The 55697-nt window shown below is 69.7% G+C and carries 54 protein-coding genes and 1 tRNA gene (2 of these 55 running past the window's edge); 22 read left to right on the top strand and 33 right to left on the bottom strand.

The window, feature by feature from the left end; translation table 11 throughout:
* A protein-coding gene (locus tag QSV35_RS18660; RefSeq protein WP_286290444.1) for an ABC transporter substrate-binding protein crosses the window boundary here: on the bottom strand, positions 1-64 show its 5' end (the start). Its footprint begins 1241 nt before the window's first position; only the first 64 of its 1305 coding nucleotides appear in the window; the start codon lies at positions 62-64; its stop codon lies beyond the left edge, outside the window.
* Positions 65-274: 210 nt separating this feature from the next.
* Here QSV35_RS18660 and QSV35_RS18655 point away from each other — a divergent pair, with 210 nt between their 5' ends.
* A complete protein-coding gene (locus tag QSV35_RS18655) occupies positions 275-1270 on the top strand; it encodes a LacI family DNA-binding transcriptional regulator (RefSeq protein ID WP_286290443.1) in 996 nt (331 codons plus the stop codon).
* Between the two features lie 47 nt (positions 1271-1317).
* On the opposite strand, the gene rplL is transcribed toward QSV35_RS18655, so the two are convergent.
* The 3 genes from rplL to QSV35_RS18640 form a co-directional block, all read right to left on the bottom strand.
* Complete coding sequence (gene rplL, locus QSV35_RS18650; RefSeq protein WP_286290440.1) at positions 1318-1701, bottom strand: 50S ribosomal protein L7/L12; 384 nt, start codon at positions 1699-1701, stop codon at positions 1318-1320.
* A 43-nt stretch (positions 1702-1744) separates the two neighbouring features.
* Positions 1745-2227, bottom strand: a complete 483-nt coding sequence (gene rplJ / locus QSV35_RS18645) for a 50S ribosomal protein L10 (protein ID WP_286290439.1) — start codon at positions 2225-2227, stop codon at positions 1745-1747.
* A 394-nt stretch (positions 2228-2621) separates the two neighbouring features.
* Positions 2622-4238, bottom strand: coding sequence for an HNH endonuclease signature motif containing protein (locus QSV35_RS18640; protein WP_286290437.1), 1617 nt, complete (start codon positions 4236-4238; stop codon positions 2622-2624).
* 198 nt (positions 4239-4436) lie between these two features.
* Between QSV35_RS18640 and QSV35_RS18635 the strand changes: the two genes are divergently transcribed.
* Positions 4437-4745 carry a hypothetical protein gene (locus QSV35_RS18635; protein WP_286290435.1) on the top strand — a complete coding sequence of 103 codons (309 nt, stop codon included), beginning with the start codon at positions 4437-4439 and terminating at the stop codon, positions 4743-4745.
* Between the two features lie 237 nt (positions 4746-4982).
* On the opposite strand, the gene QSV35_RS18630 is transcribed toward QSV35_RS18635, so the two are convergent.
* Entirely contained in the window at positions 4983-5288 is a 306-nt protein-coding gene (locus QSV35_RS18630; RefSeq protein ID WP_286290434.1) for a 4a-hydroxytetrahydrobiopterin dehydratase, read from the bottom strand.
* A 146-nt stretch (positions 5289-5434) separates the two neighbouring features.
* Between QSV35_RS18630 and QSV35_RS18625 the strand changes: the two genes are divergently transcribed.
* The 3 genes from QSV35_RS18625 (at position 5435) to QSV35_RS18615 (ending at position 8835) form a co-directional block, all read left to right on the top strand.
* Positions 5435-6109 carry a YqaJ viral recombinase family protein gene (locus QSV35_RS18625; protein ID WP_286290433.1) on the top strand — a complete coding sequence of 225 codons (675 nt, stop codon included), beginning with the start codon at positions 5435-5437 and terminating at the stop codon, positions 6107-6109.
* A 472-nt stretch (positions 6110-6581) separates the two neighbouring features.
* Positions 6582-8324 (top strand): MDR family MFS transporter, encoded by a 1743-nt coding sequence (locus QSV35_RS18620; RefSeq protein ID WP_286290431.1) that lies wholly within the window; start codon positions 6582-6584, stop codon positions 8322-8324.
* Positions 8325-8334: 10 nt separating this feature from the next.
* On the top strand, positions 8335-8835 hold the full coding sequence (locus QSV35_RS18615) for a MarR family winged helix-turn-helix transcriptional regulator (RefSeq protein ID WP_286290430.1): 501 nt from the start codon (positions 8335-8337) through the stop codon (positions 8833-8835).
* Between the two features lie 14 nt (positions 8836-8849).
* Here the strand turns inward: QSV35_RS18615 and QSV35_RS18610 are convergent, their stop codons facing one another.
* Complete coding sequence (locus tag QSV35_RS18610) at positions 8850-9743, bottom strand: LysR family transcriptional regulator ArgP (protein ID WP_286290429.1); 894 nt, start codon at positions 9741-9743, stop codon at positions 8850-8852.
* Between the two features lie 71 nt (positions 9744-9814).
* Here QSV35_RS18610 and QSV35_RS18605 point away from each other — a divergent pair, with 71 nt between their 5' ends.
* A complete protein-coding gene (locus QSV35_RS18605; RefSeq protein WP_286290428.1) occupies positions 9815-10462 on the top strand; it encodes a LysE/ArgO family amino acid transporter in 648 nt (215 codons plus the stop codon).
* On the opposite strand, the gene QSV35_RS18600 is transcribed toward QSV35_RS18605, so the two are convergent.
* Complete coding sequence (locus QSV35_RS18600; protein ID WP_286290427.1) at positions 10440-10808, bottom strand: iron chaperone; 369 nt, start codon at positions 10806-10808, stop codon at positions 10440-10442. The two genes, QSV35_RS18605 and QSV35_RS18600, sit on opposite strands and share 23 nt — an antisense overlap.
* Before the next feature lie 59 nt (positions 10809-10867).
* Between QSV35_RS18600 and QSV35_RS18595 the strand changes: the two genes are divergently transcribed.
* Complete coding sequence (locus QSV35_RS18595) at positions 10868-11143, top strand: acylphosphatase (protein ID WP_286290426.1); 276 nt, start codon at positions 10868-10870, stop codon at positions 11141-11143.
* A gap of 10 nt (positions 11144-11153) precedes the next feature.
* Here QSV35_RS18595 and QSV35_RS18590 read toward each other — a convergent pair whose 3' ends face one another.
* The gene (locus QSV35_RS18590) at positions 11154-11711 is read right to left on the bottom strand and encodes a TetR/AcrR family transcriptional regulator (protein ID WP_286290425.1); all 558 of its coding nucleotides are present in this window, start codon (positions 11709-11711) and stop codon (positions 11154-11156) included.
* A gap of 56 nt (positions 11712-11767) precedes the next feature.
* Between QSV35_RS18590 and QSV35_RS18585 the strand changes: the two genes are divergently transcribed.
* Positions 11768-12241 (top strand): DUF1772 domain-containing protein, encoded by a 474-nt coding sequence (locus QSV35_RS18585; protein ID WP_286290424.1) that lies wholly within the window; start codon positions 11768-11770, stop codon positions 12239-12241.
* A 58-nt stretch (positions 12242-12299) separates the two neighbouring features.
* Here QSV35_RS18585 and rplA read toward each other — a convergent pair whose 3' ends face one another.
* The 6 genes from rplA to QSV35_RS18555 form a co-directional block, all read right to left on the bottom strand.
* On the bottom strand, positions 12300-12989 hold the full coding sequence (gene rplA / locus QSV35_RS18580) for a 50S ribosomal protein L1 (protein WP_286290423.1): 690 nt from the start codon (positions 12987-12989) through the stop codon (positions 12300-12302).
* A gap of 14 nt (positions 12990-13003) precedes the next feature.
* The gene (gene rplK, locus QSV35_RS18575) at positions 13004-13435 is read right to left on the bottom strand and encodes a 50S ribosomal protein L11 (RefSeq protein WP_018172800.1); all 432 of its coding nucleotides are present in this window, start codon (positions 13433-13435) and stop codon (positions 13004-13006) included.
* Between the two features lie 194 nt (positions 13436-13629).
* The gene (gene nusG, locus QSV35_RS18570; RefSeq protein ID WP_286290420.1) at positions 13630-14652 is read right to left on the bottom strand and encodes a transcription termination/antitermination protein NusG; all 1023 of its coding nucleotides are present in this window, start codon (positions 14650-14652) and stop codon (positions 13630-13632) included.
* Between the two features lie 54 nt (positions 14653-14706).
* Positions 14707-14979, bottom strand: a complete 273-nt coding sequence (gene secE / locus QSV35_RS18565; RefSeq protein WP_286290419.1) for a preprotein translocase subunit SecE — start codon at positions 14977-14979, stop codon at positions 14707-14709.
* A 46-nt stretch (positions 14980-15025) separates the two neighbouring features.
* Positions 15026-15098, bottom strand: a tRNA-Trp gene (locus tag QSV35_RS18560).
* A gap of 155 nt (positions 15099-15253) precedes the next feature.
* Positions 15254-16339, bottom strand: a complete 1086-nt coding sequence (locus QSV35_RS18555; RefSeq protein WP_286290418.1) for an FAD-dependent monooxygenase — start codon at positions 16337-16339, stop codon at positions 15254-15256.
* A 50-nt stretch (positions 16340-16389) separates the two neighbouring features.
* Here QSV35_RS18555 and QSV35_RS18550 point away from each other — a divergent pair, with 50 nt between their 5' ends.
* Both QSV35_RS18550 and QSV35_RS18545 read left to right on the top strand, forming a co-directional pair.
* Positions 16390-17001, top strand: a complete 612-nt coding sequence (locus tag QSV35_RS18550) for a TetR/AcrR family transcriptional regulator (protein WP_286290416.1) — start codon at positions 16390-16392, stop codon at positions 16999-17001.
* Positions 16998-17621 carry a tetratricopeptide repeat protein gene (locus tag QSV35_RS18545; protein ID WP_286290414.1) on the top strand — a complete coding sequence of 208 codons (624 nt, stop codon included), beginning with the start codon at positions 16998-17000 and terminating at the stop codon, positions 17619-17621. The genes QSV35_RS18550 and QSV35_RS18545 overlap by 4 nt, the downstream gene beginning before the upstream one ends.
* 52 nt (positions 17622-17673) lie before the next feature.
* On the opposite strand, the gene QSV35_RS18540 is transcribed toward QSV35_RS18545, so the two are convergent.
* The 4 genes from QSV35_RS18540 to gabT all read right to left on the bottom strand — a co-directional run bounded on the left by QSV35_RS18540 (position 17674) and on the right by gabT (position 23496).
* Positions 17674-19038: an NAD-dependent succinate-semialdehyde dehydrogenase gene (locus QSV35_RS18540; protein ID WP_286290413.1), complete on the bottom strand. Its 1365-nt coding sequence runs from the start codon at positions 19036-19038 to the stop codon at positions 17674-17676.
* Between the two features lie 25 nt (positions 19039-19063).
* Positions 19064-20530, bottom strand: coding sequence for an NAD-dependent succinate-semialdehyde dehydrogenase (locus QSV35_RS18535; protein WP_286290412.1), 1467 nt, complete (start codon positions 20528-20530; stop codon positions 19064-19066).
* 146 nt (positions 20531-20676) lie between these two features.
* The gene (locus tag QSV35_RS18530; RefSeq protein ID WP_286290411.1) at positions 20677-22053 is read right to left on the bottom strand and encodes a flavin monoamine oxidase family protein; all 1377 of its coding nucleotides are present in this window, start codon (positions 22051-22053) and stop codon (positions 20677-20679) included.
* Between the two features lie 90 nt (positions 22054-22143).
* Positions 22144-23496, bottom strand: coding sequence for a 4-aminobutyrate--2-oxoglutarate transaminase (gene gabT / locus QSV35_RS18525; RefSeq protein ID WP_286290409.1), 1353 nt, complete (start codon positions 23494-23496; stop codon positions 22144-22146).
* 90 nt (positions 23497-23586) lie between these two features.
* On the opposite strand from gabT, the gene QSV35_RS18520 reads away from it, so the two are divergent.
* Both QSV35_RS18520 and QSV35_RS18515 read left to right on the top strand, forming a co-directional pair.
* A complete protein-coding gene (locus QSV35_RS18520) occupies positions 23587-25101 on the top strand; it encodes a PucR family transcriptional regulator (protein WP_286290407.1) in 1515 nt (504 codons plus the stop codon).
* Positions 25102-25185: 84 nt separating this feature from the next.
* Complete coding sequence (locus QSV35_RS18515) at positions 25186-26571, top strand: NAD(P)/FAD-dependent oxidoreductase (protein ID WP_286290406.1); 1386 nt, start codon at positions 25186-25188, stop codon at positions 26569-26571.
* Between the two features lie 11 nt (positions 26572-26582).
* Here QSV35_RS18515 and QSV35_RS18510 read toward each other — a convergent pair whose 3' ends face one another.
* Positions 26583-28034, bottom strand: a complete 1452-nt coding sequence (locus QSV35_RS18510; protein ID WP_286290405.1) for a helix-turn-helix domain-containing protein — start codon at positions 28032-28034, stop codon at positions 26583-26585.
* A 276-nt stretch (positions 28035-28310) separates the two neighbouring features.
* On the opposite strand from QSV35_RS18510, the gene aceB reads away from it, so the two are divergent.
* Entirely contained in the window at positions 28311-29975 is a 1665-nt protein-coding gene (gene aceB / locus QSV35_RS18505) for a malate synthase A (protein ID WP_419956869.1), read from the top strand.
* A 29-nt stretch (positions 29976-30004) separates the two neighbouring features.
* The gene (locus QSV35_RS18500) at positions 30005-31600 is read left to right on the top strand and encodes an isocitrate lyase (protein ID WP_286290403.1); all 1596 of its coding nucleotides are present in this window, start codon (positions 30005-30007) and stop codon (positions 31598-31600) included.
* A gap of 129 nt (positions 31601-31729) precedes the next feature.
* On the opposite strand, the gene QSV35_RS18495 is transcribed toward QSV35_RS18500, so the two are convergent.
* The 8 genes from QSV35_RS18495 to QSV35_RS18460 form a co-directional block, all read right to left on the bottom strand.
* The gene (locus tag QSV35_RS18495; RefSeq protein ID WP_286290402.1) at positions 31730-32557 is read right to left on the bottom strand and encodes a fumarylacetoacetate hydrolase family protein; all 828 of its coding nucleotides are present in this window, start codon (positions 32555-32557) and stop codon (positions 31730-31732) included.
* Positions 32557-32970, bottom strand: coding sequence for a RidA family protein (locus tag QSV35_RS18490; RefSeq protein ID WP_286290401.1), 414 nt, complete (start codon positions 32968-32970; stop codon positions 32557-32559). The genes QSV35_RS18495 and QSV35_RS18490 overlap by 1 nt, the downstream gene beginning before the upstream one ends.
* Positions 32971-33001: 31 nt before the next feature.
* Positions 33002-35422, bottom strand: a complete 2421-nt coding sequence (locus QSV35_RS18485; RefSeq protein ID WP_286290400.1) for a bifunctional salicylyl-CoA 5-hydroxylase/oxidoreductase — start codon at positions 35420-35422, stop codon at positions 33002-33004.
* Position 35423: 1 nt separating this feature from the next.
* On the bottom strand, positions 35424-37085 hold the full coding sequence (locus QSV35_RS18480; RefSeq protein ID WP_286290399.1) for an AMP-binding protein: 1662 nt from the start codon (positions 37083-37085) through the stop codon (positions 35424-35426).
* A 41-nt stretch (positions 37086-37126) separates the two neighbouring features.
* Positions 37127-37993 (bottom strand): acyl-CoA thioesterase, encoded by an 867-nt coding sequence (locus QSV35_RS18475; protein WP_286290398.1) that lies wholly within the window; start codon positions 37991-37993, stop codon positions 37127-37129.
* On the bottom strand, positions 37990-38430 hold the full coding sequence (locus tag QSV35_RS18470; RefSeq protein ID WP_286290397.1) for a cupin domain-containing protein: 441 nt from the start codon (positions 38428-38430) through the stop codon (positions 37990-37992). Before QSV35_RS18470 ends, QSV35_RS18475 begins: the two co-directional genes overlap by 4 nt.
* Positions 38431-38610: 180 nt before the next feature.
* Positions 38611-39429, bottom strand: coding sequence for a PaaX family transcriptional regulator (locus QSV35_RS18465; RefSeq protein ID WP_286290396.1), 819 nt, complete (start codon positions 39427-39429; stop codon positions 38611-38613).
* Between the two features lie 30 nt (positions 39430-39459).
* The gene (locus QSV35_RS18460) at positions 39460-39930 is read right to left on the bottom strand and encodes an Lrp/AsnC family transcriptional regulator (RefSeq protein ID WP_286290395.1); all 471 of its coding nucleotides are present in this window, start codon (positions 39928-39930) and stop codon (positions 39460-39462) included.
* A 148-nt stretch (positions 39931-40078) separates the two neighbouring features.
* Here QSV35_RS18460 and kynU point away from each other — a divergent pair, with 148 nt between their 5' ends.
* The 3 genes from kynU to QSV35_RS18445 all read left to right on the top strand — a co-directional run bounded on the left by kynU (position 40079) and on the right by QSV35_RS18445 (position 43117).
* Positions 40079-41347 carry a kynureninase gene (kynU, locus tag QSV35_RS18455; RefSeq protein WP_286290393.1) on the top strand — a complete coding sequence of 423 codons (1269 nt, stop codon included), beginning with the start codon at positions 40079-40081 and terminating at the stop codon, positions 41345-41347.
* A 105-nt stretch (positions 41348-41452) separates the two neighbouring features.
* Complete coding sequence (locus QSV35_RS18450; protein ID WP_286290392.1) at positions 41453-41803, top strand: YciI family protein; 351 nt, start codon at positions 41453-41455, stop codon at positions 41801-41803.
* A gap of 90 nt (positions 41804-41893) precedes the next feature.
* Positions 41894-43117: a pyridoxal phosphate-dependent aminotransferase gene (locus QSV35_RS18445; RefSeq protein WP_286290391.1), complete on the top strand. Its 1224-nt coding sequence runs from the start codon at positions 41894-41896 to the stop codon at positions 43115-43117.
* A gap of 105 nt (positions 43118-43222) precedes the next feature.
* Here the strand turns inward: QSV35_RS18445 and QSV35_RS18440 are convergent, their stop codons facing one another.
* Genes QSV35_RS18440 through QSV35_RS18425 form a run of 4 tightly spaced genes read right to left on the bottom strand, consistent with a single transcriptional unit; the run spans position 43223 to position 46084 of the window.
* Complete coding sequence (locus QSV35_RS18440) at positions 43223-44359, bottom strand: UDP-N-acetylmuramate dehydrogenase (RefSeq protein ID WP_286290390.1); 1137 nt, start codon at positions 44357-44359, stop codon at positions 43223-43225.
* Positions 44352-44774 (bottom strand): MaoC/PaaZ C-terminal domain-containing protein, encoded by a 423-nt coding sequence (locus tag QSV35_RS18435; RefSeq protein WP_286290389.1) that lies wholly within the window; start codon positions 44772-44774, stop codon positions 44352-44354. The genes QSV35_RS18440 and QSV35_RS18435 overlap by 8 nt, the downstream gene beginning before the upstream one ends.
* Positions 44771-45217 carry an FAS1-like dehydratase domain-containing protein gene (locus QSV35_RS18430; protein ID WP_286290388.1) on the bottom strand — a complete coding sequence of 149 codons (447 nt, stop codon included), beginning with the start codon at positions 45215-45217 and terminating at the stop codon, positions 44771-44773. The genes QSV35_RS18435 and QSV35_RS18430 overlap by 4 nt, the downstream gene beginning before the upstream one ends.
* Positions 45218-45226: 9 nt before the next feature.
* Positions 45227-46084, bottom strand: coding sequence for a sulfite exporter TauE/SafE family protein (locus QSV35_RS18425; RefSeq protein WP_286290386.1), 858 nt, complete (start codon positions 46082-46084; stop codon positions 45227-45229).
* A 152-nt stretch (positions 46085-46236) separates the two neighbouring features.
* On the opposite strand from QSV35_RS18425, the gene QSV35_RS18420 reads away from it, so the two are divergent.
* The 5 genes from QSV35_RS18420 (at position 46237) to QSV35_RS18400 (ending at position 53017) form a co-directional block, all read left to right on the top strand.
* Positions 46237-47916, top strand: a complete 1680-nt coding sequence (locus tag QSV35_RS18420) for a SulP family inorganic anion transporter (RefSeq protein WP_286290385.1) — start codon at positions 46237-46239, stop codon at positions 47914-47916.
* 1 nt (position 47917) lies between these two features.
* Positions 47918-48586 carry a GAP family protein gene (locus tag QSV35_RS18415; RefSeq protein WP_286290384.1) on the top strand — a complete coding sequence of 223 codons (669 nt, stop codon included), beginning with the start codon at positions 47918-47920 and terminating at the stop codon, positions 48584-48586.
* Between the two features lie 97 nt (positions 48587-48683).
* The gene (locus QSV35_RS18410; protein ID WP_286290382.1) at positions 48684-49616 is read left to right on the top strand and encodes a cytochrome c oxidase assembly protein; all 933 of its coding nucleotides are present in this window, start codon (positions 48684-48686) and stop codon (positions 49614-49616) included.
* 89 nt (positions 49617-49705) lie between these two features.
* Complete coding sequence (locus QSV35_RS18405; RefSeq protein WP_286290381.1) at positions 49706-52093, top strand: arylsulfatase; 2388 nt, start codon at positions 49706-49708, stop codon at positions 52091-52093.
* A gap of 48 nt (positions 52094-52141) precedes the next feature.
* Positions 52142-53017, top strand: a complete 876-nt coding sequence (locus tag QSV35_RS18400; protein WP_286290380.1) for a helix-turn-helix transcriptional regulator — start codon at positions 52142-52144, stop codon at positions 53015-53017.
* A gap of 4 nt (positions 53018-53021) precedes the next feature.
* Here the strand turns inward: QSV35_RS18400 and QSV35_RS18395 are convergent, their stop codons facing one another.
* Entirely contained in the window at positions 53022-54236 is a 1215-nt protein-coding gene (locus QSV35_RS18395; protein WP_286290379.1) for an MFS transporter, read from the bottom strand.
* Between the two features lie 83 nt (positions 54237-54319).
* On the bottom strand, positions 54320-55697 hold the 3' portion of the coding sequence (locus tag QSV35_RS18390; RefSeq protein ID WP_286290377.1) for an AMP-binding protein. The gene runs 344 nt beyond the window's last position; the window shows 1378 of its 1722 coding nt (coding positions 345-1722); its start codon lies beyond the right edge, outside the window; its stop codon occupies positions 54320-54322.

The raw sequence follows: 55697 nt of genomic DNA, 5'->3' as shown, positions 1-55697 counted from the left end.
CCATCCCCGCCGCGGCGGCAAGGGCCAGCGGAGCCAGAATCCGGCGGCGCTGCGAATTGCCCATGTGATTCCTCCTCTTCGAGTGTCCCGGTCGCTGTCTTCACGATATGAACTCAGGAACCGATTCCACGCCACGGTATTGGAGAAACGCCGGAGATACAACGATCCTTCGTCACAACTCCATAACCGGTGCGGTAGACGGCGCGCCGCATCGGCGACTATGGTGTGGAACCGGTTCCTGATCCGGTACACCACCTCGTCGAAAGGGGGCGGGATGAAGGGCATCGCGGATGTCGCTCGCCTCGCCGGTGTGTCGAAGTCGACGGCCAGTCGCGCCCTCACCGGCACGGGTTACGTCTCCGACGAGACGCGGCTGCGGGTCGCCACGGCCGCCCGATCGGTGGGCTACGTGCCGTCCGCGTCGGCGGTGAGCCTCGCGAGCGGCCGTACCAGCACCGTCGGCGTGATCATGCCGGGGGTGACGGGCTGGTTCTTCGCAGAGGTGCTCGAGGGCATCCAGGAGTCGCTGCTGGAGGCGGGCCTCGACCTCGCGCTCTACGACGCCCGTGTGGGCACCCGCGGGCGCGACCGCATCTTCGACGACTTCCTCGCGCGGCAGCGGTTCGACGGGCTCATCGCAGTGGGGATCGATCCGGAAGACCGCGAGCTCGAGCGGATCTACGCCCTGAACCGGCCCGTCGTGAGCATCGCGAGCGGCGGATTCCCCGACGACATCGCGATCGACGACGTCGACGTCGCCCGGCGGGCGACGGAGCATCTGATCGGGCTCGGCCATCACCACATCCTGTTCCTCGGCGGCGGGGACGGCGGGCGGTGGTCGCATGTGGAGCGCCACCGGTTCGAGGGATACCAGGCGACGATGGATGCGGCGGGCGCCCGTGCCGAGCATGCGCAGTGCGGCGAGTCGCTGCCGGCGGGCTATGCGGCCGCGGCGGATCTGCTGAGCGACCTGCGAACCCGGCCGACCGGGATCGTCGCGGTGTCCGACGAGGTGGCGATCGGCGCGATCATCGCCGCCCGCCGTCTCGGGATCGGCGTGCCGCACGACCTCAGCGTCATCGGGGTGGACGACCACGAGTACGCGGAGATGTTCTCCTTGACCACGCTGGCGCAGGATCCGCGGGCCCAGGGGGCACTCGCCGTCGAGGTCCTGCTGGAGCGGTTGGCGGATCCCGATGCGCCGGTGCCGGTGGTGGCGCCGCAGGCGCGGCTCATCGTGCGGAACTCGACGGCGGCGCCCGCCGGATAGGTACGCGAAAGCCCCGGATGCTGTCGCATCCGGGGCTTTCGACGTGGTTACTTGAGGGTAACGGTGGCGCCGGCCTCTTCCAGAGCGGCCTTGGCCTTCTCGGCGGCGTCCTTGTTGACACCCTCGAGGACGGCCTTCGGGGCGCCGTCGACGACGGCCTTGGCCTCGCCGAGGCCGAGCGAGGTGAGCTCGCGGACCGTCTTGATGACCTGGATCTTCTTGTCGCCGGCAGCCTCGAGGATGACGTCGAACGAGTCCTTCTCCTCCTCGGCCTCGGCCGCGGCACCCGCGCCACCGGCGCCGGCAACGGCGACGGGAGCAGCAGCGGTGACGTCGAACTTCTCCTCGAACGCCTTCACGAACTCGCTGAGCTCGACAAGGGTCAGACCAGCGAACTGCTCGAGCAGCTCCTCGGTGGTGAGCTTCGCCATGATGTATCTCCTAGATAAATGGGGTTTGTGGGAAGAGATCGCCTTACGCGGCGTTCTCCAGCTTTTCGCGAAGCGCGTCGATGGTGGCCGCAGCCTTGCCCATCGTCGCCTTCATCATGCCCGCAGCCTTCGCCAGCAGAACCTCGCGGCTCTCGAGCGAGGCGTACTTGTTGACCTCGTCGGCGCTGAGGGTGTTGCCCTCGAACACGCCGCCCTTGATCACGAGAAGCGGGTTGGCCTTGGCGAAGTCACGCAGAGCCTTCGCGGTGGCGACGAAGTCGCCGTGCACGAATGCGATGGCCGACGGACCCTTGAGGTCGTCGTCCAGCGTCGTGATCCCCGCGTTGTTGGCGGCGATCTTGGTCAGCGTGTTCTTCACCACGGCGTATTCCGCGTCCTGACGGATGCTGTTGCGCAGCTGCTTGAGCTGGGCGACCGTCAGACCGCGGTACTCGGTCAGCAGTACGGCGTTCGAGTTCTCGAAGTTCTTCGTGAGCTCGGCAACCGATGCGTCCTTCTGCGCCATGGTCACTCCTTGTCTGTACGTCACGCGCCGCGATGGCGGCTCGTGAGCCTCGGTGCCGGTCGGTTCCGCGAAACAAAGAAGCTCCGGCGCAAGCGCACGGAGCTCTGAATCCTGACGGAAACTGTCTGTGACACCTGCGCGGGCCCCTGCTTCGCAGAGCTTCGATCGTCTTGCGCTTGCGCGCACCACGATGACCGGCGGTCTTCGGCTTCTGACAACTGTACGGGATGGGGCGGCGTCGCCCAAATCGAGGCGGTCAGCGCGACCCCCTTGCCAGTTGGCGCTCATGCCGGTGGCGCGCATGTCGGGTGACGCCCTATGCAGTTCGATTCCCGTTTCGCCGTGTCACCTGGACCGCCTGTCACTCGCGCCCGCGTCACTCGCCCCACCCCCGTCACGCGGCCTTGATGTAGTCGTAGCGAGCACGACCCCCGCGTCGGGGCGTTCGGGTGGGGTCGACGTGGATCGGTGGGATGAACCAGATCTGCCCGCGCACACGTCTCCCCCGCACTTGGACCTCCCACCCGTCGTCGTGAATGCGGTGATGACCCCTCACGCACAGCAGGATCCCGTTGTCGAGATCGGTCGGTCCGCTGTCACGGTCCCACCAGCGGATGTGGTGGACCTGGGTCATCCCGGGCGGAATTCCGCACATCGCGCATCCGCCGTCCCGCTCGACCAGAGCGAGCTTCTGCGCGGTCGTGAACAGGCGGCGGGCGCGGCCCCAGTCGAGGATCTCGCCCTGAGAGTCCAAAACGCACGGGATGATCCGCGCGTCCGCAGCCATCCGCCTGACGGTCTCGACAGACACCGGGCCCGTGATCCCGTCGATGAGCCCGAAGCCGCGGCCGGACTCGAGGTCGTCGAGATCGATCCGCACCACGACCGTTGCCCCGCCGGTGGGGACATCAGCCGAGTCGCAGCCCAGCGCGTGCCGACACAGCTGGGCGAGCGCGTCCGCCTTCATCTGAGCAAGAGACCGCGAGTCGTCGATGACGTCCGCGATCCGATCCTCGCCGCGCTGGTCGCCGGCAACAGGGTCGTTCAGCTCGCCGTCAACCACCTCGGCGTCACCCCGAGAGTCGTCGCCGGCGTCGGTGACGGTGTCGGCATTGGCGACGGTGTCGGTGTCGGTGTCGGTGCGGGAGACGGTGACGTCAGGTTCATCGGCTCCGCCGTTGCCATCGGATACGCCGTTCGCGTCGGCCCAGACGGTTGCCATCGCCGTGGCGGCGCGGCGGGTGCGGTCTGCGGACTTCGCGTCCGTGTTGTTCTGTCGCGCACGGAACTGCTCTCCGACGTTTCCATCGATGGCGGCGACGATCGGCGCCCCGGTCTCGGGGTCGAACGCGCCGTCCAGGCGCACCCGACCGTGCCGATCGGTCCACACCTTCAGGTACTGGTGAGCACGAAGCTCACTCTCCCGATCGGCCACGCCATCCGGATCAAGCCAGGCCTCGGCACGTTGCAGCACCCGGTGCAGTTGATCCAGGGACAGCCCTCGCGCCTGCTCGCACAGGGTTCGTTCCGCGTCCGCCAGCATCTCAAGGTCTGCATGCAGTGCGACCTTGTCGAGGAGGGTGATGATCACCGCCGCTGCCGCTACGCCGAGTGTCCCGGCGTGGACGGCCTCGGCGACGTGCGGGTGCCGGGCCGGCAGCTCCTCACCGGTGAGTGTCATCCGCGGAGCGATGGCGGCACCGACTGCGACCAGCCGGCTCGCATCTCCGGGGTGGAGACCCGTCGCGGCGATCATGCCCATCACCGTGCGGTGCCCCTGCCTGCGAGCCAGGCCCGCGTTGCCGAGCTCTGGTCGTGAGGCCCTGTCGATGCGGGCGGCAACGGTCGCGTGCACCGCATCCACCTGACGGCGCAGCTGGCCGATCGTCTCATTCAGTTCCGCGAGCGCCGTGCCGGCGACCTCGTCGCCACTGTCCCCCGCCGCCGCGCGCACCCATGCGCCACGAGCCTCATCGAGCGATGCGGCGATGCCGGCGAACGGGTCTGTCATGCGAGCAAGACTACGGCAGTAGGTCACGCCTGTCTGGTACTTTTATTCGATTCCGTCCGATCGCGGCGCCGCTGAGCTCCAGATATGGAGTTCTCACGCCTTGCGGACAATCGAAGATAGTTCCTCCACAGGTAGCCCTCCGCAGTACGCTCTCCACAGCCCATGGTCGATGTCAGCGCCTCGCCATACGGTCTCCGCATGCTCAGATTGATCGACGCCGACGAACTCCCTCCGCAGGCCGCCTACGCGATCCCCTGGAGGGTTGACCGCAGCCGCCTTCCCGACCTCGAAGTCCACAACGTGGGCACTGAGTCGCTCCTGAGCGTCGTCGCACAGATGTCCGGCGACGGGTGGGCGCGCCCGCCGACGCTGGTCCCATCGATGCACCCCGGAGCGCGCATGCGGTTCGCACTGCGCTCGCAGTCAGAGGCCGACACCGCCCGCATCGCCGTGCGCTGGCGGCGGGTCGACGGAGAGGAGTACGCCTGGAGCTTCGTCTGCGCGTGAAATCTGTCCGAGCAGGGCCGCAGATGCGGTGCGGTCAACGGCTTCGCAATTGCGGCCCCGGTCCGCCCAGCGGATATCGCATGGTCGCGCTGTCCGCGTCGGCGACGCTGACCCTCCGGCGGCGGGTCGACCGCCGGAGGGTCAGCATCCGCGATCTTGACACAAGCCTGCCGCTCGATCACCGGAGGGCCAGCCTCCGCCAGTCCCCACGCGGGCCCGCATGCCGATCGCTGGAGGTCAGGAACGGTCCACGGCGACGTGCAGCTCTCGCGCGGCTTGCGAGATCTGCGCCGCGAGCGCGGCATCCTTCTCGGTCAGCCCTCCGGCGGAGTGGGTGAAGAGCCTGACGTCCACCTTCGAATATCGGATGTCGACGTCGGGATGGTGGTTGGCGGCTTCGGCGAGCGCGGCGATCGCGGCGAACAGCGTCGCTCCGGTCGCGAAGTCCCCTGTCCGGAACGTTGCGGACGCCCCCGCGGTGCCCGCGCTCCAGTCCTCGACTCCCGGCGACGCTCGGAACTCTTCGACGGTGATGGTGCCCATGGGATCGACGATGCCACCGTGCGCGGCGAAAACAACCCCCGCGCCGGGCCGCGCCAAGTGGGTGCGCAACCCCGCGCCGCGCCAAGTGGGCGCACAACACCGCGTCGCGCCCGGCAGACGTCGCCGGCCCGGCGTACGCTCGAGAGGTGACCCCGGAACTCGCCGCTCGCATCGTCGCGGACTCCCGCGACCGGGTGGCCTGGGTGCGCGCACGCTCGCGCGGGATCACGGCGACGGATGTCGCGACGCTCACGAGCGCGCGGGCGATCTCCCGCGCCGCCGATGCGAAGCTGCACGGCTCGGGCTTCTCCGGCAACGCCTTCACCGACCACGGGCGCCGGCGCGAGCCGGAGATCGCCGCGTGGGTGGCGGCGACCCACGGCATCCTGCCGTCGACGGCCCTGTTCCACGCGGTCGTCGAGAAGCGGCACCTCGCCACCCCGGACGGCATCGCGGTCGACGCATCCGGGCACGTCCTCCTCGCAGAGATCAAGACCACGAACAAGGCGTGGCGCTCGATCCCCCGCTCCTACCTCCGTCAAGTGTGGTGGCAGCAGCACGTTCTCGGCGCCGAGCGCACACTCGTCGCGTGGGAGCAGCACGACGATTTCATCCCCGTCGGCGACGAGCCGCGGTGCGCGTGGGTCGACCGCGACGAGGCCGAGATCGCGAAGCTCGTCGGGCTCGCGACCTCGCTCATCGACGAGCTCTATCTGCGGACGCAGCACGGACGCCGGTCCGACGGGATGCCGCGGGTCGAGGGGATGCTGCGGCCCGAGGCATCCCGCGAGATGTACCGCTCGCTCGCTCTCGCGGACTGACCCGGCCTGTCGGGTCCGCGGTGCGGCACGCGGAGACCCGCACCGAGCGTGCGTCAGTGAGCCGAATGGTCACTCAACGACCCGCGGCGGGACGACGCCTCGACAAGCTCGGCGACCGGCAGTCGCGCAACGACCCGCACACGGCCTACGGCGTTTCGACCCGCTTCGCTCGCTCAACGACCCGCGGCGGGACGACGCCTCGACAAGCTCGGCGACCGACAGTCAACCATCCACCAACGGCTCAGCGCGCGTTTCGACTCGCTTCGCTCGCTCAACGACCGGCGGGGACGACGCCTCGAGACGGTCGGCGACCTGTGAGGGGACGACGCCTCGACAGGCTCGGCGCCTAAGTCGAGGTCCGACTCGCGGGAATAGTTGACGTTCGTCAACCGTTGGGCATATAGTTGACACACATCAACTGTTGACAGAAATCAACCATGTGCGGGAGAGCCCGCGCCACGCGAAGGAACCAATGTCCAACTCCACCGCACTCGATGCGCCGAAGATGTCACACCGCCAGGTGCTCGAGGCGCTGACCGGTCTGCTGCTCGGCATGTTCGTGTCGATGCTCGCATCGACCGTCGTGTCCTCGTCGCTGCCGGTCATCGTCCACGACCTCGACGGCGACCAGGCCGCGTTCACGTGGGTCGTCACCGCGACGCTGCTCACGACCGCGATCTCGACGCCCATCTGGGGCAAGCTCGCCGATCTCTTCAACCGCAAGCTCATGTACCAGCTTGCGATCGTCATCTTCGTCGTCGCGACCGCGACCGCGGGCTTCGCGCAGAACCCGGAGATGCTCATCGCGTCGCGTGCGCTGCAGGGCATCGGCGCCGGCGGCCTCGCCGCCCTCAGCCAGGTGCTGATGGCCGACATCATCAGCCCGCGCGAACGCGGCCGCTACATGGGCCTTTTCGGCGCCGTCATGGCGCTCGCCACCATCGGCGGCCCCCTCCTCGGCGGTGTGATCACCGACGCGTGGGGCTGGCGCTGGAACTTCTTCGTCGCCCTCCCGGTCGCCGTCGTCGCACTCATCATCGTGCAGAAGACCCTCAAGCTGCCCAAGCGCGCGAAGCGGAAGGTCTCCATCGACTACCTCGGCATCGTGCTGCTCTCCGTCGCCGTCTCACTGCTCCTCATCTGGGTGACCAACGCCGGCACCACCAAGAAGAGCGACTTCTGGGACCTGGCCGGCAACGACTGGTGGAGCGGTATGACGGTCCTCATGGTCGGCGGCGCCGTCCTCGCGACCATCCTGTTCATCGTCGTCGAGCTGCGCGCGAAGGAGCCGCTCGTCCCGCTCTCGCTCTTCCGCGACCGCACCTTCACGCTGGCCGTCGTCGCCTCGATCGCGACCGGCATCGCGATGTTCGGCGCATCCGTCTTCCTGAGCCAGTACATGCAGCTCGCGCGCGGCGCCACTCCGACCGAGGCCGGCCTCATGACGATCCCGATGATCGGCGGCATGCTGATCGCATCGATCGGCATCGGGGCGCTCGTGACGAAGTTCGGCCGCTGGAAGTCGTACCTGATCATCGGCTCGATCCTGCTGATCGCGGGCGCTTACCTGCTGTCGACGATCCACTACAACACGAACTTCGCACTCGTCTCGGTCTACATGTTCCTGCTCGGCGCCGGTATCGGCATGACGATGCAGAACCTGGTCCTCGTCGTGCAGAACTCGTCGAAGCCCGAGCTGATCGGCGTCGCGAGCTCCGGTGTGACGTTCTTCCGCAGCCTCGGCGGAACGATCGGCGTCTCGATCATGGGTGCAGCCCTCGCTTCGACAGTCACCCGACTCCTGGGCGACGCGAAGGACGATCTCGTCAAGGCCGTCATGAGTCTCGGCAAGGATGCGCCGCACTGGGCGGAGGTGCTGAAGTCCTCGTCGCTGCCGAAGGTCTCCGACATGCCGCACGCGATCCGGATCATCTTCGAGGACATCTACGCACAGGGCATCTCGCACTCGTTCCTGATCGCTGTCCCCTTCGCGATCGTGAGCCTCATCGCGATCGTCTTCCTGCCGAACAAGCCGCTCACCCGCATGACCACGACCGAGCGCCTGCATGCCGTCGAAGCGGATCTCGCGACCGTCTCGGTCGACGAGGGCATGGCCGTGCTCACCGCGACCGGCTCGATCGCCACGATCGAGAACGCGGCGGATGCGGATGCGGACGCGGATGCCGCGGCCGACACGGTCCCGGCGACGAAGTAGCCTCGTTCCGATGACCGAGATCCAGACTCGAGAGGCCCGCACCCCCGCGGCGCGGGCCTCCGAGGCGAGCGAGCGGGCCCAGGCAGTGCGGGCCCTCGAGACCGAGTTCGGCGAGCTCATCGCCCGGTTCCGGCGGCTTCTCACCGATGCCGCCCACCGCGTGAACCCCGGCATGCTCCCCGGCGCCTACAAGGTGTTCACGACGATCGTCCGTCGCGAGCACACCACCACGTCGGCTCTGGCCGAAGCCCTCGTGATGGACAAGGGGCAGGTCAGCCGCACGATCCGCGAACTCGAGGGACTCGGGCTCATCGAGCGCGTCCCGGATCCGAAGGACGGACGCTCGAGCATCGTCTCCCCCACGCAGGAGGGTCTCGACCGCCTCGCCGCCGCGCGGCTCCCGCAGGAGGACGGCCTGGCCCACGCCCTCCAGGGGTGGCAGGTCGCCGACATCCGCGAGCTCACGCGCCTCATGCACGCCCTCGTCAACGAAGAACCGCCCGCGCTCTGAGTTTCGAAGTCGCGTCAGGGTGCGAGCGCCCTTCGACCCTCCGCGACGATCGCCACGCCCACGGCATCCAGCAGCGTCGAGCGGAGATTCCACTGCTGCCAGAACAGCGGGACGTCGATGACCGGACCGCCCAGATCGACGAGGCTTCGCGCGGCGAGGTCGTCAGCGGACTGGAATCGCGGCAGCAACCCCCACCCCATCCCGAGGCGCACGGCCGCCGCGAAATCCGCCGACGACGGCACGTGGCTGCGCGGCGGTGCCGCGGGGTCGACGCCGCGAACGCGCAGCCAGTCGGTCTGCAGCTCGTCCTTGCGGTTGAAGTCGACGACCGGCGCGCGCTCGAGCGCCGCCGACGAGACGCCATCGGGGAACCAGGCCGCGACGAACTCGGGCGCTGCGACCGCACGGTAGGCCATCGTGCCGATCGGCTCGACGCTGCATCCTGCCACCGCGTCGGCCTGCGACGTGACCGCCCCCATGACGAGCCCCTCTTCGAGCTGCCCGGTGGTGTACTCCTGGTCGTCGCGGTGGAGCTCGAAGCACACGGGATGCTCGCGCGACAGTCGCGCGAGCGGCGGGAGGAACCACGTCGCGAGCGAGTCCGCATTCACCGCGAGCGGGACGGTGACGCGCACGTACGGTTCGTCGGATTCGCCCCCCAGAGCCGCGCGCGCGTCGTGCTCGAGGAGCGCAAGCTGGCGGGCGAGGCGGACGACGACTGTGCCCGCATCCGTCGCCCGTGCGGGCTTCGACCGGACGAGGAGGACGCGCCCGACCTGTTGCTCGAGCATCTTGATGCGCTGGCTGACGGCGGACGGGGTGATGTGCAGGCGGCGAGCCGCCGCATCCAGCGTCCCTTCGTCGACGACGGCGGCGACGGTCTCGGCCAGTTCGAACGGGATCCTCATGCTAAGCCACGCTAATGCATCTGAAGAATCATGAGCTGGACTGCATGGATGCGGCGGCCTAACGTCGAAGAGTGCTCACCCCCGTCCTCGCCGGCCTCGGCCTCGGCTTCTCGCTCATCGTCGCCATCGGCGCGCAGAACCTCTTCGTGTTGCGCCAGGGACTCCGCCGCGAGCACGTCCTCGCCGTCGCGCTGATCTGCGCCCTGTCGGACGTCATACTGATCGCGCTGGGCGTCTCCGGGGTCGGGCTCGCGCTTCAGGCGGTTCCCTGGCTTGTCGGCGTCGTCCGCTGGGTCGGCGCCGCGTTCCTCCTCGTCTACGCGGGCATGGCCGCACGGCGCGCGATCCGCCCGTCCGGCCAGGGGCTGATCGCATCCTCCGACATCCCTGCATCGGGACGCCCGTCAGGGTCCGGTGTCGCGACCCGGACGCGACTCGCCCCCGTCCTCCTCACGTGCCTCGCGCTCACGTGGCTCAACCCCCACGTGTACCTCGACACCGTCTTCCTGCTCGGATCGATCGCGAACTCGCACGGCGACACGCGGTGGGCCTTCGCCGCCGGAGCGATGCTCGCCAGCATCGTGTGGTTCTTCGCCCTGGCGTACGGAGCGCGCTACCTCGGACGGTGGCTCGCGACACCGCGAGCATGGCGCATCCTCGACGGCGTCATCGCGGTCGTCATGGTCGCGATCGCACTCAACCTCGCGCTCGGCGCCTGATCGACGGATCCTCGATCTCGGCGACGCGCGCGGCGACGATCGCGCGGACGGTGTCGTCGGGAAGCGGATGCTCCGGCTGGAAGCGGATGGTCCCCTTGTCGTGGTCGAAGCCTTCGAGCGCCCCTGCGACCTCGTCGGGCACGAGACCGCTGAACGGGTAGACCCCGATGTGCTTCTTCGTGCGCATGACCGAGATGAGCGCCTTGCCGCGGTACATGAGGGCCGGCATCCCGTAGCTCTTCCCCTGCTCGGTCTCCCTGCCCTCTCCCGCCACGGCGTACACATGCGCGATCACGTCGCGGTCGCGCGCGTCGAGGCCGGCGAGGTAGTCGTCGATCGTGCCCATGACGGCATCCTGCCTGCTCAGGCGCCCGGTCACCAGGCATCGCGGGGCACGATGGAGTCATGAGGCGAGTCCACGTTCTGGTCCGCGGCGCCGTCCAGGGAGTCGGGTACCGCTACACGATGCGGATCGTCGCGCACGATCTCGGCGTCTCAGGCTGGGTGCGCAATCGGTTCGACGGATCCGTCGAGGCGGAGATCGAGGGCACGACGGAGCAGGTCGAGGACCTGCTGACGTGGATGGCGGCGGGCCCGCCGGGATCGCGGCCGTCCACCCCCGAGGTCGACGACATCGACCTCGAGGGCGCGACCTCCTTCGAGGTCCGCGCGACCGTGTGAGCCGCGCCGCTCAGGAGAAGACCCGGACGAGCTCGTCGAGACGGGTCGCGGCCAGCTCCTCGGGCAGTCGGCCGTAGCGGGCGAGCTGGCTGACCCCGTGCAGCGTGCTCCACAGGAGCTCTGCGCGCACGGTGCTCTCCACGGGGTCGGCCACCGCCACGCAGCGACGCAGCGACTCGAACCCGTCGATGAGCACCTGGGGGGTCTCGTCGGAGGCGAACACGATGCTCGTGAGGGCAGTGGACATCGCCTCATGGACGGCGGGATGCGCCCGCGCCCAATCGAGGTAGGCGATCGCGGTGACCCGAAGCCGATCCTCCGATCGCGACGCCGGTTCGAGGACATCCCGCAGCTCCGCGAAGCCGTCGAGGACGACGCGCTCGACGATCTCCTCGCGTCCGCGCGGGAAGTGCCGGTACAGGATCGGCTGGCTGAAGCCGATCGCATCCGCGAGGCGGCGCACGGTCACGGCCTGCCATCCCTCGCTCTCCGCGATGCTCCTCGCAGACCCCGCGATGAGGCGAGTCCGCGACTCGAAGTCGTCTTGGGCTTGCGTCGATCTGACCATGCGGCTATGTTAGCACCGCTAACTCCTAGCATTGCTAACACTTGAGAGGACAGACCATGGATATCGTCACCGGAGCAGCCGCCACCATCGCCATCCTGTGCGTCGCCGTGATCTTCGGCACCGATGTGCTCGCCGGCGTCGTCCTGAAATCCGTGTACGCCGACGTGGACGATCGCACCATGGTGCAGGCCGTCGGCCGCGGGCACTATTACGGCGACAAGCGGCTGCCGGTCGTCGGCATCCTGAGCGTCGTCCTGACGGTCGTGACGGTGCTCCTCGCGTTCGTCTGGGGAACGACGCTCGGCGGCATCCTGGCAGCCCTCGCCCTCGCGATGCTCCTCATCTGGCTGCTGCTGTTCGCCCGCATCTCGGCGCCGATCAACAAGCGGCTCACCGCGGCCGCCTTCGCCGACGAGGTGCCCGCCGACGCCCGAGCCCTCCAGGCGCGCTGGGAGTCGATCATCCCCTTGCGCGCCACCCTCCAGGGTCTCGCCATCGCGCTCCTGTGCGCTGCGATCATCCTCGGCTGACGTGCGCCCGGAATGCAGAAAGGCCCGCGCGATGCGCGGGCCTTTCCGATGTCTTGCGTCAGAGCGACGCGACGTCCAGCGGGATGCCGGGGCCGAACGTGGTCGACACGGCGCCCTTCTGGATGTAGCGGCCCTTCGAGCTCGACGGCTTCAGGCGGACGATCTCCTCGACCGCGGCCTTGAAGTTCTCGTCCAGCTGCTCGGCCGTGAACGAGGCCTTGCCGACGACGAAGTGCACGTTGGCGTGCTTGTCGACGCGGAACTCGATCTTGCCGCCCTTGATCTCCTCGACGGCCTTGGCCGCGTTCGGGGTCACGGTGCCGGTCTTGGGGTTCGGCATCAGGCCACGGGGGCCGAGGACCTTGCCGAGGCGCCCGACCTGGCCCATGAGCTCGGGCGTCGAGACGGCCGCGTCGAACGCGGTCCAGCCGCCGGCGACCTTCTCGATGAGCTCGGCGCCGCCGACCTCGTCCGCGCCCGCGGCGATGGCGGCCTCAGCGGCCGGACCCGTCGCGAACACGATGACGCGGGCGGTCTTGCCCGTGCCGTGCGGGAGGATGACGGTGCCGCGCACCATCTGGTCGGCCTTGCGCGGGTCGACCGAGAGCTTCAGCGCGACCTCGACGGTCGAGTCGAACTTCTTGGAGCCGGTCTCCTTGGCGAGCGTGACCGCCTCGGTGCCGGTGTAGAACTTGCCGTCTTCGATCTTGGCGGCAGCTGCTTCGTAAGCCTTGGACTTGGTAGCCATAGTCGTTATCCCCCTCAGTCCTCGACCGTGATGCCCATGGAACGGGCGGTGCCGGCGATGATCAGCGAGGCGGCCTCGATGTCGTTCGCGTTCAGGTCGGGCATCTTCGTCTCCGCGATCTGGCGGACCTGCTCCTTGGTGAGCTTCGCGACCTTGACCGTGTGCGGCGTCTTCGAGCCCTTCTGCACGCCCGCAGCCTTCTTGATCAGCTCGGCTGCCGGCGGGGTCTTCAGGATGAAGGTGAAGCTGCGGTCCTCGTAGACGGTGATCTCCACGGGGATGACGTTGCCGCGCTGCGACTCGGTCGCGGCGTTGTACGCCTTGCAGAACTCCATGATGTTGACGCCATGCTGACCGAGCGCGGGGCCGATCGGCGGCGCCGGGTTGGCTGCACCGGCGTTGATCTGAAGCTTGATCAGGCCGGTCACCTTCTTCTTCGGTGCCATTCTTGTTTCCTCTCATCGAGCGGATGCGGGCGCATCCGTTCTCCCGCGAATCCGGCGGTTCCGGACTGCGGTGCGTCTGGGCGCGCCGAAACGCACGCCAAACCACAACAGTCTACCTGATCAGGATGCCGTTCCCGATCCGCGGTCCACGCAGAACGGCCGCCCCGAGGGACGGCCGTTCGACACGAAGCTGATCAGAGCTGCTTGGTGACCTGGTCGAACGACAGCTCGACGGGGGTCTCGCGCTCGAACAGGGAGACGAGGACGGTGAGCTTGCCGCTCTCCGGCTTGATCTCGCTGATGGAGCCGGGCAGGCCCGCGAACGAGCCCTCCTTGATGGTGATCGTCTCGCCGACCTCGAAGTCGACCTCGGTGACGACGGAGCGGACCGCAGCCGGAGCGCCCTTGGCACCCGCGGCCTTGGCGGCCGGGACGTCCTTGACCTCGACGAGCGACTTCAGCATGTTGAAGGCCTCTTCGAAGCGGAGCGGCGTGGGGTTGTGGGCGTTGCCCACGAAGCCCGTGACACCCGGGGTGTGGCGGACGACCGACCAGGTGTCCTCGTTGAGCTCCATGCGCACGAGCACGTAGCCGGGGATCCGGACGCGGTTGACCATCTTCCGCTGACCGTTCTTGATCTCGACGACGTCCTCCATGGGGACCTCGACCTGGTAGATGTCCTCTTCGACCTCGAGCGTCGACTTGCGCTGCTCGATGTTGGCCTTCACCTTGCGCTCGAAGCCGGCGTAGGAGTGCAGGACGTACCACTTGCCCGGGAGGGTGCGCAGCTCGGTGCGGAACGCCTCGTACGGGTCGAGGTCGGCGTCGTCGGTCTCGGACTCCTCCTCGTCGACCGGCTCGGGGCCGTCGTACGGAGCGACCTCGGACTCGGCCTCGGCGAGCCGCTCGGCGACCTCGTCCGCGATGGAGTCGTTGATGACCTCGGCCGCGGCCTCAGCCTCTGCGGCCTCGTCGATGTTCAGCGCGTCGTTCACGATGGCGTCGGCCTCCGGGTCGTCGATGTCGATGTCGTCCAAGTCGGAGTCGTCCTCCTCGTCGGCGTCGCCCTCGTCGATGACGTGCAGCGCCGCGGTCTCGGCCGCCTTCACCGAGCGCTCTTCAGCGGCGAGGATGTCGCCCTCCTGAGCCTCGTCGTCCTCGCTGGACTGCTCCGCCGCCGTCGCCCAGTCGGCGTCGTCGAGATACTTTTCAGACACTTGCTTCTCTTCCGTTTCCCGGTTCCGGGGTCGTCACCGGGCCCGTGTCGCGGGTCAGGATGCGGCGCCGCCCGGCGTGCCGAAGACGATGGTCGTGAGCCAGACGAAAAGTACGTCCAGCCCGTAGACGACCGCCATCATGACCACGACGAAGCCGAGCACGACGCCCGTGTACTTCACGAGCTCCTGGCGCGTCGGAGTGACGACCTTGCGGAGTTCGCCGAACACCTGGCGAATGAAGGTGCTCGCGCGGGAGAAGAAGCCCGGCTTCTTCGTGCGCGGCGCGTCGCTTGCGGCGACGACCTCGCCCTTCTCGTCCTGCACCATCGAACCCACCTGTATTGCTTTCCATGTGTCAGCGTGCGCTGACGCGCAGGGCGGACAGGAATCGAACCTGCAACCTGCGGTTTTGGAGACCGCTGCTCTGCCAATTGAGCTACCGCCCTAGAGACCCGGAGGCCTCGGGTGCCCGCATCCCCCACCCGTAACCGGAGCCACGGAGTGCCACCCTGACGGGCGGGCACGGCTGAAGAATGCAGACGATCACTGCATCCACGAGTCTACGGCATGCCCACACCCCTCGCGAACCGAGGGCACCCCGTCAGACCGTGCGCATCACTCTGGCGGCCGCGTTGCGGACGGAGATTCCCGCCGTCGTCTTCGGCACGAGGAAGGCCGCCCCCGCCGCCGCGCCACGCTGTGCGCGCTCGATGGAGGGCCGCTGCAGCCGCTCGTAGCGGACGAAGGCAGCCTCCACGGATTCGCTGTCCGCGAAGGCGCGATCGAGCACCCGGGCGCCCGCGAGTGCGGTGCTCGAACCGTTGCCGAGGATCGTGAGACTGGATGCCGCGTCGCCGAGGAGCGCCACCCGGCCGCGCGACCACGAGCTCGAGGTGACCCGCTCGACGCCGTCGAAGTACATGTCCGGTGCATCGCCGAGCGCGGCGAGGAACTCTGCAGCCCGCCATCCTGTCGACGCGTACCGGGTGCGCAGCAGCCCCTCCTGCTCATCGCGCCCCGCGGGAACCGCGGCGCACCGGAAGATGAACGCGACGCCGGGATGCCCGCCCGCCGGGTGCACCGTGAGCGAGACGCCTGGTTCGTTGTGCATGCGGACCACTGTCGGATCGTCGATCTCGAAGTCGAGCGGGATGGTGGCGATCGCCAGCCCGATCGGGCGCACCGCCGCTGCGCTCCCCCACAGCGCCCGCCGCGTGGCGGAATGCTGGCCGTCCGCGCCGATCACGGCGTCGAACCGCCCTTCCCGCCCGTCGACGAAGGTCACATCCACACCGTCGTCATGCGGCTCGAGCAATGAGAACGTCGCGTCGAAGCGGATGTCCGCGACATCCCGGGCCGCACCGGCGAGGACCGCCGCGAGTTCGACGCGCGCGATCTCGATGTCCTCGGGCGCCGGGCGCATCCCGATCGTGGTCACCGTGCGCCCGCGCCCGTCGACGATCGCCAGGGTCCGCGCACCGGTGTCGCGGGCGCGCAGCGCATCCTCGACGCCGAGCGCCCGGGCGGCCTCCAGCGCCGTCCCGCGGACGTCCACGGGACTCCCGCTCGAGCGCGCGCCGACGCTGCGCTCGACGAGCGTGACGTCGTGTCCGCTGCGGCCGAGGAAGGCCGCCGCCGCAGCACCGGCGATGCCCGCACCGACGATGAGGATCCGATATTTCTGCATGCACTGCAGATTAGCACTGAATGCAGACTCGCAGTCACTACACTGATCGCGTGGCAGGACTCCGGGAGCAGAAGCGCGAACGCACGCGCGCACTGCTCGTCGAGTCCGCGAACCGGCTCTTCCGCGAGCGCGGTTACGCGGCGACCACGATGGCGGACATCGCCGCCGCCTCCGACGTGTCGACGCGGACGGCGTTCTCCTACTTCCCCGCGAAGGACGACCTGCTCTTCCCCGACGGTGACGAGCGCATCCGCGCAGCGGTCGCCGAGCTGGAGGACCGCGGGGACGACGAGGAGCCGGTCGCCGTGCTCGTGCGCGCTCTGCAGCGCGCCGACGTGGCGGCGACGGACCTCGTGACCGACCGCGCGTCGCTGCGGGTCGCGCTCATCCGGACGGAGCCGTCGGTGCGCGGGCGAGCGCTGCGTATGCTCGCCGACGCGCAGGCCGCGATCGGGCAGGCGCTGCATCGCGCGTATCCCGACCGCTACACCGAGGTGCAGGCCGCCGCGCTGGTCGGCGCGTTCGTAGGCGCCGCATCCGGCGCCGTCACGGCGATCATCGACGGGATGCCCGACGCCACCGAGGACGAGCGCCGTGCCGCGCTCGCGTCAGCCGTCGCCGAGGCGCTCGCCCCGTGGACGTCTGCAGAGAGGAACGCATGACCCTGGAACAGGCCCGGCTCGACGAGCTGTGGGACTTCTCCGACGCCGTCGCCTCCGAGGCCAGACTTCGCGCGGCCGCCGCGGAAGGACCGGACGCCGAGGAACTCCTAACCCAGGTCGCTCGGGCGCTCGGACTGCAGGATCGCTTCGCGGAGGCGGATGCGGTGCTCGACGGCATCATCGCCGCGACCGACGCCGGTGCGGTCCGCACGCGCATCTCCCTGGAGCGCGGACGGCTGCGGAACTCGAGCGGCGACGCGGACGCCGCCATCCCGCACCTCTATACCGCGGTGGAGATCGCCGCGGACGCCGAGCTCGACTTCCTGCGCGTGGACGCGCTGCACATGCTGGCCATCGCCGACCCCGCGCGCAGCGCCGATTGGACGGATGCCGCGTTCGCCGTCCTCGAGAACGTCACCGACGCACGCACCCTGCGCTGGCGCGTGAGCCTGTGGAACAACCGCGGCTGGAGCCTCGCCGACGCCGGAGAGCTCGACGAGGCGCTCGCGGCATTCGAGGCATCTCGCGACGCGGCCGTGCACTGGGGCACGCCGCAGCAGGTCGTCTGGGCCGACGAGGCGATCGCCGAGACGCGCGAACGCCGCACCGCCCAGGGCTGAACATGCGGATGCGCCCCGCAGCACTGCTGCGGGGCGCATCCCGTATCGGGGCTCAGACGCCGACGCGCACGAGCTTCTTGTTGACGAACTCGTCGGCGGCGAGCAGGCCCATCTCACGCGAGGTGCCGCTGCGCTTCACGCCGCCGAAGGGCAGCTCGGGGCTGTCGGCCAGCGTCACGTTGACGTAGACCATGCCGGCCTCGATCTTGTCCGCGACGCGGTCGGCCTGCGCCGCATCCGTCGTGTAGACGTACGAGCCGAGACCGAAGCTCGTGTCGTTCGCGAGCTTCACCGCCTCATCCTCGTCGGCCACCTTGTAGATGACGGATGCGGGGCCGAACAGCTCCTCCTTGTACACGTCCATCTCGGGCGTGACGCCGGTGAGCACCGTCGGCGTGTAGAACGCGCCGTCGCGGGTGCCGCCGGTGACGAGCGTCGCGCCCTGCGCGACCGCCTTGTCGACCTGCGCCGCGAGGCCCTCCGCCGCACGCAGCGACGAGAGCGGGCCGATCGTGGTGTCGTCGGCGAACGGGTCGCCGACCACCTGGGCGTCCATGGCGGCCGTGAACTTCTCGAGGAAGGCGTCGTACAGGCCATCGACCACGATGAATCGCTTGGGCGCGTTGCACGACTGGCCGTTGTTGTCCAGGCGGGCGTCGACCGCGGCGGTCACCGCGCCGTCGAGGTCGTCCGTCGACAGGAGGATGAACGGGTCGGACCCGCCGAGCTCCAGCGCGACCTTCTTCAGGTTGCGGCCGGCGACCTCGGCGACGGCAGCGCCCGCGCGCTCCGAACCGGTCACCGAGACGCCCTGCACGCGCGGGTCGGCGATGATCGTCGCCGACTGCTCGTTCGAGGCGTACACGTTGACATACGCGCCGGCGGGGAGGCCGGCATCCAGGTACATCTTCTCCATGGCGGCGGCCGACTCCGGGCACTGCGACGCGTGCTTCAGGATGATCGTGTTGCCGAGCACCAGGTTCGGGGCCGCGAAGCGGGCGACCTGGTAGTAGGGGAAGTTCCACGGCATGATGCCGAGGAGCACCCCGATCGGGGCCTTGCGGATCACCGCGGTGCCCTCGCCGAGGATGTCGAGCGGCTGGTCCGCCGTGATCCTCTCGGCGTTGTCGGCGTAGAACTCGGTGATGTCGGCGGCGAAGTCGACCTCGCCGTAGGCCGCGGCCAGCGGCTTGCCCATCTCGCGCACGATGATCGCGGCGAGCTCGTCACGACGCTCGCGGTGCAGCTGCGCCACGCGGCGGATGAGCTCCGCCCGCTCGGCGACGGGGCGCTGCGACCAGACGGCGTACTCGTCGGCGGCGGCGGTGATCGCATCCTCGATCTGCGCATCCGAGAACGTCTCATAGGTGGCCACGGTCTCCCCCGTGGCAGGGTTCACGACGGCATAGTCGCTCATGTATATCTCTCCTGGTTGAACTGCGTTATTCAGCGGGGATCAGGGTGTACTTCGTCGACAGGTACTCGTGGATGCCCTCGAGCCCGCCCTCGCGGCCCACACCGGACTGCTTCACCCCGCCGAACGGCGCCGCCGCGTTGGACACGACGCCGACGTTCAGACCCATCATGCCGGTCTCGAGGCGGTCGATCATGCGGTGACCGCGGGCGAGGTCCTGCGTGAAGACGTACGACACGAGGCCGTACTCGGTGTCGTTCGCGAGGCGCACGGCCTCGTCCTCGTCGGCGAACGTCGCGATGGCGAGCACCGGTCCGAAGATCTCCTCGCGGAGGATGTCGCTGCCGGCCTGGACCTCGGTGACGACCGTGGGCTCGAAGAACGTGCCGGCACCCTCGATGGCCGAGCCGCCGGTGAGCAGCCGCGCGCCGCGGGACACCGCATCCTCGACCAGCTCCGCCGACTTCGCGACCGCGTTGCCGTCGATGAGCGGGCCGATCGTGACCCCGTCCTCGGTGCCACGCCCGACCTTCATCTCCTTGACCTTCGCGGCCACGCGGTCGGCGAACTCCTCGGCCACCGACTCGTGCACGATGAAGCGGTTCGCCGCGGTGCAGGCCTGGCCGATGTTGCGGAACTTCGCGATCATCGCGCCTTCCACGGCCTTGTCGAGATCGGCGTCCTCGAAGACGACGAACGGCGCGTTGCCGCCGAGCTCCATCGAGACGCGCAGCACGCCCTGGGCGGCCTGCGCGATCAGCCGGCGGCCCACCTCCGTCGAACCCGTGAACGACAGCTTCCGCAGCCGCGGGTCGGCGATGACGGGCGCCGACACGGCGGACGAGGTCGTCGTCGTGAAGACGTTCACGACGCCCTTGGGCAGGCCCGCCTCTTCGAGCAGCTTCACGAAGAAGAGCGTCGTGAGGGGCGTGAGCTCCGGGGGCTTGATGACGACGGTGCACCCGGCGGCGAGGGCCGGGGCGATCTTGCGGGTCGCCATCGCCAGCGGGAAGTTCCACGGCGTGATGAAGAACGACGGGCCCACCGGGCGCTGCGAGACGACCATACGGCCGGTGCCCTCGGGGTTCAGGCCGTAGCGGCCCGCGATGCGCACCGCCTCCTCGCTGAACCAGCGCAGGAACTCGCCGCCGTAGGCGACCTCGCCGCGCGCCTCGGAGAGGGGCTTGCCCATCTCGAGGGTCATGAGGAGCGCGAGGTCCTCCTTGCGCGCCTGGACGAGGTCGAAGGCGCGGCGCAGGATGTCGCTGCGGGTGCGCGGCGGGGTTGCCGCCCAGCCGGCCTGCGCGGCGACGGCGGCGTCGAGGGCGCGGATCCCGTCGGCGGGCGTCGCGTCGGCGATCCGGTGGATGACGTCGCCGGTCGCGGGGTCGTAGACGGGGAAGGTGCGGCCGCCCTCGGCGTCGACCCACTCGCCGCCGATGAAGAGTCCTGTCGGCACCTGCTCCAGCAGGGCCGCTTCGCTCTGTGCGCTCATTGCAGTTTCCTTTCAGGATGCGGCGGGTCTGTGCCGCATCAACGACTTCTTGAATGCTCCCACCTCGCGCGGGGCGAGAGGCGGGCCGCCGGCATCCGTGCGCGCGGGCGCAAAACCCCCGCGCGACGGGACGGATGCCGGCATGTTCACGCCTGCGCGCCGATCAGGGCGTGCTCCTCGGCGACGATCCGCTCGGCGGCGAGACGCCCCATCCGGATCGCGCCGTCGACGTGCTGGTAGCCGGCACCGGCCATGTCGCTGCACGCGAAGGAGATCGGACCGACCGGGGTGCGCAGGTCCGCACCGTAGCGGTGCAGGCCGCCGAGGTCGAAGCTCGCGGCGTACGCGCCGCGCGTCCACTCCTCGCTGCCCCAGTCGCTCTCGTAGTAGACGACCGGGTTCTTGGCCTCCGGACCGTAGTAGTGCGACAGCGACTCGAGGATGCGCTCCTTGCGCTCCTCGGCGGACAGCGCGAAGACGCCGTCGGCGTTCTTGTCGGAGACGAACCCGACGAGGGTGCCGCGCTCATCGCCGTGGTTGGTGTTGTCGTAGGCCTCGTGCGACAGCTCGTAGGGGCTGAACGCCGTGCCGGACAGTCCCTGCTCGCGCCAGAACGGGCGGTCGTAGACCGCGTGGACCTTGATGACGAAGCCCATCGAGATGTGCTGGTGCATCTGGTGCTGACGACGCGGGAGTGCGGGGACGAACGAGATGCGGTTGTAGAGGACGGGTGCGAGCGCGATGATCACCCGGCGTGCGTGGACGGTGACGCCCTCCGCCTCGGCCGTGACGCCCTCGTCGTTCCAGCGGAGAGTGCGCACCGGCGCGTTGAGGTGCACGTCGTCGCCGAGACGCTCGGCGAGCAGGAGCGGGACCTGCTGCAGGCCGCCGACGACGCGCGCGTCGAGGATGAAGTCCGCATCCACGAGGTTCGAGAAGCTGCCGGCGCTGGCCGCCATGAGGAGGGCCTGCAGGGTGGAGAACGCGTGGGCGGGCTTTGTGAGCATGGCCCCCGCGATGAAGAGCGCGATGTTTTCGCGCGCTTCGGTGTCGTCGGTCTGCTGCTTCAGCCACTCCTCGAACGAGATCGAGTCGAGGGCCTCCGCATCCGGCGACTCCCACGGCCGGTCGGGATCGACCAGCGCAACCATCGCGTCGAGCTTCTCGATCAGCTCGACGATGACCTTCTCGGTGTCGGGCTTCACGGGGAAGATCTCACCCGTGAAGCGCGTCAGCACGCCGTCCTGGCCGATGTAGACGCTGTCGCCCTCGCGGTAGCGATCGTACGTCTCGAGCCCGAGCTCGGCGAGGGTGTCCTTCAGCGCGTCCTGGTCGGGCGAGACCCACTGGCCGCCGATCTCGAGCATCGCGCCGTCGATGACATCCGTCCACAGTCGCCCGCCGACGCGGTCACGCGCCTCGAGCACCGCGACCGACAGGCCCGCCTTCTTCAGCTCGTTCGCGGCGGTGAGGCCCGCCGCTCCGGCGCCGATGACGACGACGTCCCTGGTGATCTCGGTCAATTTTCACGCTCTTTCGTTGGGGGTTGTGGATGGATGAGGACGGAAAAGCCCCGGCCGGCACCGCGCAGCGGCCCGACCGGGGCTTCGGGATCAGTTGGCCGCGAGTGCCGCGGCGACGACGTCGAGGCCCTCGGCGAGGAGCTCGTCGCCGATCGACAGGGGCGGGAGGAAGCGGATGACGTTGCCGTAGGTGCCGCACGTGAGGACGATGACGCCCTCGGCGATGCACGCCTTGGCCACGGCCGCGGTGAGCGCCGCGTCCGGCTCGGTGGTGCCCGGCTTCACGAACTCCGCGGCGACCATGGCGCCGCGGCCGCGGACGTCGCCGATTCGGGCGTCGGTCGCCTGCAGTGCGGTGAGGCGGGCGAGGAGGATCTCGCCGATCTCCTGCGCGCGCTCGACGAGACCGTCGTTCTCGAACGCGTCGATCGCGGCGATCGCGGCAGCGCAGGCGACGGGGTTGCCGCCGTAGGTGCCGCCGAGGCCGCCGCCGTGGGTGGCATCCATGATCTCGGCGCGGCCGGTGACCGCGGCGAGCGGCATGCCGCCCGCGATGCCCTTGGCCGTCGTGATGAGGTCGGGGACGATGCCGAACTGCTCGCTCGCGAACATCGTGCCGGTGCGGGCGAAGCCGGACTGCACCTCGTCGGCGATGAAGACGACGCCGTTCGCGTTGCACCACTCGACGATCGCCGGGAGGAAGCCGTCGGCCGGGACGACGAAGCCGCCCTCGCCCTGGATCGGCTCGATGATGACGGCGGCGAGGTTGTCGGCGCCGACCTGCTTCTCGATCATCGAGATGGCGCGCTTCCCGGCCTCGGGACCCGTCAGTCCGTCGCGGAACGGGTAGGACATCGGCGCGCGGTAGATCTCCGACGCGAACGGGCCGAACCCGCTCTTGTACGGCATCGACTTCGCGGTCAGCGCCATCGTGAGGTTGGTGCGGCCGTGGTACGCGTGGTCGAACGCGACGACGGCCTGCTTGCCGGTGTACTTGCGCGCGATCTTGACGGCGTTCTCGACGGCCTCGGCGCCCGTGTTGAACAGAGCGCTCTTCTTGGCGTGGTCGCCGGGGGTGACGCGGTTGAGCGCCTCGGCGACCTCCACGTAGGACTCGTACGGCGAGACCATGAAACACGTGTGGGTGAACTGCGCGACCTGCTCCTGCACGGCGGCCACGACCTTCGGGTGCGCGTTGCCGACCGTGGTCACGGCGATGCCCGAGCCGAGGTCGATCAGCGAGTTGCCATCGGCGTCGACGAGCACACCGCCGCCGGCGGCGACCGTCTGGACGGGGATGGAGTAGCTGACGCCATCGGCGACGGCGGCGGCCTTGCGGGCGAGCAGCTCCTGCGAGCGCGGGCCGGGGATGGCGGTGACGAGGCGGCGCTCCTGTGCGAGAGTGGGGCCGCCGACGGGGACGGTGGTGTCGACGATGCTCATGTCCCCGAGCGTAGGCGCGGGCCGAGGCACCCGCACTCGCCGACGTGTACATTCGAGGCATCCCGCTTGGCCAAGATGTACAGGAGCACCATGGTCGCCGACCCCGCCCCCATCCCGACCCTGGAGAGCCTGCTCGCACGGCGCGAGCTCGGGCTGCGGCTCGTCGAGAACGGCGATCCGGATGCCGCATCCCGGCCCGTGCGCTGGGTGCACTCGAGCGATCTCGTCGACCCGACGCCGTTCCTCGCGGACGACCTCGTGCTGCTGACGACCGGCACGCAGTTCGCGTCGGACGAGCCGGAACTGTACGACGACTACGTGCGGCGGGCGGTCAGCCGGGGTGTGATCGCCCTCGGCTTCGGCACGGAGGTCGTGCGCGAGGGCGTACCCGCGGGGCTCGTGGCCGCCTGCCGGACGCACCGCATGCCCCTGTTCGAGGTGCCCTACAAGACGCCGTTCATCGCCGTCGCCCGCGCGAACGCCGAGGCCGTCGCAGCCCAGGCGTATGCGCGGAGATCCTGGGCGCTGGATGCCCAGCGGGCGATCGCCCTCGCCGCCCTCCGCCCGGACGGCCTCGGCGCGACGCTCGTCGAGCTCGCGAAGCAGCTGCATACGTGGGTCGGACTCTTCGACGCGTCCGGAAAGCTGACGCGCGAGCATCCGGTCGGCGGACTGGATGCCTCATCCCTCGCCCTCGCCGCGGCCGAGGCGGGGACGCTCCTGCGGCGCGGGTCGCGGGCCGCTGCGGCACTCCACGAGGGCGCGGTTCCCCTCACGCTGCAGACGCTGGGGCGCACCGGCCACCTGCGCGGCGTGATCGCCATCGCCGCGGGCGAGCTCGATCCCGAGGGCCGCGGGGTCCTCACGGCCGTCGTCGCGATGGCGGGGCTCGCGCTCGAGCAGAACCGGGGGCTCGCCCGCGCCATGACGGCGCTGCGGTCGGCGCTCATCCAGTCGCTGCTCACCGACGAGCCGACCCTCGCCCGTCGGATCGCGCGCGACCTCACCGGGGGGCTGCCGTCCGCGCCCGTCGTCGTCGCCGTCGCGGACGTGCACCGCACGGACGCCCTCGACGAGTGGCTCGAGGTGCAGTCCGCGGAGCGGCGCAGCGACCTCGCGTTCGGGTGGCACGACCACGAGCTCGTGCTCGTCGCACCCGCGTCGGCCGATGTCGCGGTCGCCCTCGCCGAGCGCTTCGGCGCACGGGTCGGCGTGTCCTCCGCGGCGCACTACTCCGGCTTCTCGGCCGCCCACGCCGAAGCGGTCACGGCACTGCGGCGCGGCGGTGATGCCGTCACGACGTTCGCGGAAGTGCAGGCGTCCGGCATGCTCGCGATCCTCGACAGCGTGGAGGCGCGGGCTCTCGCGGCGGGGATGCTGGAACCCCTCATCCGCAGCGACGCCGAGGACGGCACCGCGCTCATCGAGACCGTCCGCGTCTGGCTCGAGAGCGACACGCGCATCGAGGCGGCGGCCACGGCTCTCGGGGTGCACCGCCACACGGTTCGTGCGCGCATCGCGCTCGCCCAGCGTCTCCTCGGCATCGACCTCTCGACCTTCGCCGCCCGCGCGGAGCTGTGGGCGGCGATGCAGGTCGCCGACTGAGCCATGACACGGCGTCCGAGCGGACGGGGAATCGGGCACAATCCGTCGGCGAGGACTGAGCCGCGGCGCGGATAGCCTGGCCGGATGACGGCGACGGGCGGAGCGACCATCAACGGCGGAGTGTCCTTCTGGTGGCGACAGGAGGGGCTCCCCGCATCCACCCGTCCCGCGCTCGACGGCGACGCCACGGCGGACGTCTGCATCGTCGGCGCCGGCTACACGGGGCTCTGGACCGCGTACTACCTCAAGACGCTGCAGCCCGACCTGCGGGTCACCGTTCTCGAGCAGCGCTTCGCCGGCTTCGGCGCCTCCGGGCGCAACGGCGGCTGGCTCACGAACTCGGTCACGGGCGGCCGGGCGCGATACGGACGGGATGCCGGAACCGCCCAGCAGCGCGCGCTCAATGAGACCGTCGACGAGGTCATCGCCGTCGCCGCGCACGAGGGCATCGACGCGAACATCGTGAAGGGCGGCGAGCTCAACGTCGCACGCTCCCCCGCTCAGCTCGCCCGTCTGCAGGCGGCGGCCGCCGACGAGGCGCAGTGGCCGCACACGGACGTGGAACCGCTGGATGCGGCGGCCACCGCATCCAGGATCCGCATCGAGGGAGCCGTCGGCGGACTGTGGCATCCGCACTGCGCCCGCATCCATCCGGCGAAGCTCGCCGCCGGGCTCGCCGCCGCCGTCGAGCGGCTCGGCGTGGTCATCCACGAGAACACGCGGGTGTCGGAGATCCGCCCCGGGCTCGCGATCTCGGACCGCGGCACCGTGCGCGCGGCGCACGTCATCCGCGCGACGGAGGGCTTCACCGCGAACCTCCGCGGAACGCACCGCACGTGGCTGCCGATGAACTCGTCGATGATCGCGACCGAGCCGCTGCCCGCATCCTTCTGGGACGAAGTCGGATGGAGCGGCCGAGAGACCCTCGGCGACTTCGCCCACGTCTACATGTACGCGCAGCGCACGGCCGACGACCGCATCGCCTTCGGCGGGCGCGGGGTCCCCTACCGGTACGGCTCGCGCGTCGACACCGACGGCACGACGCAGGAGCGGACCGTCGCGGCGCTCACGGCCCTGCTGCGGTCGTTCTTCCCGGCGGCCGCGGACATCCCGATCGCCCATGCGTGGGCGGGCGTGCTCGGCGTGCCGCGCGACTGGTCGGCGAGCGTCGGACTCGACCGCGCGACCGGCCTCGGCTGGGCCGGCGGGTATGTCGGGACGGGCGTCACCGCGACGAACCTCGCCGGACGCACCCTGGCCGACCTCGTCCTCGGCCGCGACACGGAGCTCGTGCGTCTGCCGTGGGTCGGACACCGCGCGAAGAACTGGGAGCCCGAGCCGCTCCGCTGGACCGCCGTCCAGGCGATCTATGCCGCATACGGCATGGCCGACCGGACCGAGTCATCCCGCTCGTCGACGAAGGACGCGTGGCCTGCCAAGGTCGCCGACCTCATCGCCGGCCAGCACTGAACACGCCCCGCTCAGGCGGGGGCGTGGGCCTGCAGGAACTCGTAGACGTCCGTCGAATCGACTCCGGGGAACGCCCCGGTCGGGAGGGTCGCCAGGAGGGTGCGGGGCGTCCGGACGTTGGGCCATGAACTCCCCCGCCACGCGGCTTCCAGCTCCGCGGGAGCGCGCCGGCAGCACACCTCGGTGGCGTGCGGAGACACTCCGCGGTTGGGGGTGTCGCGGCCGAGGAACCACTTCGTGTCGTCGAAGCGCACTCCGACCGACACCGAGTGCGCGCCCTCGCTCGACGCCTCCACGCGGGCCGTGCACCAGTACGTGCCGTTGCCGGTGTCGGTGTACTGGTAGTACGGGTTGAAGTGGTCGTCGACGTCGAAGACGACGCGCGACGTCCACTTGCGGCAGCACATCTGCCCCTCGATCGAACCGAGGCGGTCGGTCGGGAAGTTCACGTCGTCGTTCTCGTACGCCTTCGTGATCGTCCCGGACTCGTGGACCTTCAGGAAGTGCACGCGGATGCCGAGATGGGTCGTCGCGAGGTTCGTGAACCGATGCGCGGCCGTCTCGTACGACACCGAGTATGCGTCGCGGAGGTCTTCGATCGAGATCGCCCGATCCTTCTTCGCGTCCTGGAGGAACGGCACCGCGTGGGCTTCGGGGATGAGCAGGGCCCCGGTCAGGTAGTTCGTCTCGACGCGCTGGCGGAGGAACTCGGCGTAGCTCGCCGGCTCCGTGTGCCCCAGCATCCGGCTCGACAGCGCCTGCAGCACCGCCGTCCGCGGGTCGCCCTTGGAGGTGAGCCGGCTCGACAGGTAGAGCCGCCCGTTCTTGAGGTCGGCGACGCTGCGGGTCGTCTGCGGCAGGTCGGGCACGTAGTGGATCGAGAAGCCCAGGTGGGCCGCGATATCCGAGGCGGTGCGCTGCGTGAGCGGACCGCCCGGGTGGTCGACGGCGTCCAGGATGCTGCGCGCGTGCGCCTCGAGATCGGCGAAGTAGTTGTCCTGCCTGCGCATGAGGCGGCGGAGCTCGACATTGGCGCGGCGCGCCTCCTCGGGCGTCGCCGCCCGCTCGTCGCGCAGCCGGTCGATCTCGGCGTGGAGGGCGAGCATCGCGGTGATCGCGTCGGTCGGCAGGGACTTGCCGATGCGGAACGGCGGGATGCCGAGCGCCTGGAACGTCTGCCCCTTCATCGCTCTTTCGAGCGCGAGCTCTGCTTCGCCGCGCGCGTCGAGGGGTGCGGCCTCCAGGAGCCCGTCGAGCGTGGACCCGAGCGCCTTCGCGATCGCCTGCAGCAGCGTGAGCTTGGGCTCGCGCTTGCCGTTCTCGATCATCGACAGCTGGCTGGGCGCGCGATCGACCGCGGCGGCGAGCTCGTCGAGCGTCATCCCCCGCTCGGTACGGAGGCGACGGATGCGGCGCCCGAGCGCCAGGGCGTCGAGCTCTTCGGCTTCCAGAACGTCGGTCATGTCCGCTCCTTGCGTTTCGACTCGCTTCGCTCGCTCAACGACCGAAGAGGTTCCCCTCGACGGCCGCGAAGTGATGCCGGCGATTCTGTCACGAAAACAGAAGATCGACGAATCTTCACAGTCGATTTGGTCATTCAGCATCCCGAACTTCACCGGATAGTGGACTCACGACGCAAGACCCGATCGATCCAGAACGCCGGATCGCGGGATGCCGGGAGCCGACGCACACGCCGGGACCCCGCATCCTCAGACCACTTCACACAGGAAGACAGGGACATGACACCTGCAACCGCAACCCCGATGCGTACGCGCACCGGATCGATCCCCGCCCAGACCCACCAGCCCGCACTCGAGATCGCCGGCCGCATCGGCCCCCGCTACGACGAGATCCTGACGCCCGAGGCCCTGCGGTTCCTCATCGAGCTGCACGATCGCTTCGGCGCCCGCCGGCACGATCGTCTCGCCGACCGCATGCGTCGCCGCTTCGAGATCGGCAACGGGCACGACCCGCAGTTCCGCGACGACACTCGGCACATCCGCGAGGACGCCGACTGGCAGGTCGCCGGCGCCGGCCCCGGCCTCGAGGACCGCCGCGTCGAGATCACCGGCCCGACCGACCCGAAGATGACGATCAACGCGCTGAACTCGGGCGCCAAGGTGTGGCTCGCCGACCAGGAGGATGCCACCAGCCCGACGTGGGCGAACGTCATCGAGGGGCAGCTGTCGCTGCGCGACGCGATCCGCGGCGAGCTGTCCTTCACGAATGGCGACGGCAGGGAATACCGGGTCACCGCGACCGAGACGCCCACGATCGTGATGCGTCCGCGCGGCTGGCACCTGCCCGAGCAGCATCTGCGCTTCACCGACCGCCTGGGCCGCGCGCTGCCCACGTCCGGGTCGCTCGTCGACTTCGGCCTCTACTTCTTCCACAACGCGACCCAGCTCATCGCGAACGGCCGCGGCCCGTACTTCTACATCGCAAAGCTCGAGAGCGCGGAAGAGGCGCGCCTGTGGGACGACGTCTTCTCCTTCAGCGAGGAGTACATCGGCATCCCCCATGGCACGATCCGCGCCACGGTGCTGATCGAGACGCTGCCCGCCGCGTTCGAGATGGAGGAGATCCTCTTCGAGCTGCGCGACCACTGCGCGGGCCTGAACGCCGGCCGCTGGGACTACATCTTCTCGATCATCAAGAACTACCGCGGCCGCGGCGCCCGGTTCGTGCTGCCCGACCGCAGCGAGGTCACGATGACGGTGCCGTTCATGCGCGCCTACACCGAGCTGCTCGTCAAGACGTGCCACAAACGCGGCGCCTTCGCGATCGGGGGCATGAGCGCCTTCATCCCGAACCGGCGCGACCCCGAGGTGACGGCGCGGGCCTTCGAGAAGGTCGCCGCCGACAAGAAGCGCGAGGCCGGCGACGGCTTCGACGGCACGTGGGTGGCGCACCCCGACCTCATCCCCACCGCGCAGGCCGAGTTCGACGCCGTGCTGGGCGACCGTCCGAACCAGCTCGACCGGCAGCGCCCCGAGGTGCGGGTGACCGCGGCCGACCTGATCGACGTGCACATCGGGCGTCCGATCACGGCTGCGGGCGTGCACGCGAACGTGTCGGTGGCGATCCGCTACCTCGAGGCGTGGCTGCGCGGCCTCGGCGCCGTTGCGATCGACAACCTCATGGAGGATGCGGCGACCGCGGAGATCAGCCGCAGCCAGGTGTGGCAGTGGATCCACCAGGACCGCACCACCGACGACGGCACCCCGATCACCCGCGACTACGTCGAGGGCCTGATCGCGCGGGTGCTCGGCGAAGTGGAGCGCCGTGACGGGGACCGCTTCGACGACGCCGCGGAGATCTTCCGCGAGGTCGCCCTCGGCCAGGAGTTCCCCGCATTCCTGACGCTGCCCGCCTACAACCGCTACCTGATCGAGTCCGAGTAATCGGCCACCCGACACGAAGGAACAGGACCATGACCTCCTACAACGACGACATCGAAGCCATCCGCGCGCTCACCGAGCAGCACGGCTCCAGCTGGGATGCCATCGACCCCGAGTCCGTCGCCCGCATGCGTGCGCAGAACCGCTTCCGCACGGGTCTCGAGATCGCCCAGTACACGGCCGACATCATGCGCCGCGACATGGCCGAGTACGACGCCGACGCGTCGGTGTACACGCAGTCGCTCGGCGTCTGGCACGGCTTCATCGGGCAGCAGAAGCTGATCTCGATCAAGAAGCACCTGAAGTCGACGAACAAGCGCTACCTGTACCTGTCCGGGTGGATGGTCGCCGCGCTCCGCTCGGAGTTCGGGCCGCTGCCCGACCAGTCGATGCACGAGAAGACCGCGGTGCCCGCGCTGATCGAGGAACTGTACACGTTCCTCCGTCAGGCCGACGCCCGCGAGCTCGACCTGCTGTTCACGCAGCTCGACCGGGCGCGCGCGGCCGGCGATGAGACGGCGGCCGAGTTCATCCAGTCGCAGATCGACAACTACGAGACCCACGTCGTGCCGATCATCGCCGACATCGACGCGGGCTTCGGCAACCCCGAGGCGACGTACCTCCTCGCCAAGAAGATGATCGAGGCGGGCGCCTGCGCCATCCAGATCGAGAACCAGGTCTCGGACGAGAAGCAGTGCGGCCACCAGGACGGCAAGGTCACCGTCCCCCACGAGGACTTCATCGCGAAGCTCAACGCGGTCCGCTACGCCTTCCTCGAGCTCGGCATCGACAACGGCGTGATCGTCGCCCGCACCGACTCGCTCGGTGCCGGCCTCACGCAGAAGCTCGCGGTCACCCACGCGCCCGGCGACCTCGGCGACCAGTACAACGCGTTCCTCGACGTCGAAGAGATCCAGGACGGCGACCTCGGCAACGGCGACGTCGTCATCAAGCGCGACGGCAAGCTGCTGCGCCCGAAGCGCCTCGCGAGCAACCTCTACCAGTTCCGCCCCGGGACCGGCGAGGAGCGGGTCGTGCTCGACTGCATCACGTCGCTGCGCAACGGCGCCGATCTGCTCTGGATCGAGACCGAGAAGCCGCACGTGGAGCAGATCGCCGGCATGGTCGACGCGATCCGCGAGGAGATCCCGAACGCCAAGCTCGTCTACAACAACAGCCCGTCGTTCAACTGGACGCTGAACTTCCGCCAGCAGGCGTACGACCTGCTCGTGGAGCGGGGCGAGGATGTCTCGGCCTACGACCGCGGCGACCTCATGAGCGTCGAGTACGACGACACCGAGCTGGCGCGCCTCGCCGACGAGAAGATCCGCACGTTCCAGCGCGACGGCTCCGCCCGCGCGGGGATCTTCCACCACCTCATCACGCTCCCGACCTACCACACGGCGGCCCTGTCGACCGATGACCTCGCGAAGGGCTACTTCGGCGACGAGGGCATGCTCGCCTACGTGAAGGGCGTGCAGCGTCGCGAGATCCGCGAGGGCATCGCGACGGTCAAGCATCAGAACATGGCCGGCAGCGACATCGGCGACAACCACAAGGAGTACTTCGCCGGTGACGCCGCCCTCAAGGCCGGCGGCCAGCACAACACGATGAACCAGTTCGGCTGAGCTTCCCCAAGAGGGACTGCTGCCGCCTTCGACGAGCTCGAAGGGCGGCGGGCGAACGGGCAGGATGCGGCAACCCGCATCCTGCCCGTTCTTCTGTGTCCCCCCGAGCCCCCGCTCGGGACACAGGCCCTATTCGAAGCGGACAGTGTTCCGGAGCTCCCCGATCCCTTCGATGGCCGTCGTCACGATGTCGCCGTCGCGCAGCCACCGGGGCTCCGGCATCCCGAGCGCGACGCCCCCCGGCGTGCCCGTGAGGATGAGGTCGCCCGGCCGCAGCCGCGTGATCTGCGACACGTACGCGAGGAGGTCGGCGGCGTCGAAGACGAGCTCGCGCGTGTTGCCGTCCTGCATCGTCTCGCCGTTGACCGCGCACGTGATGCGCAGGCCCTCGCGGGGCTCGACCGCATCCGCCGTCACCACCACCGGCCCAACCGGCGTCGTGCCGTCGAACGCCTTTCCCTGCACCCACTGCAGGGTGCGCTGCTGCCAGTCGCGCATCGAGATGTCGTTCGAGACGGTGTACCCGAGGATCGCCGCGCGGGCCTCGTCGCGCGTTGCGCGATGCACCTCCGCGCCGACGACGACGACGAGCTCGGCCTCCCAGTCGAGCCGCTCGGTGTCGTGGACGACGATGTCGTCGACCGGGCCTGTGAGGGTGTCGGCGAACTTCGCGAACAGCGTCGGGTACTCCGGCACCGCGCGCCCGGTCTCCACGATGTGGTCGCGGTAGTTCAGTCCGCAGCACAGGACCTTCGCCGGGCGCGGCATCGGGGTGAGGAAGGCCTCAGGCTCGAGACGGACACGCTCCCGATCGTGCAGCGCTGCCTCGACGCGAACGCGCCACCCCGGCTCGGCGATGAGCGCCTGCGCGTCGCGCTCGTCGAGCACCACCCAGCCGTCGTCGTCCCCCGCGGCCGCACGTGTGGATGCGCCGACGAGGACCGTGGCGAGCCTCATCAGGCGTCGTCCCCGGCGGTGCCGGCGATGTGCGCGACGCCCTGGATCTCGATGAGCGCCTCCCGCTGCCAGAGCCGGGTGACCCCGATCCCGGCCATCGCGGGATACTCGGTGCCGGCCATCTCGCGCCAGCGTCGCCCGATCTCGCGGCCGTTGGCCTGGTAGTCCTCGACGTCGGTGAGATAGATCGTGACGTCGACGAGGTCTGCGGGTGTACCTCCCGCCGCCTCCAGCGTGGTGAGCACGTTCGAGAACGCCTGGACGAACTGCTCGACGATCCCTCCCCCGACGATGGCGCCGTCGGCATCCATCGCGGTCTGCCCGCCGAGGTAGACGAATTCACCGGCGCGCACGCCGTGCGCGAAGCCGCTCGGCTTCACGAGACTCGGGGGGTTGACGATCTGCCGTGTCATGCTTCTTCCTTCGAACTCGGGAGTGGATGCGTCAGCGGGCGCCGACTGCGGCGCCGACCGCGACAGGCTCGGCCGTATCGACCGGACGCGCGGGCGTCCAGCGGCGGTGCTCAGGAGCGCCGTCGGCGCCGGACTGCGCGTCGCGGACGAGCGAGAGGCGCGGGCGCACCGCGTCGGTGCGGGCGGTCGGGGGCTTCCGGGAGCCGGCGCGGAAGGGCGCCACCCACTCCGCGCCCGGTCCGCGATAGCCCTGGTCGGCGGCGGCGTGCAGCGTCCAGTGCGGGTCGTAGAGGTGCGTGCGCCCGAGGGCAACCATGTCGGCGCGGCCGGCGAGCAGGATCGAGTTGACGTCGTCATAGCTCGAGACGGCGCCCACCGCGATGACGGTGACGTCCGCCCCGGCGGCCACGCGGTTGCGGATCGCGTCGGCGAACGGCGTCTGGTAGCTGCGGCCGAAGGCCGGCTTCTCGTCCTTGTGCAGCTGGCCCGACGAGACGTCGATGCCGTCCGCGCCGTGCGCGATGAACGCGCGGGCGATCTCCACGGCGTCGTCGACCGTGTTGCCGCCCTCGATCCAGTCGACCGCGGAGACGCGGACGGTCATCGGCCGCTCGGCGGGCCACGCGGCCCGCATCGCGTCGAAGACCTCGAGGGGGAAGCGCAGCCGATTCTCCAGCGACCCGCCGTACTCGTCGGTGCGCCGGTTGGCCACGGGTGAGAGGAATTCGGAGATGAGGTACCCGTGCGCCGCGTGCAGCTCGGCGAGGTCGAAGCCCGCATCCGCCGCCCGCTCCGTCGCCGCGACGAACTCGTCGCGGATGCGGATCATCCCCGCGCGGTCGAGCTCGGACGGCACTTGATTCGCCGCGCTGTAGGGCAGCGCTGAGGGCGCGACGACGGGCCAGTTGCCCTCGGGCAGCGGCTCGTCGATGCCCTCCCACATGAGCTTCGTCGAGCCCTTGCGGCCGGAGTGCCCGATCTGCACGCCGATCTTGGCGGTGGTCTGATGGTGCACGTAGTCGACGATGCGGCCCCACGCGTCACGCTGCTCGTCGGTGTAGAGTCCCGCGCATCCGGGGGTGATCCGGCCTTCGGCCGACACGCACACCATCTCGGTCATGACGAGTCCCGCGCCGCCCTGCGCCTTGGAACCGAGGTGCACGAGGTGGAAGTCGCCGGGCACGCCCTCGACCGAGCAGTACATGTCCATCGGCGAGACCACGATGCGGTTCTTCAGCTCCAGCCGCCCGATCCGGTGCGGCCGGAACATCGCCGGCTCGTCCGGCGTGCGGCCCTCGAGACCGCTGCGAGCGAGCAGCTCCTCCGCGAACAGCGGATCGCGCAGGCCGAGGTTCTCCAGCGTGATGCGGCGGCTGCGGGTGAGCAGATTGAACGAGAACTGCAGCGGATCCTGGTCCGCGTACTGGCCGATCTGCTCGAACCACTCGAGAGAGGCCTGCGCAGCGCGCTGAGTGGATGCCACGACCGGACGCCGTTCGACTTCGTAGGCCTCGAGCGCCTCCTCGAGGGAGGAGTGCTCGTGCAGGCACGCGGCGAGGGCCAGCGCATCCTCCATGGCGAGCTTGGTGCCGGAGCCGATCGAGAAGTGCGCCGTGTGCGCCGCATCCCCCAGGATCACGAGGTTCTCGTGGTGCCAGTGGTCGTTGCGCACGGTCGTGAAGTTCAGCCACTTCGAGTTGTTCGAGAGCACCTCGTGCCCGTCGAGCACCTCGGCGAAGAAGCCCTTGATCTTCTCGATCGCGTACTCGTCGCTGACCCCAGGAGGGAAGACCTCGTTCTCGGTGGCGTCGAAACCGGCCGCGCGCCAGACGTCCTCGTGCATCTCGATGAGGAACGTCGAGCCTTGATCGGAGTAGGGGTAGCCGTGCAGCTGCATGATGCCGTACGGCGTGTGCAGCACGGCGAACGTGAACGCCTCGAAGACGCGGTCGGTGCCGAGCCACATGTACTTCGACACGCGCCGGTCGAGGTCGGGGCCGAAGGCGTCCGCGAACTGACCGCGCACGCGGGAGTTGATGCCGTCCGCTGCCAGCACGAGGTCGTGGTCGCGCATGAGGTCCGCCGCATCCGGCGCCTCGGTGCGGAACCGGATCTCCACACCGAGCTCGAGGCACCGCTGCTGCAGCAGCTGCAGCAGCTCCTTGCGGCCCATGGCCGCGAAGCCCTGCCCGCCGACCGTGTGCACGTCGCCGCCGAAGAGGATGTCGATGTCGGTCCAGCGCGCGAACTGCTCGCCCATGCGCTGGGCGATCACCGGGTCGGCGTTCTCGATACCGCCGAGGGTCTCGTCGCTGAACACGACCCCGAACCCGAAAGTGTCGTCCGGCGCGTTGCGCTCCCACACGGTGATCTCGTGCGCGGGGTCCAGCTGCTTCATGAGGGCGGAGAAGTAGAGCCCGCCGGGGCCACCTCCGATGACGGCGACGCGCATGTCAGGCTCCTTGGGAGACGAGGGCGGCGGCCGCGGCGTCGGCCGCCGCACGCTCGCGCAGGACGAAGTGCTGCACTTTGCCGCTGGGGTTGCGGGGCAGCTCGGTGATGTAGTCGATGCGGCGCGGCAGCTTGTAGACCGCGAGGCGCGTCTTGACGACGTCGATGATGGATGCGGTCAGCTCGTCGGAGCCCTCCACCCCGCTGCGCGGGACCACGAAGGCGTTGACGATCATGCCGCGGTCGGCATCCGGCCGCGCGACGACGGCGACCTCCATGACGTCGGGGTGGACGGCGATCGCCTCCTCGACCTCGGGAGCGCCGACGTTGTAACCGGCGGTGACGATCATCGAGTCGTTGCGCGCCTGGAAGACGAAGTACCCGTCCTCATCCATCACGAACGTGTCGCCCGTGACGTTCCAGCCATTGCTGACGTAGCCGGCCTGCCGCGGGTCATCGAGGTACCGGCATCCGGTCGGGCCGATGACTCCCAGCCGTCCGGGGACACCCGCGCCGACCGGGTCACCGTCGTCGTCGAGGATCGCCGCACGGTAGCCGGGAACGGCTTTGCCGGTCGCGCCGGGGCGGATGTCGTCGCCGGAGGCGGAGATGAACACGTGCAGCATCTCCGTGGAGCCGATGCCGTCGACGAGGCGCAGGCCCGTCGCATCCCGCACCGACTCGAAGGTCTCCTGCGCGAGGTGCTCACCGGCCGAGACGCCGAGGCGCAGCCGCTTCAGCTCGGCGGTGTAGCCCTCCTTGAGGAGGTTCCGGTATCCGGTGGGAGCCGTGTAGAGCACGGTGATGCCGAGAGGCTCGATGAGCTTGGCGAGCTCGATCGGCGTCGCCCGCTCGAGGATGACCGCGGCGCCCCCGCTCCGCAGCGGGAACACCACAGCGCCGCCGAGACCGAAGGTGAACGCGAGCGGCGCCGTCGTCGCGCTGACGTCGTCGGCGGTCAGGTGGAGGACGTGCTCGGCGAAGGTGTCGGCGTTCGCGAGGATGTCGCGGTGGAAGTGCATCGTGATCTTCGGCACGCCTGTGGTGCCGCTCGTCGCGCCCAGCAGCGCGACGTCGTCGGCCGCGGTGTCGACGGCCTCGAAGTCGCCGGGCTTGGTGTCGCACGCCTTCTCGAGCTCGTCGTCCTCCCCGCCGAAGACGACGACGCCGCCCTCCGGCAGGAGCTCGTGGAGCACGTCGGCGATGTCGGCGAGACCGCGGTGGTCGGCGACGGCGACCGTCGGACGCACGCGCTCGGCGACGTTGCGGACCTCCTGCGCCTTCCACGCGACCATGGTCGTGACGACCACGGCTCCGGCCTTGAGCGCGCCGAGCCAGCACGCGACGGTCCACGGGCCGTTCAGCATCCGCAGCATGACGCGGTTGCCGGGGACGACCCCGTGATCCTCGGTGAGCACGCGGGCGAACTGGTTCGCGCGCCGCTGCAGCTCGCCGTAGCTCCACCGCGAGCCGTCGCCGAGGATGATCGCGTCGCGATCGGCGCCGAAGCGCTCGGTCGTGCGGTCGATGAGCTCGGCGGCGGCGTTCAGGCGCTCGGGGTACTGCACGCTCGGAATCGTGAATTCGAACGTCGGCCACTGGTCTGCCGGCGGCAGCGAGTCGCGCGTGAACGTGTCGACGTGGGCTGAGCGGGAAAGCTCCATTGCTGATCCCTTCGGGTGAATCGGGTGGATGGCGGCGCTCGTCAGAGCGGGCGGCCGGGGCGGATCATGCCCTCCTGGGCGACCGTGGCGACGAGGCGCCCGGTGCGGTCGTAGAACCGGCCGAGGCCGAGGCCGCGCCCGTCCGAGATGCCGGCCGACTCCTGCGCGTACAGCAGCCAGTCGTCCGCGCGGGCGGGCGCGTGGAACCACATCGCGTGGTCGAGGCTTGCGGTGACGAGCCCCTCGTCGCGCCATGGGAGGTCGAGGACACGCAGGACGGGTTCGAGGATGGTGTAGTCGCACACGTACGCGATCGCGAGCTGGTGCGTGATCGGGTCGTCCTCGAGCGCCGCGAAGGCGCGCACCCACACCGCCTGGTGCGGGGTCCGCTCGCCCTCGACGCGCACGTAGACCGGACCGGGCACATGCCGCATGTCGAAGCTGCGGTCGTGCGACCAGTACTCGATGTCGGCGCCCTGCTCACCCGCGAGGTAGTCGGCCGTGCTGGGCAGGGTCTCGGGAGCCGGCACGTCGGGCATCGCGGGCCCGTGCTCGGGGAAGTCCTCCGGCACGTGGAAGGATGCCGTCGCCATGAAGGCGAGCTTCCCGTGCTGGTGCCCGCGCACGTGCCGGGTCGAGAAACCGCGACCGTCGCGGATCGCCTCGACCTCGTACCGCACGGGCTCCGACACGTCGACGCCCCTGAGGAACGTCGAGTGCACCGAGTGGAGGACGCGATCGTCGTCGACGGTGCGGATGGCCGCCGCCACGCTCTGCGCCACGGTGTCCCCGCCGTACGCCTTCGGCCACGGCACGGGCTGCGGCTGCGCCGTGAAAGCGCGGTCGGCGTGCTCGGGCGCGCACTCGGTGAGGGCGACGGCACGGAGGAACGCGGCGGAGGTGCTCATGCGCGGCGGTAGCCCGCGAGGATCGCGTCGTCGACCTCGTCGAGGTTGATGACGATGTTGTCCGGGGTCCGGGTGGTGAGCCACACGAGCTGCTCGGTCGTCGACATGTTGGCCTCGACGTGCGGCATGTACGGCGGCACGAACACCCAGTCGCCGGCGGTCATGTCGAGGAAGTCCTTGTAGTCCTCGCCGAAGTAGATGCGGCCCTTGCCGCGCAGCACGTAGCCGCCGGTCTCGGCCTCGCCGTGGTGGTGCGGGAGCGAACGATAGCCGGGCTCGTTGGTGACCTGGCCGAACCAGATCTTCGTCGCCTCGGTGTGCTGCGGGCCGACCCCCGAGACGCGGATGCAGTCGCCCGACGACATCGTGTGCGTGTCCTCTTCGCCCTTGCGGGTCACCTGCGGGACGCGGTCCCAGCGCAGTTCGATCTCGGTCATGGGGGCTCCTTCGCTCCAAGCCTGCGGGCGCCGCTTCGCGCCCCGATCCCGGTTCTGGTCCGGTATGCCAGAAGTGTCGCACACGTGACTATCGTCACGCAAGTGCGATATCGGGACTCTCAGCGGATGCAGAAAGGCTCCGGATGCTGTCAGCATCCGGAGCCCTGGTGGCGTCGTCGATCAGGCCATGACGGCCGAGACGAAGCGCTCGGCCGGCGGCTCGAGCCGGTCGTGCAGCTCGCCGAAGAGCCGCTCCGCGGCACCGCCCGCCCAGTCGGCAGGCAGGAGCTCCAACGGGATTCCCGGGTCGAGATACGTGAGCCGGCGCCACCTGGTGATCGCCGCGACATAGATGCCGAAGGCCTCGCTGTCGCTCGGATCGCCCTCCAGGACGTGCCCGTACGCATCGAGGAACTCCTGGTACAGCGGCTCCAGGGCAGGAAGATCCCACCACTGCCGGACGGCCTCGACGAGAGGTTCGGCGGAGACCCGCGTGCCGAGGAACAGCTCGACATAGCCGTCGAGCCCCGCCTGATGCAGTGCCGTCCGCGTCTCGTCGGCGATCGCCCCCGGTGCGATCCAGAGGCCGCCGCTCACCTGTCCGAACCCGAGGCGGTGCAGCAGCTTGCGGAGCTGATGGCGCAGCGGACGCTCCTTCTCCGGAACCGAGAAGGATGCGAGCAGCCACGGATCGTCCGAGCGGGCGCGCCGCGCCTCGAAGATGCGGTGGTCGCCGGCGGCGAAGACGTCGTCCAGCGTCTCGGACAATCGGTAGGCCGCGGCCCCGCCGTCGCGGTCGCTCACGAGCACGCCGCGCTGCTTGAGGCGCGACACGGACGAGCGCACCGTGCCGGCATCCACTCCGAGCGCCGCCATCAGCTCGATGAGATCGGCGATCTGGATGGCGCCGCCGCGCGCCCGCCCGTAGCGCCCGAAGATCGTGACGATCAGGTGCTGCGGCCGGGCCGCGACCTCGACGCCCGCGGGTTCGTCCTTCATGCGCACGACATTATCGAGTCGACTCGCCGCTCAGAGCGGAATGACAGCCGCTCCGGGATGCTGCTCGAAGATGAGCTGCGTCTGGGTCCGGCCGAGGTCCCGATCGGACCCGAGGTGCTCGCGGATGAAGTCGCGCAGGGCGGGCACGCTCGCGCACGCGACGTGCAGCACGAGGTCCTGCTCACCGCCGATCAGGAACACCCGCTGCACGCCGGGGAGGCGCCGCAGCCGCTCGGTCACGCGTGGGAGCCGGTCGCGCACCGCGTCGTGCACGCCCACGAGGATGAGGGCCTCGACGCTGGCGCCCGCAGCGACCGGATCGATCTCGGCATGGTAGCCGCGGATGATCCCCGCATCCTCGAGCGCGCGCACGCGCCCGTGGCACGTGGATGCCGGGAGCCCCACGCGCGCGGCGAGCTCCTTGTTCGAGAGACGCCCGTCTCTGGTCAGTTCCTCGAGGATTCTGCGATCCGAGGCGGTGAGCTGAATCCCGTTCGCCATGATGCCTCCTGACGGGCCTCGGATCCGGCGATTCACCGCATGTGCGCATCATTCTCGGATCTTCTTCGAAATTCTAGGCGTTTCTTCGCAGGGATGACAGCGTTGATCCGGATTACCGCGCCCCTGCGCGGAGCGACGAGGAGGACGCATGGCCGACCAGACCCGACCCACGACGCGCGAGCAGTGCGCCGAGGCCGACCGGAACGACGAACTGGCGGTGCTGCGCGACGAGTTCGCACTGCCCGACGGCGTCATCTACCTCGACGGCAACTCGCTCGGTGCGCTCCCCCGCGCGGCCGTCGCGCGCGCCGCGGACGTCGTCACGCAGGAGTGGGGCACCGACCTCATCGGCAGCTGGAACAAGAACCACTGGTTCGAGCTCCCGCTGCGGATCGGCGAGAAGATCGGGCGCATCATCGGCGGCGGCGCAGGCGAGTGCGTCGCGACCGACACGACGTCGCTCAACGTGTTCAAGGCGCTGTCGGCCGCCATCGCGATCCAGCAGGAGGACGTCCCGGCCCGCCGCGTGATCGTCTCCGAGCGCGAGAACTTCCCCACCGACCTCTACATGGCCGAGGGGCTCATCGCGCTCCTCGACCGCGGCTACAGCCTGCGCCTCATCGACGCCCCCGAAGACCTCGCGGACGCCCTGGCCGACGACGTCGCCGTCGTCATGATCACGCAGGTCAACTACCGCACGGGCTACCTGTGGGACCTGGCCGACACCACGCGGCTCGTCCACGACGCCGGCGCTCTGGCCGTGTGGGACCTCTGCCACTCCGCGGGCGCCGTGCCCGTGCGCGTCGCCGCCGACGGCGCCGACTTCGCGGTCGGCTGCACGTACAAGTACCTCAACGGCGGTCCCGGCTCACCGGCGTTCATCTGGGTCGCCGAGCGCCACCTCGCGCGGGCGACGACGCCCCTGTCCGGCTGGTGGGGGCACAAGAGCCCCTTCGCCATGAGCGAGAGCTACACGGCCGCCGACGGCGGCCGACGCTTCCTCGTCGGCACGCAGCCGATCATCTCGATGGCGACGATGGAGGTCGGCATCGACCTCCATCTGAGCGTCGACGAGCAGGCCCTGCGCCGGAAGTCGCTCGCCCTCACGTCGCTGTTCATCGAGCTCGTGGAGACGCGCCTCGCGCAGCATCCGCTCACCCTCATCACCCCGCGCGACGAGCAGCACCGCGGCAGCCACGTGTCGTTCCGCCATCCCGAGGGCTTCGCCGTCATGAAGGCGCTCATCGCGAACGGCGTCATCGGCGACTACCGCGAGCCGGAGGTGCTGCGCTTCGGAATCACGCCGATGTACGTCGGCTTCGCCGATGTGTGGGATGCCGTGGAGACCCTCCGCCGGGTGCTCGACGACGAGCTGTGGCGCGACCCCGAGTACCAGTTGCGCGGCGCCGTCACCTGACCGCATCCGGCTCCTTCAGAAAGATTCTCGCGGGTCGTGTCGATTCGGCCCTTCCCCGTTCGACGTACCGGGTGAGAGCATCCGTTTCGACGAAAGGACCCTGCGATGCGCTATCTCATGCTGGTGGTCGACGACCCCGACCTGACCGCGGCCGAAGCCGACCCCGAGCCCATGTCCATCGAGTCCTGGGTGACGGAGATGGTCGAGCGCGGCGTGGACATCACGGGCGAGCGCCTGCGTCCGCCCGCCGACGCGAAGACCCTGCGGCGCCGCCGGGGCGAACTGGTCGTGACCGACGGCCCGTTCACCGAGACCCGGGAGTACATCGCGGGCTTCGACATCCTCGAGGTCGCCGATGAGGCCGAGGCGATCGAGGTCGCCTCGAAGCACCCGATGTCCGCGCTCGGCACGATCGAGCTGCGCCCGTACTGGCCGCTGGACCTCGACCTGGGCTGAGCAGCCCGACCGGCCGCGACGTACAACGGAGTCCTCGCCACCGTACGTCGCGGCCGTTTCGCGGAATATGTCCCCGATTACGCTGGAGGCGTGACCGAACGCGCCCCGCTCTCCCGCAAGATCTCCGCCATCGCCGAGTCCGCGACCCTCAAGGTCGATGCCAAGGCGAAGGCCCTGCAGGCCGCGGGCCGCCCCGTCGTCTCGTACGCCGCCGGCGAGCCCGACTTCGCGACGCCGCAGTTCGTGGTGGATGCGGCGGCCGAGGCGCTGCGCAATCCTGCGAACTTCCGGTACACGCCGGCCGCCGGCCTGCCCGTCCTCCGGGAGGCGATCGCTGCGAAGACCCTCCGCGACTCCGGTCTCGAGGTCTCCCCGTCGCAGATCATCGTCACCAACGGCGGCAAGCAGTCCGTCTACCAGGCGTTCCAGACCGTCGTGAACCCCGGCGATGAGGTGCTCCTGCCCGCGCCGTACTGGACGACGTACCCGGAGGCGATCCGCCTCGCCGACGGCATCCCCGTCGAGGTGTTCGCCGGTGCCGACCAGGAGTACAAGGTGACCGTCGAGCAGCTCGAGGACGCCCGCACCGAGCGCACGACCGTCATCGTCTTCGTGTCGCCCTCGAACCCGACGGGCGCGGTGTACACGCCCGAGGAGACGAAGGCGATCGGCGAGTGGGCCGTCGAGCACGGCATCTGGATCATCTCCGACGAGATCTACCAGAACCTCGTCTACGACCCTTCGACAAGCTCAGGGCAGGCGGCCACGGCAACGTCGATCGTCGAGGCCGTCCCCGAGGCCGCCGCCCAGACGATCCTCGTCAACGGCGTCGCCAAGACGTACGCGATGACCGGCTGGCGCGTGGGCTGGATGGTCGGCCCCGCCGACGCCATCAAGATCGCCGGCAACCTGCAGTCGCACCTGTGCTCCAACGTCAACAACATCGCGCAGCTCGCCGCAGCCGCGGCCCTGAACGGCCCGCAGGACGAGGTGGAGCAGTTCCGCCAGGCCTTCGACCGCCGCCGGAGGCTCATGGTCGCGGAGCTCTCGAAGATCGAGGGGATGACGGTCCCGACGCCGCAGGGCGCGTTCTACGTCTACCCCGATGTCAAGGGCCTCCTGGGCCGCACATGGCGCGGCAAGACGCCCACCACGTCACTCGAGCTCGCCGACCTCATCCTCGACGAGGCCGAGGTCGCCGTGGTTCCCGGCGAGGCGTTCGGGCCGAGCGGCTACATCCGCCTGTCGTACGCGCTCGGCGACGAGCAGCTTCTGGAGGGCGTGCGCCGGATGCAGGAGCTCTTCAGCATCTGACCGGGTCGCCGCGTTTCGACTCGGCCGTTCCTCCCTCGCTCGACGACCCGCGCATATGCCTCGCGGATCGTTGAGCGAGCGAAGCGAGACGAAACGCAGCTCCCGCTAGAGCTCGATGTCGACGAGCACAGGCTCGGGATGCAGCAGCAGTCCGAACTCGGACTGCACGCGGCCGCGGATGTAGCGCGCGAGCTCGGCGAGCTCGCCCGCCGTCGCACCGCCGCGGTTCGTCAGGGCGAGCGCGTGCTTCGTCGACAGCCCCGCGCGGGAGCGCGGCAGCTTGAACCCCTTGCGGAACCCGGAGTGCTCGATGAGCCAGGCCGAGCTCACCTTGACGTGGCTCTCGACGACGACCGGCGCCGGAACGTACCCGTCGAACCGCTCGAGCGGGATGACCAGCACGGGGTCAAGATCGGGAGCGACGGGCCACCGCGGGCACTCCGGCGGAAGCGTCAGCGCGAACGACTGCGACACGATCGCGTTCTGGAAGAACGACCCGGCGCTGTAGGTGTCCGGATCGTCGGGGTCGAGCACCATCCCCTTGCTGGCACGGATCTGCAGCACCCGCTCGCGGATCCACGCGAGCGGGACGGACGCGTCCGCCTCGAGCCCGAGCGAGCCGCGCAGCTGCGCGCCCGCGACCGGACGCGCGCCGTCGCCGACCTCGGGAAGCTCGAGGGTGACCGAGAGGATGACGGCGGACCGCTCCGCCGCCGAACCGTAGTGCGCCTTCAGCACCGACGTGCGGAAGCCGAGCCCCAGCTCGTCCGCGGGGACGACCGAGACCTCGCCCGTCCGCTCGTCGATGAGCTCGACCTCGATGAGGGTCTGCACGATCTCCTGGCCGTAGGCGCCGATGTTCTGCACGGGCGCGGCACCCACGGTGCCGGGGATGCCCGACATCCCCTCGATGCCCGCGAGCCCCTCCGACACGGCGTACGCGACGAGCGCGTCCCAGTCGTGGCCGGCCTGCACACGCACGCGCGCGAAGCCGGGCCGGGAGGCCGGCATCCGCTCGATGCCCTGCGTGAGCACCCGGACGACGGTGCCGAGGTACGGCTCGTCTCCGACGAACAGATTCGACCCGCCGCCGAGCACGAGCCAGTCGTCGCCGTCGGCCCACACCTCGCGGAGCGCGTCGACGAGCTCGTCACGCGTGTGCGCGTCGATCATGCGATCCGGGAGGCCACCGGTGCGCAGCGTCGTGAGACGCGACAGCGGGATCGGCGTGACCTCAGGCATGCGCCACGCGCACCTGCGCCTTGCCGAGGACCGTCTGGTCGGCGCTGGTCACAGTGAGATCGATTCGCGCCTCATCGTCGGACACGGCCCCCACTCTTGCGACGACCTGCACGTCGGCACCCGTCTCCTGGTCGACGAGGACGGGCTTGGTGAACCGCACGCCGTACTCGAGGACGCGGCGCGGATCGCCGACCCACGTATCGAGCGTCGTGACGGCGAGCCCCATCGTGAGCATGCCGTGCGCGAGCACGCCGGGGAGGCCGACGCGCTCTGCGACGACGTCGCTCCAGTGGATCTGGTTGAAGTCGCCCGACGCGCCCGCGTACCGCACGAGCGATTCGCGGGTGAGGTGGACGGTGCGCTCGGCGACGACGTCGCCCACGCTGATGGTCGCCGAGCCCGTCGAGGCGCTCATTCGTCTCCTCCGATCACGAGCATCGACGTGGCCGTGACGACGTGCTCGCCCGCGGCATCCGTGATCTCGGTCTCACTCGTGACCATCGCGTTCGCGCCGAGCGCGCGCACCTGGGTCACCGACAGCTGCGCGGTGAGTTCGTCGCCCGCCACGATGGGACGGCTCCAGCGGAAGCGCTGCTCGCCGTGGACCGTGCGCTCGAGGGCGATGCCGCTGTCCGGCTCGCTCATGAGCTGACGCAGGGTCAGCTCCTGGATGACGATCGCGAACGTCGGAGGCGCGACGACGTCGGGGTAGCCGAGGGCGCGGGCCGCATCGACGTCGGTGTGCTGCGGGGCGTCGGCGAACACCGCCGCCGCGAACTCGCGCACCTTCTCGCGTCCGACGAGGTACGGCGGGGTCGGGGGGAAGGCCCGGCCGACGAGATCAGGGTTCACTGCCACCCCGGAAGTCTACCGAGCGGCCGCGGAGCCCTCGGAGCCCGCAGGGCCTTCGACGTCCCCGGCCGCGGTGCTCGCACGCCGGTCGCGCAGGAGCCGCAGGGCCATCTGCACGGCGACGAACACGAGGAAAAGCGCGAACAGGATGTTGCCCACGAGCGGATCGATGAGGGTCGCGATCCACGCGCCGAGCGCTGTCGTCGTGCACGCGGCGATCCCGACGAGGGCGGCGGCGGCGAGATCGACGTTCTTGCGGCGGATGTTGCCGACGGTGCCGGAGATCGCGGTCGGAATCATCATCAGCAGCGATGTGCCCTTCGCGACGAGGTCGCTCGTGCCGAACAGGAGCATCAGGGCCGGGACGACGATGATGCCGCCGCCGACCCCCATGAGTCCGGAGAGGATGCCGGTCACGACGCCCGTGGCGAGGAGGGCCAGGGCGATCCACCATGTGAGTTCGAGCTGCGCCTGCCGGGACGGGATCACGACGAAGAGGCTCACGATCACCACCGCGAGGAAGGCGATGAAGCCCCATCGGAGTGCGACGACGGAGATGCGGTGCAGCAGCCAGGTGCCGATCTGCGCTCCGAAGACCGCACCGACGGCGAGGATGAGCGCCGGGATCCACGCCACCGATCCGTGCACGGCGTAGGAGATGACCCCGACGGCCGCCGTGGGCACGATCGCCGCGAGCGAGGTGCCGGAGGCCAGCTTCTGGTCGAAGTGCAGGAGGAGGACGAGCATCGGCACGATGACGGTTCCGCCGCCGACGCCGAAGAGCCCCGACATGAGGCCCGCGGCGAGGCCGACGCCGATGCACGCGAGGACGAACCGGGGTCCCCTGGTCGTCCGGGCGGGAGGCGTCGTCATCCCCCCAATTTACCTGCGTGCGATCTCACGGCATTCGCGCGAATTCGCGCTCCATCCATACGAACACGGGGCCGGCGTGTGGCGGCGCGCGGATGCCGGATGCCAAGGTAGGGGGCAGACCGCCGACGCCGGGCGGAGATCGAGGAGTGCCCATGCAACCGCCGCTCGCCGGATTGACGCGACGCAATTTCGCGCGCGAGTTCACGGCGGGCATCACGCTCCTCGCCATCGCGATCCCGCTGAACATCGGGTACGCCCAGATCGCCGGCCTTCCGGCGACCGCCGGCCTCTACGCCCTCATCGTGCCGACCGCGATCTACGCGCTCGTCGTCTCGTCCCGCCAGCTCGTGGTCTCCCCGGATGCCGCGGCCGCCGCCCTCGTCGCCTCCTCGATCGGGGGGCTCGCCGCCGCCGGCAGCTCGACGTACATGACGATGGCCCTCGCGCAGGCGATCATCAGCGGCGTCCTCTTCCTGCTGCTCGCGGTCTTCAAGCTCGGGTTCCTCGCGAACTTCCTCTCGAAGCCGATCCTCGTGGGATTCGTCGGCGGCCTAGCGCTCAACATCATGGTCAGTCAGATCGCGAAGATGCTCGGCGTGAAGATCGACTCGGGGGCGGAGTTCGCCGACAAGGTCGTGCAGCTCTTCGGCGCCCTCGACACGGTCAACCCCTACTCGCTGGGCATCTCGGTCGTCGCCGTCGCGATCCTGCTCTTCGGCAAGCGCTACCTGAAGGCCGTGCCGTGGGCACTCGTCGTGATGATCCTGTCCACCGTCGTGGTGCTCGTGTTCGGTCTGGAGAAGCACGGGGTCTCCGTCCTCGGCGAGGTGCCCGCCGGCGCGCCGAGCCTCACGTGGCCGGTGCTCCCCTGGACGACGTGGTTCCAGCTGATCCCCTCGGCGATCGCCCTCACGCTGGTGACGACGGCGGAGGGACTGCTCGTCTCACGTTCGTACTCGGAGAAGAACGGCTACCCGTTCGACGCCAACCGCGACCTCTTCGCCTTCGGGCTCGCCAACATCGCGGCGGGCGCCCAGGGCAGCTTCGCCGCAGGCTCCTCGACGAGCCGCACCGCCGCGATGGACCAGTCCGGCTCCCGCACCCAGCTCCCCTCGATCGTCCTCGCGGTCGGGACCCTGCTGCTCCTCGTCTTCGGAACGGCGCTCCTCGCCGACATTCCGAACCCGGCGATCGGCGCGATCATCGGCGTCGCGATCATCCCGCTCCTGGGCATCCGCGAATTCATCGACATGTGGCGCAAGGACCGCAACGAGTTCCTCATCGGCGCCGTCTGCTTCGCGACGACCCTCTTCGTCGGCTCGATCGCCGGCATCCTCGTCGCGTTCGTCCTCGCGCTCGTCAATCTGGCGCAGCGGGCGTCGCGGCCCGCGATCGACGTGCTCGCCGACGGCGGTGAGGGCGAGGCATCCCTCCTCGAGGACGCGCCGCAGGGCACGGTCACCGCACCCGGGGTCATCGTCATCCGGCTCGCCGCGCCGCTCTTCTTCGCGAACGCGTCCGTGTTCACGACCGCCACCAAGAACGCGATCATCGCGGCCGGCGTCGACTCGGTGCACGACCTCGTCATGGACATGGAGGCCGTCACGGATGTCGACATCACCGGAGCCGAGGCGTTCGAGAACTTCAGCCAGTGGCTCGAAGAGAACCACGTCCGCCTCTCCTTCAGCCGCGTGCGCCCGCAATCGGCCGAGCGACTGAAGAAGCTCGGCATCCTGCACGACCAGAAGATCTACCCGACCAACCGCGAAGCGGTCGAAGCCGTCTCCTCCGCCGCATCCGCATCGACCGCCGTCGATCAGAAGGATCACTGACATGGGCAACGCCATCGGCTCCATCCTCCCGCTCGCCCTGGGCGTCGCGATCAGCCCGATCCCGATCATCGCCGCGATCCTCATGCTGCTCTCGCCGAAGGCGAAGGTGACGGGAGTCGGATTCCTCCTCGGCTGGGTCGTGGGGATCGTCGTGGCCGTCACGCTCTTCACGGTGCTGTCCTCGGCGCTGCCGGCCGAGAACAGCGGCTCCGCACCGATCAAGGGCACGATCCAGCTCGTCCTGGGCGTCCTTCTGCTCCTCCTCGCCGTCGGCCAGTGGCGCAAGCGCCCGAAGAAGGGCGAAGAGCCGACGATGCCGAAGTGGATGCAGGCCATCGACAAGGTGAGCTTCTGGGGTGCGCTGGGGCTCGGGTTCCTGCTGTCCGCGCTCAACCCGAAGAACCTCATCCTGGCCGTCGGCGCGGGAACCGCCATCGGCGCCGCCGCGCTCCCCGTGAGCGAGGACGTGCTGGTCATCGCGATCTACACGATCATCGCCGCGTGCACCGTCGCGATCCCCGTCATCGGCTACCTCATCGCCGCCGACAAGCTGCATGAACCGCTCGACAAGCTCCGCGCGTGGCTCACCGAGGAGAACTCGGTCATCATGGCGGTCCTGCTGCTGGTCATCGGGATCTCGATGATCGGCAAGGGCATCGCCGCGTTCTGAGTCGCACCGAGGCCTGGACGGAGCGGGCGGTCACCCGCCGAGCGGAAGGTATCGTTGCGTTCAGGCGATTCTTGGTGGCGGGAGCGAGACTTCTCGGGTGGGTGAGCTGTTCACGGCGTGGGCGCCGAGCGTCCTCGGGATCGGGCTTCCCGTTCTCGTCGCTGTCGTCTACGCCTCGGGCGTCTTCGCGGCGCGCAGGCGCGGCATCCCGTGGCCGACGTGGCGCCTCGTCATCTGGCTCCTGACGTGCGGCATCGCCGTGTGGACGCTCTGCGGCGCCCCGACGGCCCTCCGCCACAGCAACCCGTTCATGGACGGGGTGGCGATCGGGACGTTCGCCGCGGTCCTCCCCCTGGGCTTCGCGCTCGGCGACCCGTTCCGGCTCGTCGAGTCGCTGCGCGGCCGCCGGATCGGGTGGGCGCGCGGGCGTATCGCGCGCTTCCTGATGTTCCCGGGCCTCGCATCCCTGCTCGCCGCGATCGTGCTGACCTACGCCGTGACCTCCGAGTGGTACCAGGCCGCCCTCACCGACCAGCTCGCCTGGGCGCTGCTGCTTCTCACGGCGCTCGTGACCGGGCTTCTCGTGAACCTCCCGCTCCTGTCCGAGGACCTCATGCCCGCGTGGGCGACGCCGGCGGTCAAGACGCTCATCGCGTTCGCGGACGGCATCTTCGACGCGATCCCCGGCATCGTCATGCTCAATCTCGTCGATCTCTATTCGGGCACGGCGCTGCTCGCCGTCGCCGAGGCCATCGGCATCCCGATGATCGCCGCGACCGTCGTCATGTGGGTGCGGTCGGATGCCGAGGAGCAGAAGCTCGTCGATGCCGAGCTGGATGCGCGGGAGGCCGCTGCCGCGGCGGCGCCTGCGGCCGTGCCGACGGACGACCCCTCGACAAGCGCGGGGACCGGAACAGGCTCGGGCACCGGAACAGGCTCGGGCACCGACACGGCGGAGCCGGCGAACGCGGAGGGCGAGGGCCTGTGGTGGCTCGACGACCCGCGCTTCGCCGATCGCTTCCGCGACTGACAGCGCGCCCTTCCGCCAGACGCCCGATTGCCGCCAGGATCGATCCGGGGGCATCAGGCAGCGCCCTCGGACACTTTCGGGGAGCGTGCATGAGCGGACAGACGGACATTCAGCGGTCGATCCTTCCGATCCCGGACCGGCGGTCCACAATCGTGACGACGTTCGACGCGAAGGACCCGGACACGGCGTTCCCGCCGATCACCCCGCTGCGTCCGCCGGCCGGAGCGCCGAACGTGCTCGTGATCCTGCTCGACGACGTCGGGTTCGGGGCGTCCAGCGCGTTCGGCGGGCCCATCGCCATGCCGAACGCCGAGCGGCTCGCGAAGACCGGCCTGCGCTATACGCGCTTCCATACGACCGCCATGTGCTCGCCGACGCGCGCAGCGCTGCTCTCCGGCCGCAACCACCAGACGGTCGGCATGGGCGGCATCACCGAGATGGCGACGTCGTCGCCCGCGGCGACATCCATCCGCCCCAACACGTGCGCGCCGCTCGCAGAGATCCTGAAGCTCAACGGCTACTCCACCGCGCAGTTCGGGAAGTGCCACGAGGTGCCCGTGTGGGAGACCGGGCCGACCGGTCCCTTCGACCACTGGCCGGCGCCCGGCGGCGGGTTCGAGTACTTCTACGGCTTCCTCGGGGCGGAGACGAACCAGTACTACCCGGCGATCTACGAGAACACCGTCCCGATCGAGCCCGAGCGCACGCCCGAAGAGGGCTACCACTTCATGGAGGACATGACCGACAAGGCCATCGGGTGGATCCAGACCGAGAAGGCCATGACCCCCGACAAGCCGTTCTTCGTCTACTTCGCCCCCGGCGCGACGCACGCGCCGCACCACGTGCCCAAGGAGTGGGCGGACAAGTACAAGGGCGCCTTCGACGACGGCTGGGACGCCCTCCGCGAGCGCACTTTCGCGAAGCAGAAGGACATGGGGATCGTCCCGGAGGGCACGGACCTCGCCGCACGGGATGCCGTCATGCCGGCATGGGACGACATGCCGGAAGAACTCCTCCCGGTCCTGCGCCGCCAGATGGAGGTCTACGCCGGATACCTCGAGTACGCGGACCACTACGTCGGACAGGTGCTCGACACGCTGGAGCAGCTCGACATCCTCGACGACACGCTGATCTACTACATCATCGGCGACAACGGCGCCTCGCCCGAGGGCACGCTGCAGGGCACGTTCAGCGAGCTCATCTCCATCAACTACCGCGGCGACATCGAGACGCCCGAGTTCCTCGCGTCGAAGATCGACGACCTCGGCGGCCCCGACGCCTACAACCACTACGCGCTCGGATGGGCGCACGCGATGTGCACGCCGCTGCAGTGGACGAAGCAGATCGCCTCGCACTGGGGCGGCACCCGCAATGCCACGATCATGCACTGGCCGACGCGCATCGCGCCGGAGACGTCCACGCCGGGCGGCGGCATCCGCGAGCAGTTCACGCACGTCATCGACGTCGCCGCGACGGTGCTGGATGCAGCCGGCATCCCGGAGCCCTCGACCGTCAACGGCATCACGCAGGAGCCGCTGCACGGCATCTCGATGCTCTACACGATCGACGACGCGGATGCGGCGGAGCAGCACCACACGCAGTACTTCGAGCTGCTCGGCAACCGCGGGATCTACCACAAGGGCTGGTCGGCGGTCACGATCCACCGGTACCCGGGGCTTCCCGGCATCACGCAGATGACACAGGGGTTCGACGAGGACCGCTGGGAGCTGTACGACGGCTCCACGGACTGGTCGCAGGCGCACGACGTCGCCGCGGACCACCCGGACAAGCTGGCCGAGCTGCAGCGGCTGTTCCTGCTGCAGGCCGACCGCTACGGCGTCTTCCCGCTCGACGACCGCAAAGCGGAGCGGCTCAACGCGACGATCGCCGGGCGCCCCGAGCTCATCCGGGGCACCTCGCAGACGCTCTTCCCCTCGATGCGGCGCCTCGCGGAGAACACGGTCCTGAACATCAAGAACCGGTCGTACTCGGTCACCTCGGAGATCGCGATCCCCGAGGAGGGCGTCGCCGGCACGATCGTCGCGCAGGGCGGGCGCTTCGGCGGTTGGGCGCTGTACGCCGTCGACAACGTGCTGAGCTACTGCTACAACACGCTCGGCGTCGACTGGTACACGACGCGGGCGACGTCACCGCTGCCGGCCGGCACCCACCAGGTGCGCGCGGAGTTCGCGTACGACGGCGGCGGACTCGGCAAGGGCGGCGGCGTGACGCTGTTCGTCGACGGGACGCCGGTCGGTTCCGGACGGGTCGAGCAGACGCATCCCTTCATCTTCTCCGGCGATGAGACGACGGATGTCGGCGCCGAGACGGCGACGACCGTCTCCGGCGACTACGACGCGCGCGACAGCCGCTTCACCGGGAGGATCGCCTGGGTACGGCTGGATGCGGGCGACGACAGCCACGACCACCTCATCGACCCGGAGTACGTCTACCACGTCGCACTGCGGCGGCAGTAGGCCGAACCGATCGGAATAGGGCGACCTCCGGGGACGGTTGCCCCTCTCATGACGCGCACCGAGGACGCCATCGCTGAGCAGGACCAGGCCGTCGAAGCGCTGCTGGCCGCCGTGGATGTGCGCCTGCGGCGGCAGACGCGGCTTACGACACGCCCCGACGCCGGTGTCGAACTCGACCGCGATGCGCTCTCGCTCGTCTACGTGACCGAGGGACGCGTCCGGGTGGAGATCCGCGACACTCCCACGGAGCTCGCGGTCGGCGATCTCCTGCTGTCCTCGGGCCGGACCGCGGTCCAGCTGACGACACCCGGCGGCGGCGCACGCATCGTCGTGTCCACCCTCGAACTGGCGGACCGGTCGAGCCACGTCGGAGCGCTGCTTCCCGAATTCGGCTTCGTCCGCGACTTCGACGAGCACGAACCAGCAGCGGCCGCCCTCGCCGCTCACCTCGGCATCGACCTGGAGGACGAGTCCGCGCAGGATTGCACGCGTGGCGGGGACTCGGTGATCTGCCGGATGATGGCCACCACGGTGCTCATCTCCGCGATCCGCGCCTGGGCGGTGCACGGATGCGCGCCCGCAGGCTGGCCGTCGCGCTCGAGCGACCCGCACTTGGATCGCGTCGTGGCGGCGATCGACGCGGCACCCGGCGACAACTGGACGATCGCCGCCCTGGCGACGATCGGAACCATGTCGCGCACGGTGTTCGCGGAGCGTTTCCGCGCCGCGTTCGGCCTCCCGCCGGCCGCCTACGTCACCGAGGTGCGCATGCGCACGGCGCAGAAGATGCTGGCGGGTGGCACCGCGGTCGGCGAGGTGTCGCGCTCGCTCGGCTACGGCTCGGAAGACGGATTCAGCCGGGCGTTCCGCCGCCGCACCGGGCAGAGCCCCTCTGCGTGGCGGGCGGCGGAACGTCCGGTCTGAGCCGTCACTCGGCGCGCGCGCTGATCCGTCCGGAGAGCCCGAACAGGACCGCTCCGGCCACGAGCACGACCGCGCCGATCGCGTACACCGTTTCGATCCCGAGGCCGTCGAGGAGCGCTCCGCCCGCGCCTGCGGCGATCATGATCGCGGTCTGGAACCCCGTGACCACGAGGCCGCCCCCGGCCTCCATCCGGTCCGGCATCCGGTGTCCGATCCACGTGTTGACGATGAGTCCCCAGGAGGCGAAGAAGGCGCCCCACAGGATCGCGATCACGCCGATCGCCCACACGGATCCGGATGCCGCCACCATGAGCGCCACCGCCGCGGCGATGGCGAGCGGCGTGACGACCGACAGCACGCGGTAGGTGCGGTCGACGATGAGACCGAGCGCGATGTTCCCGACAAGCCCTCCGACTCCGAACAGCGCCAGCAGGACGATGACGGTCTGCTCGCTGAGCGGTGCGCCGCCGTCCTGCACCCGTTCGAGGGCGAGCCGGACATACGTGTAGGCGAGGAAGTGCCCGAGGACGACGAGGATGTTCCCGACCACCCCGATCCCGATGCCCGGGCGGCGGAATGTGTCGATGAGGGTCCCCAGTCGCGCGGAGCCCTCGGCCGGCACGCTCGGCAGGAGCCATCGGAGCGCGACCGCGAGCAGGACGGCCGCCGCGGCTCCGAATCCGAAGACGCCGCGCCAGCCGACGACCTGGCTGAGGAGAACGCCCACGGGGACGCCGGCCACGGTCGCCAGCGACATCCCGGCCGTCGTGAACATGACCGCGCGGCCGAGACGCTCCGGACCCGCGATGCGCGCGGCCACCGTCACCGACATCGCCCAGAAGGCCGAGATGGCGGCGCCCAGCAGCAGCCGGCCGAGAAGAAGCAGCGGCAGGCTCGGGGCGATGGCGACGATCGCGTTCGAGATCACCGCTCCGATCGCCGCCCACACGAGCAGCGACCGCCGATCGAGGCGCGGCAGCAGGAGCCCGATCGTCGGCGCGACGAGAAGCCCCGCGAAGGCCGTCGCCGTCACCATCTGCCCTGCTTGGCCCGGTGTCACTCCGATCGAGGCCGCAATGTCGGGCAGCAGCCCGCCGGGGAGGAACTCCGAGGTCACGAGGACGAAGCTCGTCGCCATCATCGTGAGCAGCGCCCCGTAGCGCAGGCGTGCGTGAGACGTCGGTGGGCTGAGGGTGGGGACGGGTGCGGTGACGGTCATGCGGGGTGCAACCGATGGGTCGGCGGCATCCATCCGACGACCCGTCCGGGCGATCCCACCGATCGTCCGGATCCTCCGGGTGGCTACTCGAAGAGGATCGTGTCGCGCCACTCGACGGTCGTGATCGTGCCCTCCGAGATCGAGATCTCGCGCTCGCGCAGCTCGACCCGGCGGATCTTCCCGGAGATCGTCTTCGGCAGCTCGAAGAACTCGACGCGGCGCACGCGCTGGAACGGGGCGAGGTGGTCGCGCGCGTACTGCAGGATGGCGCGCGCCGTCGCCTCGTCCGCGACGTGCCCGGCCGCGAGCGCGATGTACGCCTTCGGCACGGCGAGCCGCGTCTCGTCGGGCGCTGGGACGACCGCCGCCTCCGCGACCGCCGGGTGCTCGATGAGCACGCTCTCGAGCTCGAACGGGCTGATCTTGTAGTCCGACGCCTTGAACACGTCGTCGGCGCGGCCGACGTAGGTGAGGTTGCCGTCGTCCTCGCGGCGCGCGATGTCGCCCGTGTGGTAGCGCCCGCCGGCCATCGCCTCGGCGTTGCGCGCGGGGTCGCCGACGTACCCGGCCATGAGGTTGACGGGATGCTGCGACAGGTCGATGCAGATCTCTCCCTCCCCCGCGACCTCGTCGGTGATCGGGTCGACGAGCACGACGGGGCAGCCGGGCAGCGGCAGCCCCATCGATCCCTCACGCACGGGCGCACCGGGCGGGTTCGCGATCACCGCGGTCATCTCGGTCTGGCCGTAGCCGTCGCGGATGGTCATGCCCCAGTGGGTGTGCACCTGGCTGATGACCTCGGGGTTCAGCGGCTCGCCCGCCGACACGACTTCGCGAAGCGATCCGGGACCTGCCGACAGGTCGGACTGGATGAGCATCCGCCACACCGTCGGAGGCGCGCAGAACGTCGTCACCCGGTTGTCGCGCAGCTGCCCGAGGAGTGCGGCCGCATCGAACCGTGCGTAGTTGTAGACGAAGATCGTCGCTTCGGCGATCCACGGGGCGAAGAAACAGCTCCACGCGTGCTTCGCCCAGCCCGGCGAGCTGATCGCGAGGTGCACGTCGCCCGGCATGAGGCCGATCCAGTACATCGTCGTCAGGTGCCCGACGGGGTACGACGCCTGCGTGTGCTCGACGAGCTTCGGCGACGACGTCGTCCCGGACGTGAAGTAGAGAAGCAGACGGTCGTCGGGAGCGGTTCCGGGATGCGGCGTGGGCGCCGCATCCGCCGTGAACGCCTCTGCGAAGTCCGCCCAGTCGGCAGGCCCGTCGCCCACGCGGATCCGCGTATATGCACCGGGCACGTCGTCGAACTTCGCCGCATCCCCGCCCGTCGCGATGACGTGCCGCACGGCGCCGCGCTCGACGCGGTCGATGAGATCGCGCGTTCCGACGGCGGTCGTGGTGGGGAGCACCACCGCGCCGAGCTTGAAGATGCCGAGCATCGCCTCCCACAGCTCG

It is taken from the genome of Microbacterium candidum, from assembly GCF_030315975.1.
Taxonomy (GTDB): domain Bacteria; phylum Actinomycetota; class Actinomycetes; order Actinomycetales; family Microbacteriaceae; genus Microbacterium; species Microbacterium candidum.
Note: the sequence above shows the minus strand (reverse complement) of the source record. Positions and strands in the feature narration are given on the sequence as shown.

Bases quoted from the DNA above. Each gene is read 5' to 3' on its own strand.
- QSV35_RS18655 (WP_286290443.1), top strand. From the start codon at position 275: ATGAAGGGCATCGCGGATGTCGCTCGCCTCGCCGGTGTGTCGAAGTCG.
- rplL (WP_286290440.1), bottom strand. From the start codon at position 1,701: ATGGCGAAGCTCACCACCGAGGAGCTGCTCGAGCAGTTCGCTGGTCTG.
- rplJ (WP_286290439.1), bottom strand. From the start codon at position 2,227: ATGGCGCAGAAGGACGCATCGGTTGCCGAGCTCACGAAGAACTTCGAG.
- QSV35_RS18640 (WP_286290437.1), bottom strand. From the start codon at position 4,238: ATGACAGACCCGTTCGCCGGCATCGCCGCATCGCTCGATGAGGCTCGT.
- QSV35_RS18635 (WP_286290435.1), top strand. From the start codon at position 4,437: ATGCTCAGATTGATCGACGCCGACGAACTCCCTCCGCAGGCCGCCTAC.
- QSV35_RS18630 (WP_286290434.1), bottom strand. From the start codon at position 5,288: ATGGGCACCATCACCGTCGAAGAGTTCCGAGCGTCGCCGGGAGTCGAG.
- QSV35_RS18620 (WP_286290431.1), top strand. From the start codon at position 6,582: ATGTCCAACTCCACCGCACTCGATGCGCCGAAGATGTCACACCGCCAG.
- QSV35_RS18615 (WP_286290430.1), top strand. From the start codon at position 8,335: ATGACCGAGATCCAGACTCGAGAGGCCCGCACCCCCGCGGCGCGGGCC.
- QSV35_RS18610 (WP_286290429.1), bottom strand. From the start codon at position 9,743: ATGAGGATCCCGTTCGAACTGGCCGAGACCGTCGCCGCCGTCGTCGAC.
- QSV35_RS18600 (WP_286290427.1), bottom strand. From the start codon at position 10,808: ATGGGCACGATCGACGACTACCTCGCCGGCCTCGACGCGCGCGACCGC.
- QSV35_RS18595 (WP_286290426.1), top strand. From the start codon at position 10,868: ATGAGGCGAGTCCACGTTCTGGTCCGCGGCGCCGTCCAGGGAGTCGGG.
- QSV35_RS18590 (WP_286290425.1), bottom strand. From the start codon at position 11,711: ATGGTCAGATCGACGCAAGCCCAAGACGACTTCGAGTCGCGGACTCGC.
- QSV35_RS18585 (WP_286290424.1), top strand. From the start codon at position 11,768: ATGGATATCGTCACCGGAGCAGCCGCCACCATCGCCATCCTGTGCGTC.
- rplA (WP_286290423.1), bottom strand. From the start codon at position 12,989: ATGGCTACCAAGTCCAAGGCTTACGAAGCAGCTGCCGCCAAGATCGAA.
- rplK (WP_018172800.1), bottom strand. From the start codon at position 13,435: ATGGCACCGAAGAAGAAGGTGACCGGCCTGATCAAGCTTCAGATCAAC.
- secE (WP_286290419.1), bottom strand. From the start codon at position 14,979: ATGGTGCAGGACGAGAAGGGCGAGGTCGTCGCCGCAAGCGACGCGCCG.
- QSV35_RS18555 (WP_286290418.1), bottom strand. From the start codon at position 16,339: ATGCAGAAATATCGGATCCTCATCGTCGGTGCGGGCATCGCCGGTGCT.
- QSV35_RS18545 (WP_286290414.1), top strand. From the start codon at position 16,998: ATGACCCTGGAACAGGCCCGGCTCGACGAGCTGTGGGACTTCTCCGAC.
- QSV35_RS18540 (WP_286290413.1), bottom strand. From the start codon at position 19,038: ATGAGCGACTATGCCGTCGTGAACCCTGCCACGGGGGAGACCGTGGCC.
- QSV35_RS18535 (WP_286290412.1), bottom strand. From the start codon at position 20,530: ATGAGCGCACAGAGCGAAGCGGCCCTGCTGGAGCAGGTGCCGACAGGA.
- gabT (WP_286290409.1), bottom strand. From the start codon at position 23,496: ATGAGCATCGTCGACACCACCGTCCCCGTCGGCGGCCCCACTCTCGCA.
- QSV35_RS18520 (WP_286290407.1), top strand. From the start codon at position 23,587: ATGGTCGCCGACCCCGCCCCCATCCCGACCCTGGAGAGCCTGCTCGCA.
- QSV35_RS18515 (WP_286290406.1), top strand. From the start codon at position 25,186: ATGACGGCGACGGGCGGAGCGACCATCAACGGCGGAGTGTCCTTCTGG.
- QSV35_RS18510 (WP_286290405.1), bottom strand. From the start codon at position 28,034: ATGACCGACGTTCTGGAAGCCGAAGAGCTCGACGCCCTGGCGCTCGGG.
- aceB (WP_419956869.1), top strand. From the start codon at position 28,311: ATGACACCTGCAACCGCAACCCCGATGCGTACGCGCACCGGATCGATC.
- QSV35_RS18500 (WP_286290403.1), top strand. From the start codon at position 30,005: ATGACCTCCTACAACGACGACATCGAAGCCATCCGCGCGCTCACCGAG.
- QSV35_RS18495 (WP_286290402.1), bottom strand. From the start codon at position 32,557: ATGAGGCTCGCCACGGTCCTCGTCGGCGCATCCACACGTGCGGCCGCG.
- QSV35_RS18490 (WP_286290401.1), bottom strand. From the start codon at position 32,970: ATGACACGGCAGATCGTCAACCCCCCGAGTCTCGTGAAGCCGAGCGGC.
- QSV35_RS18485 (WP_286290400.1), bottom strand. From the start codon at position 35,422: ATGCGCGTCGCCGTCATCGGAGGTGGCCCCGGCGGGCTCTACTTCTCC.
- QSV35_RS18480 (WP_286290399.1), bottom strand. From the start codon at position 37,085: ATGGAGCTTTCCCGCTCAGCCCACGTCGACACGTTCACGCGCGACTCG.
- QSV35_RS18475 (WP_286290398.1), bottom strand. From the start codon at position 37,993: ATGAGCACCTCCGCCGCGTTCCTCCGTGCCGTCGCCCTCACCGAGTGC.
- QSV35_RS18470 (WP_286290397.1), bottom strand. From the start codon at position 38,430: ATGACCGAGATCGAACTGCGCTGGGACCGCGTCCCGCAGGTGACCCGC.
- QSV35_RS18465 (WP_286290396.1), bottom strand. From the start codon at position 39,429: ATGAAGGACGAACCCGCGGGCGTCGAGGTCGCGGCCCGGCCGCAGCAC.
- QSV35_RS18460 (WP_286290395.1), bottom strand. From the start codon at position 39,930: ATGGCGAACGGGATTCAGCTCACCGCCTCGGATCGCAGAATCCTCGAG.
- kynU (WP_286290393.1), top strand. From the start codon at position 40,079: ATGGCCGACCAGACCCGACCCACGACGCGCGAGCAGTGCGCCGAGGCC.
- QSV35_RS18450 (WP_286290392.1), top strand. From the start codon at position 41,453: ATGCGCTATCTCATGCTGGTGGTCGACGACCCCGACCTGACCGCGGCC.
- QSV35_RS18440 (WP_286290390.1), bottom strand. From the start codon at position 44,359: ATGCCTGAGGTCACGCCGATCCCGCTGTCGCGTCTCACGACGCTGCGC.
- QSV35_RS18435 (WP_286290389.1), bottom strand. From the start codon at position 44,774: ATGAGCGCCTCGACGGGCTCGGCGACCATCAGCGTGGGCGACGTCGTC.
- QSV35_RS18425 (WP_286290386.1), bottom strand. From the start codon at position 46,084: ATGACGACGCCTCCCGCCCGGACGACCAGGGGACCCCGGTTCGTCCTC.
- QSV35_RS18420 (WP_286290385.1), top strand. From the start codon at position 46,237: ATGCAACCGCCGCTCGCCGGATTGACGCGACGCAATTTCGCGCGCGAG.
- QSV35_RS18415 (WP_286290384.1), top strand. From the start codon at position 47,918: ATGGGCAACGCCATCGGCTCCATCCTCCCGCTCGCCCTGGGCGTCGCG.
- QSV35_RS18405 (WP_286290381.1), top strand. From the start codon at position 49,706: ATGAGCGGACAGACGGACATTCAGCGGTCGATCCTTCCGATCCCGGAC.
- QSV35_RS18400 (WP_286290380.1), top strand. From the start codon at position 52,142: ATGACGCGCACCGAGGACGCCATCGCTGAGCAGGACCAGGCCGTCGAA.
- QSV35_RS18395 (WP_286290379.1), bottom strand. From the start codon at position 54,236: ATGACCGTCACCGCACCCGTCCCCACCCTCAGCCCACCGACGTCTCAC.